This window comes from Mycobacterium sp. FW102-FHT13B02 (assembly GCF_058790275.1).
On sequence record NZ_JBYTCM010000020.1, the window covers coordinates 53,870 to 111,540 of the forward strand.

General features: G+C 63.2%; 55 protein-coding genes (1 of these 55 cut by a window edge). 43 read left to right on the forward strand and 12 right to left on the reverse strand.

Annotated features, from left to right (window positions below; translation table 11 throughout):
* The first annotated feature begins 150 nt into the window (after positions 1-150).
* The 3 genes from AC3WTE_RS25715 to AC3WTE_RS25725 all read left to right on the forward strand — a co-directional run bounded on the left by AC3WTE_RS25715 (position 151) and on the right by AC3WTE_RS25725 (position 2,836).
* Positions 151-1,074 (forward strand): hypothetical protein, encoded by a 924-nt coding sequence (locus tag AC3WTE_RS25715; RefSeq protein WP_492442094.1) that lies wholly within the window; start codon positions 151-153, stop codon positions 1,072-1,074.
* Between the two features lie 558 nt (positions 1,075-1,632).
* On the forward strand, positions 1,633-2,268 hold the full coding sequence (locus AC3WTE_RS25720) for a DUF6745 domain-containing protein (RefSeq protein WP_492442096.1): 636 nt from the start codon (positions 1,633-1,635) through the stop codon (positions 2,266-2,268).
* Positions 2,269-2,554: 286 nt separating this feature from the next.
* The gene (locus AC3WTE_RS25725) at positions 2,555-2,836 is read left to right on the forward strand and encodes a hypothetical protein (RefSeq protein ID WP_492442098.1); all 282 of its coding nucleotides are present in this window, start codon (positions 2,555-2,557) and stop codon (positions 2,834-2,836) included.
* Positions 2,837-2,915: 79 nt separating this feature from the next.
* Here AC3WTE_RS25725 and AC3WTE_RS25730 read toward each other — a convergent pair whose 3' ends face one another.
* From AC3WTE_RS25730 to AC3WTE_RS25745, 4 genes are read right to left on the reverse strand one after another with little or no spacing between them, the layout of a single operon-like run.
* Positions 2,916-3,296, reverse strand: coding sequence for a hypothetical protein (locus AC3WTE_RS25730; RefSeq protein WP_492442100.1), 381 nt, complete (start codon positions 3,294-3,296; stop codon positions 2,916-2,918).
* Between the two features lie 8 nt (positions 3,297-3,304).
* On the reverse strand, positions 3,305-3,691 hold the full coding sequence (locus AC3WTE_RS25735; protein WP_492442102.1) for a hypothetical protein: 387 nt from the start codon (positions 3,689-3,691) through the stop codon (positions 3,305-3,307).
* A 17-nt stretch (positions 3,692-3,708) separates the two neighbouring features.
* Positions 3,709-4,311 (reverse strand): RES family NAD+ phosphorylase, encoded by a 603-nt coding sequence (locus AC3WTE_RS25740; RefSeq protein ID WP_492442103.1) that lies wholly within the window; start codon positions 4,309-4,311, stop codon positions 3,709-3,711.
* The gene (locus tag AC3WTE_RS25745) at positions 4,308-4,955 is read right to left on the reverse strand and encodes a hypothetical protein (RefSeq protein ID WP_492442105.1); all 648 of its coding nucleotides are present in this window, start codon (positions 4,953-4,955) and stop codon (positions 4,308-4,310) included. Before AC3WTE_RS25745 ends, AC3WTE_RS25740 begins: the two co-directional genes overlap by 4 nt.
* Before the next feature lie 180 nt (positions 4,956-5,135).
* On the opposite strand from AC3WTE_RS25745, the gene AC3WTE_RS25750 reads away from it, so the two are divergent.
* The 7 genes from AC3WTE_RS25750 to AC3WTE_RS25780 all read left to right on the forward strand — a co-directional run bounded on the left by AC3WTE_RS25750 (position 5,136) and on the right by AC3WTE_RS25780 (position 10,203).
* Positions 5,136-5,867 carry a hypothetical protein gene (locus AC3WTE_RS25750; RefSeq protein WP_492442107.1) on the forward strand — a complete coding sequence of 244 codons (732 nt, stop codon included), beginning with the start codon at positions 5,136-5,138 and terminating at the stop codon, positions 5,865-5,867.
* Between the two features lie 65 nt (positions 5,868-5,932).
* On the forward strand, positions 5,933-6,322 hold the full coding sequence (locus tag AC3WTE_RS25755; RefSeq protein ID WP_492442109.1) for a hypothetical protein: 390 nt from the start codon (positions 5,933-5,935) through the stop codon (positions 6,320-6,322).
* Positions 6,319-6,783 carry an NUDIX hydrolase gene (locus AC3WTE_RS25760; RefSeq protein WP_492442111.1) on the forward strand — a complete coding sequence of 155 codons (465 nt, stop codon included), beginning with the start codon at positions 6,319-6,321 and terminating at the stop codon, positions 6,781-6,783. Before AC3WTE_RS25755 ends, AC3WTE_RS25760 begins: the two co-directional genes overlap by 4 nt.
* A 383-nt stretch (positions 6,784-7,166) precedes the next feature.
* Positions 7,167-7,730, forward strand: coding sequence for a hypothetical protein (locus AC3WTE_RS25765; protein ID WP_492442112.1), 564 nt, complete (start codon positions 7,167-7,169; stop codon positions 7,728-7,730).
* A gap of 171 nt (positions 7,731-7,901) precedes the next feature.
* Positions 7,902-8,201, forward strand: a complete 300-nt coding sequence (locus tag AC3WTE_RS25770; protein ID WP_492442114.1) for a hypothetical protein — start codon at positions 7,902-7,904, stop codon at positions 8,199-8,201.
* Between the two features lie 22 nt (positions 8,202-8,223).
* Positions 8,224-8,787, forward strand: coding sequence for a MerR family transcriptional regulator (locus tag AC3WTE_RS25775; protein ID WP_492442116.1), 564 nt, complete (start codon positions 8,224-8,226; stop codon positions 8,785-8,787).
* A gap of 144 nt (positions 8,788-8,931) precedes the next feature.
* The gene (locus AC3WTE_RS25780; protein ID WP_492442117.1) at positions 8,932-10,203 is read left to right on the forward strand and encodes a hypothetical protein; all 1,272 of its coding nucleotides are present in this window, start codon (positions 8,932-8,934) and stop codon (positions 10,201-10,203) included.
* Between the two features lie 256 nt (positions 10,204-10,459).
* On the opposite strand, the gene AC3WTE_RS25785 is transcribed toward AC3WTE_RS25780, so the two are convergent.
* Positions 10,460-10,927: a histone-like nucleoid-structuring protein Lsr2 gene (locus AC3WTE_RS25785; RefSeq protein WP_492442119.1), complete on the reverse strand. Its 468-nt coding sequence runs from the start codon at positions 10,925-10,927 to the stop codon at positions 10,460-10,462.
* A 232-nt stretch (positions 10,928-11,159) separates the two neighbouring features.
* On the opposite strand from AC3WTE_RS25785, the gene AC3WTE_RS25790 reads away from it, so the two are divergent.
* The 8 genes from AC3WTE_RS25790 to AC3WTE_RS25825 all read left to right on the forward strand — a co-directional run bounded on the left by AC3WTE_RS25790 (position 11,160) and on the right by AC3WTE_RS25825 (position 18,486).
* Positions 11,160-11,804 (forward strand): hypothetical protein, encoded by a 645-nt coding sequence (locus AC3WTE_RS25790; protein ID WP_492442121.1) that lies wholly within the window; start codon positions 11,160-11,162, stop codon positions 11,802-11,804.
* 477 nt (positions 11,805-12,281) lie between these two features.
* Positions 12,282-12,677: a hypothetical protein gene (locus AC3WTE_RS25795; RefSeq protein ID WP_492442123.1), complete on the forward strand. Its 396-nt coding sequence runs from the start codon at positions 12,282-12,284 to the stop codon at positions 12,675-12,677.
* A gap of 394 nt (positions 12,678-13,071) precedes the next feature.
* The gene (locus AC3WTE_RS25800) at positions 13,072-13,884 is read left to right on the forward strand and encodes an HAD family hydrolase (RefSeq protein WP_492442125.1); all 813 of its coding nucleotides are present in this window, start codon (positions 13,072-13,074) and stop codon (positions 13,882-13,884) included.
* Between the two features lie 361 nt (positions 13,885-14,245).
* On the forward strand, positions 14,246-14,872 hold the full coding sequence (locus AC3WTE_RS25805) for a hypothetical protein (protein ID WP_492442127.1): 627 nt from the start codon (positions 14,246-14,248) through the stop codon (positions 14,870-14,872).
* A 38-nt stretch (positions 14,873-14,910) separates the two neighbouring features.
* On the forward strand, positions 14,911-15,384 hold the full coding sequence (locus tag AC3WTE_RS25810; RefSeq protein ID WP_492442129.1) for a DNA N-6-adenine-methyltransferase: 474 nt from the start codon (positions 14,911-14,913) through the stop codon (positions 15,382-15,384).
* Positions 15,385-16,145: 761 nt separating this feature from the next.
* Complete coding sequence (locus AC3WTE_RS25815) at positions 16,146-16,313, forward strand: hypothetical protein (RefSeq protein WP_492442130.1); 168 nt, start codon at positions 16,146-16,148, stop codon at positions 16,311-16,313.
* Entirely contained in the window at positions 16,310-16,900 is a 591-nt protein-coding gene (locus tag AC3WTE_RS25820) for an IS607 family transposase (RefSeq protein ID WP_492442132.1), read from the forward strand. The genes AC3WTE_RS25815 and AC3WTE_RS25820 overlap by 4 nt, the downstream gene beginning before the upstream one ends.
* A 116-nt stretch (positions 16,901-17,016) precedes the next feature.
* On the forward strand, positions 17,017-18,486 hold the full coding sequence (locus tag AC3WTE_RS25825) for a nuclease/transposase family protein (RefSeq protein ID WP_492442133.1): 1,470 nt from the start codon (positions 17,017-17,019) through the stop codon (positions 18,484-18,486).
* A 288-nt stretch (positions 18,487-18,774) separates the two neighbouring features.
* Here the strand turns inward: AC3WTE_RS25825 and AC3WTE_RS25830 are convergent, their stop codons facing one another.
* A complete protein-coding gene (locus tag AC3WTE_RS25830) occupies positions 18,775-19,167 on the reverse strand; it encodes a hypothetical protein (protein WP_492442135.1) in 393 nt (130 codons plus the stop codon).
* A 132-nt stretch (positions 19,168-19,299) separates the two neighbouring features.
* On the opposite strand from AC3WTE_RS25830, the gene AC3WTE_RS25835 reads away from it, so the two are divergent.
* Genes AC3WTE_RS25835 through AC3WTE_RS25845 form a run of 3 tightly spaced genes read left to right on the forward strand, consistent with a single transcriptional unit; the run spans position 19,300 to position 21,063 of the window.
* Positions 19,300-19,641: a hypothetical protein gene (locus AC3WTE_RS25835; protein WP_492442136.1), complete on the forward strand. Its 342-nt coding sequence runs from the start codon at positions 19,300-19,302 to the stop codon at positions 19,639-19,641.
* 19 nt (positions 19,642-19,660) lie between these two features.
* Complete coding sequence (locus tag AC3WTE_RS25840; protein ID WP_492442137.1) at positions 19,661-19,993, forward strand: hypothetical protein; 333 nt, start codon at positions 19,661-19,663, stop codon at positions 19,991-19,993.
* Positions 19,990-21,063 (forward strand): HDOD domain-containing protein, encoded by a 1,074-nt coding sequence (locus tag AC3WTE_RS25845; RefSeq protein ID WP_492442138.1) that lies wholly within the window; start codon positions 19,990-19,992, stop codon positions 21,061-21,063. The genes AC3WTE_RS25840 and AC3WTE_RS25845 overlap by 4 nt, the downstream gene beginning before the upstream one ends.
* 335 nt (positions 21,064-21,398) lie before the next feature.
* On the opposite strand, the gene AC3WTE_RS25850 is transcribed toward AC3WTE_RS25845, so the two are convergent.
* Together AC3WTE_RS25850 and AC3WTE_RS25855 are read right to left on the reverse strand one after the other, a co-directional pair.
* Positions 21,399-22,337 carry a hypothetical protein gene (locus AC3WTE_RS25850; protein ID WP_492442140.1) on the reverse strand — a complete coding sequence of 313 codons (939 nt, stop codon included), beginning with the start codon at positions 22,335-22,337 and terminating at the stop codon, positions 21,399-21,401.
* Positions 22,338-22,591: 254 nt separating this feature from the next.
* Positions 22,592-23,983, reverse strand: a complete 1,392-nt coding sequence (locus AC3WTE_RS25855; protein WP_492442141.1) for a cytochrome P450 — start codon at positions 23,981-23,983, stop codon at positions 22,592-22,594.
* Positions 23,984-24,130: 147 nt separating this feature from the next.
* Between AC3WTE_RS25855 and AC3WTE_RS25860 the strand changes: the two genes are divergently transcribed.
* The gene (locus AC3WTE_RS25860; protein WP_492442143.1) at positions 24,131-24,547 is read left to right on the forward strand and encodes a hypothetical protein; all 417 of its coding nucleotides are present in this window, start codon (positions 24,131-24,133) and stop codon (positions 24,545-24,547) included.
* Between the two features lie 414 nt (positions 24,548-24,961).
* On the opposite strand, the gene AC3WTE_RS25865 is transcribed toward AC3WTE_RS25860, so the two are convergent.
* Positions 24,962-26,596 (reverse strand): diguanylate cyclase domain-containing protein, encoded by a 1,635-nt coding sequence (locus AC3WTE_RS25865; RefSeq protein WP_492442144.1) that lies wholly within the window; start codon positions 26,594-26,596, stop codon positions 24,962-24,964.
* Between the two features lie 175 nt (positions 26,597-26,771).
* Here AC3WTE_RS25865 and AC3WTE_RS25870 point away from each other — a divergent pair, with 175 nt between their 5' ends.
* Complete coding sequence (locus tag AC3WTE_RS25870; protein WP_492442146.1) at positions 26,772-27,929, forward strand: beta-ketoacyl synthase N-terminal-like domain-containing protein; 1,158 nt, start codon at positions 26,772-26,774, stop codon at positions 27,927-27,929.
* 77 nt (positions 27,930-28,006) lie between these two features.
* Here AC3WTE_RS25870 and AC3WTE_RS25875 read toward each other — a convergent pair whose 3' ends face one another.
* On the reverse strand, positions 28,007-28,642 hold the full coding sequence (locus tag AC3WTE_RS25875; RefSeq protein ID WP_492442148.1) for a TetR/AcrR family transcriptional regulator: 636 nt from the start codon (positions 28,640-28,642) through the stop codon (positions 28,007-28,009).
* 114 nt (positions 28,643-28,756) lie between these two features.
* Between AC3WTE_RS25875 and AC3WTE_RS25880 the strand changes: the two genes are divergently transcribed.
* Positions 28,757-29,545, forward strand: a complete 789-nt coding sequence (locus AC3WTE_RS25880; protein ID WP_492442150.1) for a dienelactone hydrolase family protein — start codon at positions 28,757-28,759, stop codon at positions 29,543-29,545.
* A gap of 224 nt (positions 29,546-29,769) precedes the next feature.
* Here the strand turns inward: AC3WTE_RS25880 and AC3WTE_RS25885 are convergent, their stop codons facing one another.
* On the reverse strand, positions 29,770-31,581 hold the full coding sequence (locus tag AC3WTE_RS25885) for a bifunctional diguanylate cyclase/phosphodiesterase (RefSeq protein ID WP_492442152.1): 1,812 nt from the start codon (positions 31,579-31,581) through the stop codon (positions 29,770-29,772).
* Between the two features lie 187 nt (positions 31,582-31,768).
* Positions 31,769-32,410 carry a TetR/AcrR family transcriptional regulator gene (locus AC3WTE_RS25890; protein ID WP_492442153.1) on the reverse strand — a complete coding sequence of 214 codons (642 nt, stop codon included), beginning with the start codon at positions 32,408-32,410 and terminating at the stop codon, positions 31,769-31,771.
* Between the two features lie 1,692 nt (positions 32,411-34,102).
* Here AC3WTE_RS25890 and AC3WTE_RS25895 point away from each other — a divergent pair.
* The 19 genes from AC3WTE_RS25895 to AC3WTE_RS25985 all read left to right on the forward strand — a co-directional run.
* On the forward strand, positions 34,103-34,435 hold the full coding sequence (locus tag AC3WTE_RS25895; RefSeq protein ID WP_492442154.1) for a type VII secretion target: 333 nt from the start codon (positions 34,103-34,105) through the stop codon (positions 34,433-34,435).
* Complete coding sequence (locus tag AC3WTE_RS25900; protein ID WP_492442155.1) at positions 34,436-36,022, forward strand: PPE domain-containing protein; 1,587 nt, start codon at positions 34,436-34,438, stop codon at positions 36,020-36,022.
* An 8-nt stretch (positions 36,023-36,030) separates the two neighbouring features.
* Entirely contained in the window at positions 36,031-36,429 is a 399-nt protein-coding gene (locus AC3WTE_RS25905) for a hypothetical protein (RefSeq protein ID WP_492442157.1), read from the forward strand.
* Positions 36,426-37,733, forward strand: coding sequence for a hypothetical protein (locus tag AC3WTE_RS25910; RefSeq protein WP_492442159.1), 1,308 nt, complete (start codon positions 36,426-36,428; stop codon positions 37,731-37,733). The genes AC3WTE_RS25905 and AC3WTE_RS25910 overlap by 4 nt, the downstream gene beginning before the upstream one ends.
* On the forward strand, positions 37,730-38,089 hold the full coding sequence (locus AC3WTE_RS25915) for a YbaB/EbfC family DNA-binding protein (RefSeq protein ID WP_492442160.1): 360 nt from the start codon (positions 37,730-37,732) through the stop codon (positions 38,087-38,089). Before AC3WTE_RS25910 ends, AC3WTE_RS25915 begins: the two co-directional genes overlap by 4 nt.
* Positions 38,089-40,032, forward strand: a complete 1,944-nt coding sequence (eccA, locus tag AC3WTE_RS25920) for a type VII secretion AAA-ATPase EccA (RefSeq protein ID WP_492442162.1) — start codon at positions 38,089-38,091, stop codon at positions 40,030-40,032. Before AC3WTE_RS25915 ends, eccA begins: the two co-directional genes overlap by 1 nt.
* Positions 40,032-41,513: a type VII secretion protein EccB gene (gene eccB / locus AC3WTE_RS25925; protein WP_492442164.1), complete on the forward strand. Its 1,482-nt coding sequence runs from the start codon at positions 40,032-40,034 to the stop codon at positions 41,511-41,513. Before eccA ends, eccB begins: the two co-directional genes overlap by 1 nt.
* A complete protein-coding gene (gene eccCa, locus AC3WTE_RS25930) occupies positions 41,510-45,631 on the forward strand; it encodes a type VII secretion protein EccCa (RefSeq protein WP_492442166.1) in 4,122 nt (1,373 codons plus the stop codon). The genes eccB and eccCa overlap by 4 nt, the downstream gene beginning before the upstream one ends.
* 141 nt (positions 45,632-45,772) lie before the next feature.
* Positions 45,773-46,054, forward strand: coding sequence for a PE family protein (locus AC3WTE_RS25935; protein ID WP_492442168.1), 282 nt, complete (start codon positions 45,773-45,775; stop codon positions 46,052-46,054).
* 36 nt (positions 46,055-46,090) lie between these two features.
* Positions 46,091-47,407, forward strand: coding sequence for a PPE family protein (locus tag AC3WTE_RS25940; RefSeq protein WP_492442169.1), 1,317 nt, complete (start codon positions 46,091-46,093; stop codon positions 47,405-47,407).
* A 232-nt stretch (positions 47,408-47,639) separates the two neighbouring features.
* Complete coding sequence (locus tag AC3WTE_RS25945; protein WP_492442171.1) at positions 47,640-47,948, forward strand: hypothetical protein; 309 nt, start codon at positions 47,640-47,642, stop codon at positions 47,946-47,948.
* A gap of 39 nt (positions 47,949-47,987) precedes the next feature.
* Positions 47,988-48,275, forward strand: a complete 288-nt coding sequence (locus tag AC3WTE_RS25950) for a WXG100 family type VII secretion target (protein WP_492442173.1) — start codon at positions 47,988-47,990, stop codon at positions 48,273-48,275.
* 67 nt (positions 48,276-48,342) lie between these two features.
* On the forward strand, positions 48,343-49,827 hold the full coding sequence (locus AC3WTE_RS25955; protein WP_492442175.1) for a MinD/ParA family ATP-binding protein: 1,485 nt from the start codon (positions 48,343-48,345) through the stop codon (positions 49,825-49,827).
* A 29-nt stretch (positions 49,828-49,856) separates the two neighbouring features.
* A complete protein-coding gene (gene eccD / locus AC3WTE_RS25960; protein WP_492442177.1) occupies positions 49,857-51,278 on the forward strand; it encodes a type VII secretion integral membrane protein EccD in 1,422 nt (473 codons plus the stop codon).
* A 5-nt stretch (positions 51,279-51,283) separates the two neighbouring features.
* On the forward strand, positions 51,284-52,654 hold the full coding sequence (gene mycP, locus AC3WTE_RS25965) for a type VII secretion-associated serine protease mycosin (protein WP_492442207.1): 1,371 nt from the start codon (positions 51,284-51,286) through the stop codon (positions 52,652-52,654).
* Positions 52,651-55,050: a type VII secretion protein EccE gene (gene eccE / locus AC3WTE_RS25970; protein WP_492442179.1), complete on the forward strand. Its 2,400-nt coding sequence runs from the start codon at positions 52,651-52,653 to the stop codon at positions 55,048-55,050. The genes mycP and eccE overlap by 4 nt, the downstream gene beginning before the upstream one ends.
* Complete coding sequence (locus AC3WTE_RS25975; protein ID WP_492442181.1) at positions 55,050-55,382, forward strand: histone-like nucleoid-structuring protein Lsr2; 333 nt, start codon at positions 55,050-55,052, stop codon at positions 55,380-55,382. The genes eccE and AC3WTE_RS25975 overlap by 1 nt, the downstream gene beginning before the upstream one ends.
* Before the next feature lie 662 nt (positions 55,383-56,044).
* Positions 56,045-57,013 carry a DUF2637 domain-containing protein gene (locus AC3WTE_RS25980; RefSeq protein ID WP_492442183.1) on the forward strand — a complete coding sequence of 323 codons (969 nt, stop codon included), beginning with the start codon at positions 56,045-56,047 and terminating at the stop codon, positions 57,011-57,013.
* 510 nt (positions 57,014-57,523) lie between these two features.
* Positions 57,524-57,671, forward strand: the 5' end (the start) of a protein-coding gene (locus AC3WTE_RS25985; RefSeq protein WP_492442185.1) for a hypothetical protein. 473 nt of this gene lie beyond the right edge of the window; only the first 148 of its 621 coding nucleotides appear in the window; its start codon is at positions 57,524-57,526; its stop codon lies beyond the right edge, outside the window.

Consider the following 57,671-nt stretch of genomic DNA (forward strand, 5'->3'; position numbering starts at 1 on the left):
AACCCGGAGCAACAGGTGCTCCACCTGATCGAGAATCTCGTCGACGAGCAGCTCGCCGCCGGTGAACCTGCCGTCCCGGCCGAACGCCGCTGCCGGTGCACACGGCTCTGGCATGGCCTACCTATTGATGCGTGCCCCGGAACGCCCGCGGTGGGCGAGTCCATCCACCGCTTCAAGCGGGTCCGCGGCCTGGGCGGTCATGGACTGGTGCACCGCGCCGAGCTTCCACGATTGACCCCGAAACGACTTGCGGCGCTAGAACACTTCCGTGAGGACTGGATAGCCGCAGAGCGTAGAGGCGCACCGTCGCAAAGCGACGTGGCCGAGGCCGGTGTGCGAACCGCCTATAAGAGCATGGGACTGCCAGCGCCGGAACGCTACCTGTGGTTCGATTCACCGCTGGCCGCTGTGATGGCAGCCGAAATCGTCGCTGGCGGCCTGTACATCAACGAAATGTCTTCCGTGCAAGGCGATCCGGTGGATCCCCGCCGCATCACGGCAACCCTGCGCGACGCGGGCGTGCGCGTCGGGCGTGATCGGTACTCAAAGCACGACAGAGCCAGGCGCGTCACCAAAGACTTGGTGAACAACGCGAGTCGCGTGAACCCGTTCGACTTCAAGCCCTGGGAGAAACAGCTCACCGGAGTGCCGGCGGTCGAGTGGCGCCAAACCCATGCACACATCGAGCGACACCTGGCGGCGCTCGCCGCCCGAAACCTACTGTGGAACAACGGCGGTGGCCTGTGGGCCTTCGACGCCCTGTTCGATCAGCCGATCGACCAGCAGATCATTTACCTCGCTGCGCTGGCGGCGCTGGGCATCGAGCCGTACGATGCGGCCGGGCTGATCCAGGTCGCGCGGCAGGTCAGTTGGTGGTGCGGTTTTGAGGATGTGGCGATCCTGGCCGATCGTCCCTCAACAGTGCAGGAAATCGCCGGTCCGCACCGCGGTGTACCGGGATGGATTCACCGCGACCACGCACCCAGATCCGGTGAGGTCCCACTACCGGCCGACACAGTATCGCGATCCGCTTTCTTGGCGCCCGGCGCAGGGGCTCAAGAGCCTCACCGCTGAACGATGCACGGCGCTAACCGAATTCATCGAAGGCTGGCACGCCGACACGATGAGCACCCGGCCAGTTGACCGGGCCGCTGCAGAAGCCGGAATGCGCCAGATGTATCGGGCCGAGGGCCTCCAACCTCCGAAAACAGTTCTCTGGTTCGACTCGCCACTGGCCGGGGCCCTGGCGCAAAGCCTCATGTGGATGCACGGCCACACCGTGCGGACCTCATGGACAAACTCCTGGGAGGCCAGCGATCAATCAATCCGCGAGCGATGCTACAAACACTTCCTCACCCAAGTCGAAAGTTGGCTAGGCAGAACACGACCCGAGCGGTGGGCCTGGGAAGCGCAGGACAACATGAACAAGGCTGTAGCCGACGTTCTGCGCGCCAACATCCACCGGGATCGCTGGCATCCCATCGCCGAGACCTCGCCCGAAATATTCGGACCACCACCGCCAGGGTTCATGCGCACCTCGGCTACGTCGGGCCTGAAATCACCGCTTCGATTGCCCTCCACACCGCATCCTGGAGCTACGGCAGCCAATCAGCACCAACCCTGACGAATTACATGTGGGACGGCTGGAGAGGGTTCTCACACAGCCCAGAGAGCTCGTCGTGGTTGGCGGCGCTACTGAGCTCCCTCGACGTGCCAGTGCCCGCCATGCAGGGACGCATCCAGGTCGTGCGGAACACAGGCTGGTGGTGGCCGATGAATGACACCGTCATCGCCACCGAGCGACCCGAACACATCCACACCGACCCACAAGGTCGACCACACAACCCGGACGGCCCCGCGATCATCTACCGCGACGGATTCAGCGTCTACTGCTGGCACGGAGAGGCCGTTCCCGCGGACCTGATCGAAACAAGCTGGGATGTAACACGAATCCTCAAGGAGTGGGGCGCCGCGCAATGGTGTGGTGCCGAGAAGCTCGGATGGGACAGCGTCTTGTTAGAACTCGGCGAGCGACCCGTTGCTTCAGCACCCGACCCCCAGCATCCCGGGCAGACACTGCACCTGTATAACATCCCCTCCAAGTTGCGGAGCGCAACAGGCAGGTGGCGAATCGTGGTAAGCACCCAGGGCTTTCACCTGCCAGACGGCCAGCGGCGCCATTGGCTGAAAGTATCCCCAACCCACATCGACCCGATAGCCGCCAGCGCCGAACCACTTCGCCGGCTCCGCGCCGCGAGTTCGGATTAGGTAGGAGGTCGCGGCGATGACTGTTTTCTCGCCCGGTGCCACCTCGGCCGGCGGGGGCCCGGCAGTTTGACCGACCGATTCGGATCGGTCCATCAACAGATGAGGTCTTGCTGAAGTTAAGCGACACATAAAGATTGGGTACAAGGAGTTGGCGGCGGAGTCTTCTATCAGGGGTAACCGGGGCGAGTCGGGCACAATTCGTGTCCGCAACCGCACCGGACCTCACTCGGCGGTCGTCACTGAATCCCCATGGCCGGGCAGCGGACAGCACGAACCCGATGACTTCGTGTCCACCATGCTGCGTGCTGTCAAGGCGTTCGGCGACGATGCAGATCTGGAGATCGTCGTCCGCCGGCGCGATTCGGGGCTGGACCGAGAGCCTTCCCTTGACCTGGAAGGCATCTTGGCGAAGATCGACCGGTTGCGGCGGCTGTGTGCCAACCCGTTCGATGTTCTCGAAATCGAAGACGACGACGGCACAATCACGGATACAGCCGTCCTGCGTGCTTCAGACCTGATCGCGATCCTTGACGGCCGCGCTGATTGCGACAGCCCTCCGAGAGCGTGAGCGTCCTCACGCGGCTATCGGAAACTCTGAATGGACGCAGTTCGTCTAAACGAACGCCATGGAACACGCCAGCCAGATACTAGTTTCTAGTAGTCGGTGTGACGGGGCGTTCAGCGACGAAGAACACTGCCACCTCGATGAGCTCTGATTCGGGTGCACTCGAGACACGGTAGGACAGCATCACTGGCACTTGCACAGCACTCGACCCGTCGATCGAATCGGCGATATGGCCAGCCAGCGTGCCATGGCATCCACCCATCAGGTGATAGCGCGGTGTGCGCACCTCGATGAGTACTTCGCCATCCTCGACGGCGGGCTCGAAAAGTGCCGGCTGTAGCCCGATCTCGATGCCGCTGGTGTCAGTCAGGTCGACATCTTCGGCGTCGATCTCGCCGCGCAGTACCGCTGCCAGGTATGCGACGTCGTCGGCGGCGATAACGATCTCAAGACTGTCAGTCATCGCGAGTCTCAACTGTTGGTGGAGCAGAACAGGCACGGGTCGCCGTGTTCGCTTCCGTAGTCGGCGTAGCGGACCACCGAACTCACGACCCTGGTGGCGGTGTCGTCGTCGAGCAGGGGGATCGCAGGGTCAGGATTGGTCGGGTGCAGGGCGCCGATGCTGGCAAGCAGTGGCAGGGGATGGTCAGGGTCGGCGGTGATGTCGGCGGCGGCCTGGTCGTCGACGAACAAGGTGTACATGTCGTGCTCGGGGAAGCCGAAGTTGCAGCGGAGCACCCACCATTTCCCGGATTGGTTTGCGGCGTAAGGGAAGTGATTGTGTCCGGTGCGTCGCCAGTCTGGCCGCGTCGCGGTGTCGATCGCGGGGCAGGGGTGGGGTGCGTCGTGGCTGGTCATAAGGCCGATTCTAGGGTTCACCAGCGTGTTGGTAGGGGATCGGTGAACCGCTGGTAGCGGCCGGTGGCTTTGAATTGATCTGCGGCACTGTGTGGTTCGCCGCGCCAACGAACGTGCGCGGCGACCTCGGCGGCGGGTCTGGCGCCGTCGGTCAGGTGCCCGGTCGGCACCTCTTCGGCCATACGGACCGGCTCCAGGTAGGGGTGTGACACTCTGGCGCCGAACACGATCAGATTGTGGGTTCCCGGTAGCGCTGCCGAGGGCACGATCATCGCCGGCGCGCCAGACCGTCGGACGGTGTCGGCGAAGTGCTGGGTGGGGGCGTAGTCCTCGCCGACGAGCTCGTCGGGGGTGATGCCGTAGTCGGTGCAGTTGGCGAAGTCGATCTCCGTCACGTCGGGGACGTCGACGATCGCGGTCCACAGGTTGAGCAGCACGTGGTCGGGGTCGCCGCCCGGGCCGATCTGGTGGCGCAGCATCTCGGCGGCCGGGCCGAGCGGGTGCAGACACAGGTATTGCACGGTGTCGTGGCGGGCGCGGTGGAAGCGGCCCGCCCGCGAACTCGGAAACGCCCACCACGGGGTGTCATAGGCGGCGTGCCGAAAAACCTGCAGCTTCACGTCGTCATCGCGCGGGCGGCGGTGGCCGCGGCGAGGACCTCGGGGTAGTCGGCCGGGTCGGCGAGCATGTCGATGGGTGCGCGGCCCAGCATCGGGTGCACACGGGTGAACCAGGCCAAGACACCAGGGCCGGTGAACGTGTGGCGCAGTTGGTTGGCGATCTGCGCGACGATCCGAACGCGGGCGGCGTCCAAGCCGGATGGTTGTGTCCCGCTCGGGGCCAGCCAGCGCTGCAGCTGGCGCACCGATACTCCGAACAGCTCGGAGGCGGCGTTCTGTGGTGCATCGAGAATGGCCATGGTGGCGTTGAGTACTTCGCCGATGGGTACGTCGTCGCTGTAGGGGCGGCGGTCGACGATGTCGCGCAGGGCTTGGCGGACTTGTTCAAGGGCGAGGCGGACGTCGCGGCGTGCGTCGTCGGGATTGTCGTGGCGCAGGGCTTTTTCTGCGCGGAAGGCCGCTGACCAGAGTGTGTTGGTCAGGTAGGCGTCAGCGTCGATTGGGTGTGGAGTGCCCAGTCGGGTATCCAGGCTGTCGATGAGTTCTGCGACCTCGGGTGGCACTTCGGAGGAGGCAGCGAGGAGTTGGGTTGCGGTGTTGACCTGGGCCAGTAGCGGCGCGAGGCCCACTTCTGTCGTAGTCATGTCGCCATGATACCGCCTTATTCGCGCCAGCGCGGTGCCTGCGCGGGGAACGGGTGCGTCGGCTACCTGGCGACTCGGTGTGTCGGGGAGGGCTGCAGCGCTGTTTGGTGGCCCCTGGAATTCTCGCGCCGCGTACGAACCAGCACCCCCCCCCCCCCGCAGAGCCGTGTGATCACCGTTGTGGAACGCCTGACCGGTGGTCTTGAAGGGGTTATAGGCAAGTGTCAGGGTGGGCGTATGGCCGAAAATAGTCTCATCACCAAGCCCAGCTTCTACCTGGCGGTATGGATTGCAGATGGCGAAACAGCTTCTGCGGTAGGCGATCTAATCGAAGTAGATGGCGGTTTGCCGGCATGGGGATCTGCCCCCCGGGGTTTGAACCTTGAAGCGGCCGGGGGGCTTTCACTGCAGAAGTGGATAGCGCATCCGGTCAACGTCGGGCTTTACCGGGTCGAACCGCACAGTGACATTGGCGGCGATGGCTCGTGGTGTGATGCCGATAAGTGGAACATCGTCCAGACCCTGAATCCCGGTGAGGTGCTTGGTCCGCAGGCAGACGAAATCCTGCTAGTAGCAACAAAGTTGGCGTTCCTGTTCGACGATGATCATCCTGACCGGTACACCGGGCACTGGCCAGAGCTTCACCGCCTGTACGTGAACGCACTCCCTGAGGATCGATCCGGCGAGGCGACAGTCGCTGCCGGCGCCGCCCGACGTGCGTTGAAGGCAGCCGGAGACGACAATGACTGGGATCACCTAGGCAACCTCAGCAGCTGCATGCACGGCGATGAATATGCGGCGCTGGCCGCCCGGGACCTCATCGGCACTGTCGCCGGGTGGACAACGGATGCCTATGAACTGCTGATGCTGCGCTTCAACAGCTCCTTCGGACAACTCCTGGCCAGCCGGTAGGCCTCACTCATGATGCGACAGAGCCACTCGACGCGAACCTCCACTACCGCCCAGGCGACAGCCGCATGAACGCCTATCGAGACGGACGGCCGGCACGTGGAATCCCCGCACTCCACTCCAGGGACGACGTCAAAATTAACGAGACGCCCGCCGAAGATTGGTTGGTGGACCGGCCCAACGGGACTCTCGAAGATGCGATCGCAGCGCGCGACCCCGACCTATTAGCCCAATGGGCAAGGTATTTCAGATTCAGCCAAGGCATCAGCATGCGCTCACTCAACGGTGTGTGCCGAGTGATCGAGGAGATCGGTTACATCTTCACTGGCGAGCGCTACGACGAATTGGAATCCGTGTGGAACGTGTCCGCGCGGATCGCGCGTGAGCGTGGGCACGGTGATCGTGTCACCGAAATTGAGGCCGCTTATAAAGCAGATGCACCGGCGGGGTCGGCGTGAGCGTCCAGCACTCGGTCAGCGTGGCGGGGGTCGTTGTTCGCGACGACGGACGTGTTCTGGTCATCAAGCGTCGAGACAACGGCCAGTGGCAGGCTCCTGGCGGGGTGCTCGAACTCGCCGAGTCCTTCGAGGAGGGTGTCTATCGCGAGGTCCTGGAGGAAACCGGCGTCAAGGTAGTCGTGCAGAGACTGACCGGGGTGTACAAGAACGTGGCACTGGGGGTGGTGGCCCTGGTGTACCGCTGCCGACCGGTCTCGGGGGTACTAACCGCAACCGCCGAAGCCGCAGAGGTGCAGTGGATGACACCCAGACAAGTGCGCGAGTCAATGACGCCGGCGTTCGGGATCCGCGTGTTCGACGCGTTCGGTGACACTGCGCAGTCGCGCGTCCATAACGGACAATCCATCATCAGCACGGCCAAGGGAGACAGCGGCGATGACCTTCACCTGCCAGACCGCTAGCGGCGCCTTTGGCTGAGAATATCCCCAACTCACATCGACCCGATCGCCGCCAGCGCCGCAGCACTTCGCGGCGTTTGATCCCGCGTCCGGTGGTCGTGCATTTGCGCGCACCGCCTCATAGGGTCGGATTTAGCGGCTGTATGCGGCGCTGGGTGACCCGAGAGGAAGTGAACCAAAATGGCGGTGGCTGCATCGCTCGACGACAGTGTCGCCTCCGACCCGGAGGTCGACAACGCTTCCGCACCTGTCGATCGGGGGACTTGGACATCGGGGAGCTCGAGCTGTGCACGATCTGGTACGCAGACCACGCCCCGACCCGCGTCGCCCACATTGCGTTGGGTGCCGCTGCGGGCAGCTCGGCTACCTCACGGCGATCGACACCAATGAAGCGTGCAGCAGTCAGCGTCGCGCCGATGAAGCAATTTGTACGGGTGATCGTTGTGATGCTCGTCGGTGCGTCAGCGGTCATGATTGTCGGTTGTGGAAGTGCCCGCCATTCGGTCACTGGATCGCCTGTACTGCCGGGGCTTTCGGACGTATCAGCTGATTTAGCTCGTCCCCGTGATCACGGTGAAATCATTGGGCGCTTCTGGCCGGCCGCAGATGGTCGCGAGCTAATCAGGCTCGCGGACATTCTTGATTCCAAGGACGCTGACGTTCCGCCTGCTGCCCCGATTCGGGGTCTGTTCGTCGTGATCAATGAAGATGAACAGCGCTGGCTTCACGCGGGGCGGGTCAGGTCAGGTTGCAAAGTTGGTGGCATCAACGCCGCCGCGGTACTGCGGGCCGCCGGCGAGACGGTGCGACGCGCGAAGCAGAGGATCGCTGACCTGTCCAGTCAAGGCAGGCCCGCCGATGTCCGGCAGGCGTTGATCAAATCTGCTTGGCTAGCGCAAGACGCTGTACTCGGTATGGCTGGCGAACGTCTCGGGTTGGCGGGCACATGAGCGGTCTTCCGTTCGGGACGACTCGAATCCCGAAGACATCGGGGCCGGTTCGTAGTGTTCGGGTACGCCGGGCCGCCGCGCGCGCGGCTGTCGTGGCGAGCGTTAAGACGGGGCGGGCAGTTGATCCGCGTGTGAAGAAGCTGGCTGAGGCGAGCCGGGAAATGATCGCGTATGAGTGACGCGGACTTCGTTGGTGATGAACGTGCCGTAACTGGCGCGGCGGAAACGACTTTCGCGACGTATCAGCTCAAAGCGACCTGGAAAGTGGGCTGGGCGATCGTATGGGTATGGGTGGCAGCGGATTTGGTGGCTGGATGGCGGGGGCAGGATGGGATGCCCTTGTTTCTTCGTATTCTGTTGGTTCTGATTCTGGCGATGGTTGTTCGAGGTCATCTGCGTGAGGCCGCGAAGACCTGGAATGCTGGCCGTGGCGACAGATTTGGGCCGATCATCGAGCAGATCGACGACTAGCGCGCAGGGAATGGAGTGGTCTATGAACAACGATCCGAGTCAGCTCACTTTTGACGACCTCGGAACTGGTGTGTTCACTGACATGCATGAGTTCACTGACTCCACTCGCGGATGGCGCGGGCCTGTCGCATGCGAGATCGTCGGCATTACCTACCGCCAGCTGGACTACTGGGCCCGAACGAACCTTGTCGTACCGTCGATCGCTAGCGCCTCAGGGTCCGGCACAGTCCGCTTGTACAGTTTCCATGACCTACTGGTTCTGAGAATCGTGAAGCGCCTCCTGGACGCGGGCATATCGTTGGCCAACATACGGTCTGCGGTTGAAGCGCTCCGCTGCCGGGGCGTCTCCGATTTCACCGGGCTGACCCTGGTTTCAGACGGCATCAGCATCTACGAGTTCACATCCGCCAGCGATGTGGTCGATCTGTTGGCCGGTGGTCAGGGTGTGTTTGGCATCGCGATCGGCGCCTCCTTACCTGACCTGCGCACGGATGTCGGTCGATTCCCCGCCGAGACGGTGACCGGGGTCGTTGCTGCGAATGCTGTTCCGGACGAACTGGCTGCGCGTCGCGCCCGAGCGAGCTAGTCACAATCGCCGGGTTCCTTTCGCGTGATCGGGAGGCGGCGGTGAAGAGCGCCGCGGTGCTGGTCTTGAAGAGGGCGGACGCTCATGTGAGCGTTGATGGTGGCATCAGTCCAGTAGCCGCATCAGAGAGGTCGGAATCCGAACATGAACCAGACGCGACGGACATTGTTGCCCAGCCGCCTTTCGCCGTTGAATCTGGCTGTGGCCGTCGGGTGTTTGGCGGCGGCCGCGATTGACGCGTTGGTCGTGGGGGCTGTGGTGATAGTCGTGTACGAGCTAGGTGGGACGGACGCGCTGACCGGACAGATTTCTTCTCAGTCCGCCAGGTGGTGGCTCTCGGATGCAGTGCACACCGCGATCGTGGAGACGATGAACGTTGGCTTGAGTATTGGCGCTTTCGGGGCTGTCATCTTCGGTCTCGCCGCCGGCTTGACCGCCTATCGGATTCGCCGGGACCAGTTGGGGGCCAGGGGTTTGCACGATGTCGTGGAGGCGGAGGTGTGGCGCGCTGTCGCTGAGGAGGCGGCTTCTAATGTCGATCGGCGGTACCTGATCAAGCTGGTCGAGGCGGCCCCGCGGCTCCTTGGCTCCAGTCGTACCGAGATCGCCCCGTTATTCGGCGGGAAGACCGATCAGTTGCCGGACGCGGCGCGCACCGTGCGAGTGTATGGGCCCATCGGCTCTGGGAAGACAGTGTGCGGCCGGCGACTGGTTGAGCAAGAGGTCGAAGCAGGTCGACATGTCACCGTCATCCACTCTGGGAACACATCATTCGGCGGAGCCGAATACGAATTCCACGACGTCGCGGCAGAGAAGCTGACGGTTGTTGATGCGGAGACCCTGATGGTCAGGGATGCGCAGCGGGCATTTGTCAGACAGTTTGATCGACGCAACGACCGGAAGAATGGCGTGTCGCGAGGCGGTGAGACGATCATCGTTGACGCTGACGGGACTCTGGACGGGTGGGGCTTGCGTCAGCTGATTATCGATCTGGCCAACATGATGATCAGTCGGCATCAGCGGCTGGTAGTACTCACTACGGCCGAACTGGATCCGCCCGTGCTGTCGGGTCTGTTCGACGCTGAGATTGTGTTGCCGGGCGCCCCAGACTGCCCCAATGCAGTTCCGATCCGCCATGCGCTGCACCGGCTCAGCAACGATGCGTTGACACTGGAGCGGCTGGAAGCGCGCGTTCGGGGTGGAGGTGTGGTGATGTCGCGGCCGGAGCAGGCGATTATGGAAAGGATCAGCGAACAGGGCCGTGAATATTTGGCGGAGCGAGTGACTCGCACCGTTGAAGAAGGCATGCCGATCACTGCCGGCCTTCAGCACGGGATCATCAAAAGCCCTGACGGCACACTCAAGGAGTTCACCCTGGCGAGAGTGTCAACTCCGGCCCAAGAAGCTGCTCGATGACGCTTTAGTCATCGTCGTTGCTTCGTGGCAGTTGTTGGACCCGTGCGATGAGACCGAACAGCTCGATGGACCACCGAATGGACGTGCGACGTCTGTGCGTGGCGCCCAAACCGACGATCGATATCAACGTCATCGAACACCACATCCAGGTGAGCGCAGTCTGACCAGCAGCGGAGATGCGTGCCTGCCCATCGCCGAAAGTTCTTGCTAGATACCTGGTTCAGAGTCGGCGGCTCTCCGGACACGGCGTGGCCGATTAGTGGGCTGCGTTGAAAGCCTCGATCACGTCGGCGGCAATGCGGCCACGCTTGGACACGGGGTGGCCGTTGGCTACAGCCCATTGGCGAATCGCCCGATTCTGGTCGGTCGCAGAGGCGACGGTCGCGGACTTGGGGCCGCGCCGCTGTTTCGTCTGCGCGGCGCGGGCCGGTTTGGCGACCCGTGCACGCGCAGGCTGGGCCTTCTTGACTGCAGCGACGGACTTGCGGACCGTCGGCGCCGGCGCCTTCTTCGCGCGCGATTGCCGAGTTTCACGGGCCTGGGCCTTCTTGGCTGCGCTGATATAGCGAGCAATATCTGCGTCGAACTGGGCACCGTTTTCGGCGGTCAAGATCAAGGTGTAATCGTTGCCTCGGTACGAAAAGTTCACGGTGTCAACAACTTCAGCGTCGATGCTGCCGCCGTCGAGGTCGTCTTCGTACTCGATGGTCACCTTTTTGCCCACGAATGCCCGCTTTCTGTGTTAATCGATTGCTAGGTTGCCGGGCGCAATGCTACCGGGCCTCGTGGTCTTGAAGGTGCCGTGAGGCCATGTCAGTGTCGAGTCATGATGGCCTGTCGACGCCACAACGGGGTGCAGCCAGATCGTGAAGGTGTGTTGCCGAGCCGTGTGGCCAACCAGTTGAGTTATCGGCCAGCAGAGGGCTCGTGGCCATCCAGAGTAAGGAGATGGGCCTGTGTCGAGTGAACGCGAGATGCTCGATCTGCTGCAGAAGAGGTACACGGCTATTCGGCGTGGCACGATCGCGGACAGGTGGGTCAGAGCCGAGCATGTTGCGTCGACGCTGGGGCACTCGCGGAAGACAGTGACGCGCATTGTGGATTTCGTCGCTGTGGACAAGTACCCCGGGCAGCCGTACGGCAGCACGCTGGCGCTGCACGGCCATGAAGTGAAGGTATCGCGATCGGATTGGCTCGCGGAGCTGAAAGATCTGTCCAAGGCCGAGGCCTTCAAGCGATATGTCCATCACTGGTGGTTGGTGGTGTCGGATGCATCGATCGTCAAACCTGAGGAACTTCCGCAGGATTGGGGGTTACTGGTGCAGTGTGGGACGGTGCTTCGCACCAAAGTCGTTGCGCCGCGCTTGGTGCCGGAACATCTGCCGATCGACGTGTCGATCTCGTTGATGGCCGCGGCGGCACGCACGGCCTACCGTGAGCCGCTGCGGCGGGATGCGCCAATGGCTTTCACGCCGGATTCACATCGGCGGTGCGGATTCTGCGGGGGAGGGTGTCCGTGCCGACTGCATCAGCCCCGACTCTTCGAGCAGGTCGCGGGCAATATTCGTGGCGTCGGTGAAACCGTGGAGCGCGCGTCGTGACGATGCGGGTGGTGTCGACTCCACGGCCGTGTCGAGTTCGCGGTCTATCGCTGGAACGGCGCGTTCGACCGCACGGAGTTGCGGCGCAAAAGATTCGGACCGGGTCAAACAGTCTGCTGTGCAACGAGGTCGAGTCGTCACGCAGGTTCTCGGTGATGTCAAGGCGATCTGCCGTACCTGCGGCCGACCCGGGGATCTGTTGGTTCACGGCTGCTGATCGAGCGAAAGGACAATGCGATGGATTCCTTGAGGTCAAGAAGTCTCACCTTGGTCGGTGGTCCCGCAAGAGTGGGCAAGACGACACTGGCGCGGCGATGGGCTGCAACCCGTCAAGTCGAGTTAGTCCACCTTGACCATCTGTTGCACGCGGCTGTCGCCGTCGCGTCGGGAGATGCCCTCTGCGCTCTACGTAAAGCCCCGAGCATCGCTACGCACAGCCCGAGGGAGTGGCTGGACGAACTGAGGGACCGTGATGCTGTGCTCTGGACGGCGGCGCGGGCGTACGCGGGGGCGGCGGTCCATGAGGTCGTCATGGAGGGCGGCCTTTGGCCTGACTGGGTTGCGGAAATGGAGCTGCCGCATGCGGCGATCTTCGTTGTCGATACCGCGGACGACATGGCCGATCGGCTGGTGGAAATCGCGCGCGCGAACCCGCAGAGTTGGATGGCTCAACGAGGATGGTCAGAAGAGAAGATTCGGAAGTGGGCGGGGTACAACAGATTCCGGAGCGAAGTCATCGGTGATCTCGCGGTCCGGCACGACTACCCAGTGTTCGATATCGCGAGCGGTATCGCGACGGTCCAAGACCAAGCGCTAACCCATCTCGCGACGGTCACCTGCGCCACGCCAACAACCGTGGGGGCTGGGGGCTAACGAACATGAGAGTGGACGAACTATTCGCGGCACGAGAACGCGCGTACCGCGGCGAAGGCAGCCTTCGCCGGGTTGGTGTCTACAACAGCGTTGATGAACTGCTTGGCCTACGGGAGTCGGGCTATCTCGTCGGTCCTGACGACAGCGCGATCAGGGCGCAAAAGTTTGGTCCTTCTCGCGGCGACTCGCGTTACAGGGTCGCTCGACCTGGAGTGGCCACGGCCCATCATTGGACCGCAGACGAAATGGAAAGCGTCAAGCGGGCGTACGAGAGAGGTGAGCATGTCGACCGAATCCGTCGGGCTTTTCCCGTTGAGACGGCCGGGCTGGGCGACCTTAAGCGGCAGTTCAGCGACCCGGACCTCTTCGGAGCGTGGAACGAGGGCGGAATGCCGTGACCGCACTCATCGCAGTCGACCTAGATCGGACCTTGATCTATTCGAGCCGGTGGTTCTCTGAGACCGATCATGCCCTCGCCGTATGCGTCGAAATCAGGGACGGCAGGGAAGTTTCGTTCATGACGCCCACCGCTGTCCACCTATTGACGTTGTTGACCGCGCGCCACCTGGTTGTCCCGGCCACAGCACGCAGCGTTACTCAATACCAGCGCATCACCTTGCCTGGCCGGCCGTACAGGTTCGGCGTCGCCGCCAATGGCGGCGTCATCCTCGTTGACGGGCAGCCCGATCCGGTGTGGGGTGCGACAGTGGCGGCGTCCATTCGTGCCGAAAGTGCTGTGCTCGGGGAGGTATTGCAGGCCCTGTACCGCCGTGTCAGCGACGCGTGGTTGCGGAAAGTCGTTGTTGTTGATGGCCTTTTCGTGTACTGCGTCGTAGACGAATCGACGCTGCCGGCCGATTTTGTGGATGCGTGGAGCCATTGGTGCCGACGGCACGGCTGGCAAGTAATAAGGCAGGATCGGACGGTCTACACGGTGCCTCGATCGCTGTGCAAATCTCACGCTGTTCTGGAGGTTAAGCGGCGTCTGGAATCCGCCGGCGAACTTTCCGCTTCCGCGGCATTTATCGCGGCCGGCGATGGCGCACTGGACGCCGGGCTCGTCGGTGCAGCAAGTATCGCCATGGTGCCTTCCCATTCGGGCCTTGGCCGAGGGGGTTGTACCGTCACCACGGCGCACGGTGCAACGGCGGCGGAAGAAATTCTCGCGCGGTGCCTGCTACAGGCGTCGAACTGTCCGCGGAAATGAATGCGCCGCGGCCTTTCGGGACGCTGCTGCTCGCCCCGCGCGGTGGCGTTTCAATCCGCGGGTGTTGCGGCCCACCAGGGGTCGGTCAACGGCGAGATTCGTATGGAGCCGACCGGCAAAGGTCCGCATGAGCATCACCCACCGAAGCACCATCTGAATCCGTGGAGCACCACACCTAAGTCGTCGTAGACGGGGGCGCTCCAGCATGATTTGTGGCTGCCGTGCGTGAACCTGGCCCAATGCGCCAGTGCTGGCTGTCACGCGCTGGCCGGTCTCGACGCATGAACGACCCCGGGAACAGTCTGGGCGCGCCAATTATCTTCCTCTGGAAGATGTTCCATGCCCGCCATAGTCTCGAAATATGACCGATCCCAGGCCAGCGCCGAACGTCCCGGATGGCGCGCTAGAAGAATTCGCGCCCGCGATCGTCGAATTCGCGAACGGCAGCGTGGTCACTTTCACCAGCGCTCATGTCTACCCGGCGAACATGCTTCGTGTCACCCTCCGTCAGCAATGGTCGACGACCGGTGGCACCGACGTGGAGGCCACCGACGTCGCGTACTACTCGGCCGGAAGCTGGTGCAGTGTGCAGTGCGATCCGACCGGTGCCCTGGTCGTGTGCACCTACCGTGACGGTGACACGACTCGCGCCAAACGAGTGGACGTGGTGGCGGTCGGGGTTTGTCTAGATGCGGTGCGCGAGTTGATCATTGAGTGGCTTCGCCGGTACAGCAATGCATATCCCCTGGACGAAGCGTTCACGGGCATGACTTCGGGCGAGATGCTGAATCGGATGTGGGAGACATCGTCGCGCGTCGGGGTCGTTTTCATGTTCCATGTGCCCGACGGCGCGAATGGTACTGCGCTGGATGCGGGGGCCAGCGCTGTCCGGGGTGGGCGCCGCCCGCTGGCACCCAGTGAGGCCAGTGGAGCTGCTCTGGCCGTGCCCGCGGGCGTGAGCTCACCGGCCGGGCGGGTGGGGCAATGAGCCGAGGCCGAGGAATCGGAGGGCACCAAGGGGCGCGGATGGTGTCGGATGTTTGGTTGACGCCACGTCACATTCTCGATGCCCTAGGTGAATTCGACATGGATCCGTGTGCGGCCCCTGACCCGACGATCTGGCCGACTGCGCGCCGCCACTACGGCTTGCCCACCGACGGATTGTGCATTCCGTGGGAGGGCCGGGTGTGGTTGAACCCGCCATATAACCAGCATGTTTATCAGTGGGTTGGTCGTCTGGCAGTGCATGGGCAAGGCACCGCTCTGATGTTCGCGCGGACCGAGACAGCCGGGTTCGTTGATCATGTGTGGGGTGCTGCTGATGCGATCTTGTTCCTGCATGGCCGGTTGCACTTTCACCACGCCGACGGCAGCCGTGCCAGCGCGAACAGTGGAGCGCCGAGTTGCTTGGTGGCATACGGGGCGCGAGATGCGCAACTTCTCGCCGAGAGTGGTTTGCCAGGAACGTATTTCAAGGATTGGCGGCGTCGCTGTGCTTGATGGGCAGCTGTGCTCAGCCGCGTCGGGTTAGCGGAAAGGTCAGCACAAGAGTCGTCATCTCACCGGGAGAAAAGGGCAGTTGCGATGAGTGCACCAACAGGGGCGTCGGCCGTCGTGCAAGACCAACTGGGCCCAGTATCGGTCCATCCCTATGCGGAATTGGGTGACACGCTGTGGTGTAGTCGCCAACGTCTTGATCGATGGCACCGTGTACGTGCACTGGGCTGACGGGATGAGCGAGTGCCGCAATCCTGCCGATTTGGTTCAGGGCGAGCTTGCAGCATGACGGCGGATGACCCTCCAGTGGCAGCCGTGGAGCAAAAGCTGACGGAAGCTGAAGCTTTCGCGCTCGACTGCCTGCGGCGCGGTGGCTACCCGGGAAAGTGGATGCGGCCAATGGATCTGGGGCGTCCGAGTTCGTTTGCCTGGCGCGGACTTAACGGCCTTGTGAAGCGCGGGGTACGCAGTTATTCGCTCTATAGTTCGTTCTAGTACGATTTGATATGGTTTAGTACGATATTGGCGTGACTCGGAGTCTGACTCGCATTCAGTCCTGCGCGGTGTGTTCTGGGGCGGTTCGCGTTCCCGCCGGCTCTGATGAGGAGTACTCGCTGGTGCTGCCGACGAAGCCACCGACAGTCCAGCGGCGAGGGAACGTGGTCAGGGTTGTCGGCCCACCGCAGTGCTACCTGGTCTGCGATGGGTGCGCATCGACGCTTATGGGGCCGCGCACTGACGGAAAGGTATCGAACCCATCGGGCGTGGGGGACGCGTTACGTGAACGCTATGGCGACGGCTACGCCATCTGGACCTCGCCGGCCGCGTTGTCGACGATGCTGGACGACGCGGCCGAGTACCTGAGTAGCCGCGAGGCCCGCAACGGCGTGGACTTCAGTACCTGGCAAAAGATGCGGGACCTTCAGCGATGAATCTGAAGGAGTGGGCGCAGGCGCAGGGGATTCACCCCCAGACCGCCTACAAGATGTTCCGCGACGGCACGTTGCCAGTTCCTGCGCAACGGATCGGGACGCGACTGATCCTGGTGAATCCTGAAGGTGCAACCGCAATATCAACCGAGGGTGTCGGCCTCTACGCCCGGGTGTCCTCACACGACCAGAAGGACGACCTGGCGCGGCAGGTAGCCAGGCTCACTGCATGGGCCGCGCAGGCCGGCCATCGTGTTGTCCGCAGCGAAGCTGAAATCGGTTCAGGGATGAACGGGGCACGGGCGAAAGCGCGCCGACTGTTGTCGGACCCCGAAGTTACGGTTGTGGTCGTGGAGCACAGAGACCGGCTCGGGCGGATGAACACCGAACTCGTCGAGGCGGCTCTGTCTGCGTCCGGTCGTCGTTTGGTGGTGCTCGATGACGGCGAAGTCGAGGACGACTTAGTGCGTGACATCACCGAGGTGCTGACGTCGTTCTGCGCCCGCCTGTATGGCCGCCGCTCAGCCAAGGACCGAGCGAAACGAGCCTTGGAGTGCGCCGCCGCGCCAGCAGATGGCGGGTTGTCGTGAATATGTTGGCGCGCAACAAGTCCGGGCTTCGGCCGATCGTAGACCCGTTCGTTGTCGCGCCTCCGAGAGGTGTGCGGACCCGTACCCGCGTCCATCTCACGCGCGAGGAAGAGGCGGTGCTCGAACAGATCGGCGTGTTCTTGGGCCGGCAGTACCGGGCGACACTGGTTGACCGGATTGCGCTGGGCGCGGCCACGAAGAAGGAACAGGCCGCCTGGCGACAGGTCCGTAAGCAGGCCCTCACCGCTGCGACGTCGTCGCGGTGGGCCGGGGCGATCACCCGCACCGCCATCGACTCCTACGACCTGGGCATGCGCGGCCTGAACACTCACGTCGACTCGTTGATGGCGGCGATCTCGACACTGGATGCTCGGCTGGCCGCACCCATCGGCGGCAACTCTCGCGACCTGAATCGGCCGCACGCAAAGCCGGTTCGTGGGTATGCCTCCGAAGCGGAGCGGTTCCACAAGTCGCGCCGCAAGGCCCACCTCGAAACTCTCCTGGTGCAAGCACGGGCCCGACAGGAGGCCGGGCAGCCACGCATGGTCGTGGGTGGCAGCCGGTTATGGCGCAACCGCCAGAATCTCGCCGACACACCGATGACCGTGGCCCAGTGGGAGAAACGCTGGACCGACGAGCGCATGTTCCTCACCGCTGATGGCGAGTCCGGCAAGCGCTTCGGAAACGAGACCATCCGCGTCACCGACGAAGGCGTGCTCATGATCAAGGTGCCCGGCGCCCTGGTGCCCGAGCATGGGAGCAGGTTGACGATCACCGCACCCGTTTCCTTGAGTACCCATCGTGGTGATGAATGGGCTGGTCGGATCACCGCCGACCGGGCGGTACGGTACGACGTACACCGCGACCCGCGGGGACGCTGGTATCTCGACGCGTCCTGGGTCTACGAACAGGCGTCCGCCGTACCGCTGGGGGCGCTGCGCAGCCAACGCACACTCGGAGTAGATCTCAACGCCGGCCACGTCGACGCCGCTGTCGTTGATCCACACGGCAACGTCATCGGCGTTCCCGAACGGCTCGATTTCGCCCTCACCGGTTCCACCTCCCGCCGCGACGCTCAGGTCCGCCATGTCATCACCCGACTGATCCACCTCGCCTCCGTCCATGGCTGCGCATCGATCAGCATCGAGAACCTGGGCTTCGGCGATGCCCGCAGCACCGGCCGCGAAACCATGGGCCGGGGCCGCCGAGGCAAACGGTTCCGCCGCACCGTCGCAGGCATCCCGACCGCCACATTCCGCAACCGGCTAGCTGGAATGGCTGCTACCGCAGGGCTGTCGGTGATCGCTGTCGATCCTGCCTACACGTCCCGATGGGGACGCCAGCACTGGCTCCCCGCACTCCAGACTTCCGCCCCGACCATCGACGGCCACCGCGCCGCCGCGGTCGTGATCGGCAGGAGAAGTCTGGGCCACCGTGCCCGGCGCAGGCCTGTCGGACCCGTTACGCGACAGAGGACGCGTGACGGCCAGCCGGCCAGGCCAGCCGCACGGCGACCCCAGCCTTCTCGCTCGCGTGTCACCGCAACGCCGAAGGCGCACGACGCCGCAGGCCCACCGGACCGATAGAACACACGCCAGCGCCGCCAACATCGTTCGGGCGGCAGAGCACCCCGGAGACGAGCCACAAACTCACTCCCGCTCACTCAACAGGAACGGTTGTGGAACGGCGATCGCGGCGCGCTACATCGCCGGCCACCAGATCAAGTACCAGGCAACGTCTAAGCGGACAGTCACCAGAGTTGCGGGCCTGGGACGACTGGCGACAGCGGTGTAGTCCCGTGTCACCGAAGTCCTGAGACATCACGTCTAGCTGCGCTGTCTGGTGCGGTAGCACATCTGGCAGGTCAGTGCGTCCTAACTTGGAGTGGATGGTTCTAGGGTTACATCGCCGCTGAAGCCGCCCGTATAGATCACTTTGGACGGGTCCATCGTTTGGGCTTGGACCAATGTGGGGTCGATGACGGCAGCGACGCCGACGCCAACGTTGGTTTGGTCGTTGGTCAGCGGTGGTGAGTCGGAGGGGAATGCCACGATGAGGTCGTGGGCCACCAGCCACAGCTGTTGGCCATGTCGAGTCACCCATGCGGGGGGTAGGCGCGCGGGGTTGACATCGGTGGGAAGCGGAATATGCCACGGTACGGACAGGCGTCCGTACCAGTAGCGGTAGTCCTCGGTCTGTTCCAGGACCAGGGCGAGGGTGGCCACCGCCGGCAGTTGCGCGACCAGTTCTGGCGCTCCGGCGTGCATGGTATGCAGGGTAATCAGTGGCACGTCTATGAACGTAGCAAGATTGAGGGCCGATCTACACGGGTGACGAGGGTCAGGCGCTTGGGTCTGGGTCCTCTGGATAACCGCCGATCGGCCTCTTACGGTCGGAACATGGTGACTTTCAACGCTTCCGGCCATTCCCACCACGGATTGGGTGACACCTTCATGCATTGGGGCGTAGGTCGACTTGCGTCGATGGCCGTGTCGTGGCTTGTTCACGCGCTGCCTTGGATCGCGGCGGCCGCTGCCGTGGTTTTTGTTGTCCTACTGGCCAAACGTGGGTGGGATGCGTGGCGGCGGTACCGGGCTCAACGAGCAGCAACTTCCATCTCGCAGCCACCGGCCCCTGACGGCGGTGTTAGGTCGACAGATACAGCGGCGCTGATGTTTGGTCAGGGCGAAGCCGGAAAGCGCGACGGCACCAGCGGGTTCGGCGCTGCGTCAACCCGCTGATAGGGCTGGGGATATCACAATGAGCCGACACTCAGACCCGCGCAACATCGCCTTGCGCGATCAGATCCTCGCTGCGCTTCGTGAAGAGGCCGCCGCGGTGTCAACGGAGCGGACGTGCAAGATGATCGCGGCTAACTGCTGCATCCACGCCAATACTCCATGCGCCGCCGATCGATGCGGATGGCGGCGCTGGCGGTTGCCGGTGTACTCCCAGTTGATCGCCATGTCGCGGCTCGGGCTGGTGGAGAAGACGAACGTTGACGGCCGCATGGATGTCTACTGGCGGTATTTACCCTCCGACGATGCGGGGGAGTCGAACCGAGTACTCGCTCAGAGGGAAGTTTTCGAGTGAATCACGTTGGGATCAAGCGACTGTCCAATGAGGCACTGGGCGTGGTGGCGCTCGCCCGGCAGGTAGCTCACGACCTGCTCGCCGACGAGCTGCCCCGCCGATGGGCCCACACTCAGTCCGTTGCCCGGCGCGCAGAGGAACTGGCCGCTGTGCTAGCCCCGGACTCTGCTGAAGATATTGTCACGGCGGCGTGGCTCCACGATATTGGATATGCGATTTCGTTGCGGCGCACTGGATTTCACCCGGTCGACGGTGCTGCCTTTCTCGCCACAGGCAACTGGCCGTTCAATGACCAGGTGGTGGGTTTGGTCGCTTACCACACGGGGGCGCTGACCGAGGCGCGCGAACGCAACCTGACTGGCGCGTTGGCTCAATTCCTCGTGCCACGCGAAGTGGACTTGGCGATATTGTCATGTGCGGACCTCCATTGCGGTCCCGACGGATCAGCGGTTGATCCGCGGTCGCGGCTGGAAGAAGTGCTGCGGCGTTATCCGCCGAGCGATCCGGTTCATCGGGCGGTATCGGTATCAGGGCCGCTGCTGATTGCGCGCGCCGAGGTGATTCGGGACGCAGCGGCCGAGGCTGCGGCTCACGGACCATTCAATGTTGCTGTGCCGCAACGTGTTGAGCTTAACGATGCTTGGCCGCCGCATTGGGAAGCGGTGTGGGAGAACGAGGCGTATGCGGTTGCCGCGGTGACTGTCTTCGAGCATCCCGAGTACGTCGTCTCGGTGAAACTAGCCAAGCCTGGGGCGTCGTTGGTGCCCCGTCAGGCAGCGCAAATGGCGAAGGACCTGGCGGCGGCATCGTCGGCGGCGGCGGGCGCCGACTTGGGGTGGACCTGGTACCAGGTCTTCGTCAGACGAGATGGTGACGGCGAGGAGAAGTCTTGCCGGCCTATCGTCTCTGACGTACTGCACACTTTCGATTTGGCGGACGTCTTGGCGATGCTTTCGGAGCTCGCTGGTGGCGAGGGGCGGCTGGTCATCAGGCAGCAGACGTTCTGGACGCTGACCGATGTCACCGATTGGAAGACGGTTGCGACCGTGGCGCTTTCGTCAGTGAAGTGATCGCTGCGTTATCGCGCCCGCTACCCCGGCGGCACATTTTCGCGCAAAATCCGGTGGCACCAGCCACGACGCGAGAGCATGACCATATGCGTTGGAGGTGGAAAGCGCCGATGGTAGCGGTCGCCGTTGCCGTCGTGGGGGGTACGCCGATCACGGGGGCTGCACACGCCGACTCACAGTGCCCGGCAGATATGACTGCAAAGCAATGCAACTTCTACACGCACTGCGTGCACGTTGTCGGACAGCTCGACGTCCCCGCGGGCGGCAGTTGGGACGACCCCGGGGGTTGTCGCGCGGGCGCGTACGAGTACACGCGATAGCGTGTCGACGCTTAGTTAGTGCTCGTCGAATGCGGTTGGGTCTGGGGCGAACCATCCGGGTGCGTACTCGCTGTAGCCCCATGGGGCCTTGCTTCCTGGGGGCACCTGAACGATATCGCGAATGTCGATGGGCCGATGTGGTGTCCACGGAGGGTCAGGCTGGAACGGGTTCGGGCGGGGGTAAGCCCAGCCAGGAGCCTGTGTGGTGTGGTTGTAGTCGGGTAACTGCCCCGGTGCGGTGCGTTGGATGTCGTTGAAGTCCAGTGGGTATTTGGCGGCCGGCGGCGGCGGCGTCGCGAATCCGGGTGTGTCGGGCGACGGGTAGTACATGTTGGGTCCGATTTGGGTAGTGCCGCTGGGGGCGTACTGGCCGTCGGGCACGTGAATGATCTTGGTGACGTCAATCCAGTAGCGCGGGTCTTTTCCGTGCGCCGGCTCGGGGTTGGTGCTGGTTCTGTTGTCGACCATTGTGGCGTGAGCACCGTCGTGATCGCCGCTTGCCGGGAGGTCCCCGGCGGCGGGGAGCTGCCGGGCGAGTTGTTGGAAGTTGGTGGCGGTGTCTTTGACAATTTGAGTGGTTTCGGTGACACGTTGTTGGGCGGCTTGGATGAGGGCTGCTTTGCCGTCGCCGGTGCCCAAGTGGGGTGCGAGAGCGGTTTTGTCTTGTTGCCAGGCGGTTTGGACGGCGTCGAGCTGGGTGCGTGCTTGGGTGCTGAGTGTGCTGGCGGCGGCAATGGTGCGGGCGGCGCCGGCATGGCTGGTACGCAGTTGGTCGCGCTGAGCGTCCAGGGTGGTGCTGGTGGCCTTGGCGGTGGTGGAGGTGTCGCCTTCCCAGCTGGCCGGGTGGGCGTCGGCGAGGTTGGAGGTTCCGTAGGTTCCGGGTGTGGGCTCAGCCGGTGTTGTGGTGCCGAGCAGCTGGCGCGCGTTCTGCAGGAGGGCGTCCACAGGGTCCATAATCAAAGTATTGCGTATGTTGTCAACTTTGACATAGCTTTGTGACACCTGTGAGTAACAAGGATGCCTGCGCTCATCGAGTGAATCCCGCTGTTAAGCGTGGCCAGGCGACGCGACGAGGCGAGCGAATACTGTGCAACGCGCGATAAATAGCCCTGATCTCGCATGACGCCGGACGATTGGAGGTAGGCGCCGCAGGGTGTAGCCGTCAGAATTGGACAGAGTCATCAATTACGCAATCGATCGTTTGGTCCCTATCGCCGACGTGGCCTTACCCGGGCGAGCACGGGACCGTCCGGCGCCACCGTGAATGCCACCGTCGTAGGAAAGTCGTGTCCGGCGGAATCAATTTCGAATCGTCGGATGATGTCTGCGACGCCCAACGTCGCTTGCTGCATCGCGAAGTGTTGGCCCATGCATGAGCGGGGGCCCGCGCCAAAGGGCAAATACTGCCAACGGTTCCGTGTCGCGGATTGCTGCGGTGAGAAACGGTCAGGATCGAACGTCTGCGGGGACTCCCATAGGGTGGGGTCACGCTGCACTGACCGCCGGCCGATCGCGAGTGTTGTTCCGGCGGCGACCCGGTACCCGGCGATGGCTACGTCCTGTTTGGCGATTCGTGTTCCGGTGGCAGCAGGTGGGCATATTCTCAACGTCTCTTGCAGGACCTGGGTGGTGTAGGTCAGTTCGCTGAGATCGCCGGGAGTGAGCGGTCGATCGCCGATCGCAGCGGCTTCGGCCGCCACCCGTTCTTGGATGTCATGGTGGTGGCCTAGTGCCCACAACGCGTACGCCAATGTCGTTGCAGTGGTGTTGTATCCGGCGAACAGCATGCTGACGAGCTCGGCGATGATGGCATCGTCGGACAATCCCAGTCCTGTCTCAGGATCGGTGGCATTGATGAGCATTTGGACCAGGGGAGCTTCTTTGCTTGGGTCCGCCCGGCAGGATTGCAGGATGTCGTTCGCGAGTCGGCTGAGGCCGGCCGCCGCCATCCTTGCGCGTCGCTGGCGGCGCGTCGGCAGCCAGCTCGGGGCACGCAAGGGGGACAAGCTCCGACTGAGAACGTACTGGGACGTGATTTCCAGTGGCTCTGCGATGGAGTCTGCTTGAGCCCCTAAATCGGTGCCGAATACCGTCCAACCAAGGGTGCGCAGCGACAGCAAAGCGCTTTGGTCAGCCAAATCGACAGGCGTGTCGGCACTCCACGTGGCACATACGGCCTCAACGGCCTCGGCCATGTGTCCACCGATTTGCGTGACCTTCCTGTGTGTAAACAGAGGCTGCAGCGCTCTGCGCCGCGGAAGCCACTCGACATGAGGGGAAACGAACACGTTGGCGCCGATAAGCCGTCGGAGTTCAGTGTTGACGGCGCTGCCTTTGTCGATCGATCCGTCGCGTGCGCTGCAGATATCGCGGATACCTTCAGGCGAAGTAGCCAACACAATGGGCGGGATCAGCCAACGAGGCCCGAGAACGACCGACGTAACCGGGCCTCCCGCATCGCGCAGGATGTCAGTTCCCGTGTGGTGAGATCGCACTGCTCGAAGCCGCTGCAGGTAGGGCAGCGGATTCTTGGGCACCGGGGGCAAGTTCGCGATGACCTCGTCGCTATGTTCAACGCCGCAATGCTCAACTATGTCCACGGTAGTAGCGTAGTGGCCCCAGGGAAGGGCAATTAGCGACCGATCGCAAGGCGCCCGGCAGTTGAGCGTTGCGGCGCCGCAGGGGGTGCCCGCACACCTGCTCGACGGATCTTCGTCTGGTAGCGGCCGAATGGAATGGAGCATGGGATGTCACGCACCCAAGCCGACGACCTCGACTATGCGCTCCGCGAGCTCGATGAGTTGACGAACCCGCCCGCGGAGTGGGTCGAGCAAGGCATTCGGCCGGTGCGCGGCAGAGTTTCTGCTGTCGCCTCAAACCTCCTGCCCGAACTCATCTTTCGCGCGGGGCTACCCCTGCCCCAGCTCGCGCAGACGGCCGACGGAGGGGTCCGAATTTGGTGGCTCGGTTCCGGTGCGCAACTCACGATCGAGATCGGCGGCGACGGTCTTTCCGCCACCGCGACCAGAGACGTTGACGGGAGCAAAACAAACCTTTTCCACCATGACATACAAGGAGGCGCCATCGCCCTCCCGGCCGATGAGCTCGCACAGGTGCGTGCGTGCATCGAGGGGTTGGGCGGACCGTCTGCCCTGCTCTGGTAGCCGACCAGCGGCCCGGCTAGGAGACAACTCGTGCTGAATGAGCGAATCATGCCCGGCAGGGCTCGCCCGACCGTGACGGGTTCCCGTGTGGCATAGTGCGTTTGGAACGATGTGACGTCTCAGATGGTCACATCGCCGTCATCTTCGATCAGGCCCTCGACCGGCCTTTCGCGCCAGGACCGCGCAAGATATCGGCGATCTGCTCGGCAGTACCGGACGTCGAGCTGCAGCGGCATAGCTGCGCGGTGACGATCTTCGTCGTGATGATGCGCGATTGGTTGTTGTTCAACCCATCATTGACTCAATCTCACCCACACGTACCTCAGTGCAAACTTTCGACTTCAGATCGGGGGATCGGCGGTCGCGTCTTTGGATCTAGGTAGTGGACCGCGGGGCGCACGAGAATCGTGGCGGTCAGACCGCCAGATCGTTCTCCGCGGTCCAGAATCGGGTCTGGCCGCGGCCGCTGGTTTTCGCTTGGTACATCGCGCTATCAGCGTGCCGCAGAATCTCAGCGGCGTCCCGGGTCTCGCCTGGCGCCGTCGCCGCGATGCCGATGCTGGCGCTGGCGTGGACGAGGCGGTTATCGACCCGGATGGGGTCGGCCAGGGTGGTATGGAGGCGACGGGCGATCTGTTCGAGGTCATCGACGGTGGCCGGCGCACCGATCAGGATGAGGAACTCGTCGCCACCGATGCGTGCGACGGTGTCCCGTGCGCGCAGCACCTCGGTGAAGCGTTTGGCGCAGATGCGAATCACTGCGTCGCCTGCGTGGTGGCCGAGAGTGTCGTTGACCTCTTTGAGTTGGTCGAGGTCTATGAAGATCACAGCCGCCAGCGGTGGGGAGCCGATTCCGGCAAGCGATCCGGTGATTTGATCAGTGATCCAGGCCCGGTTCGGCAGGTCGGTGAGGGTGTCGTGGGTGGCGTCGTGGCGCAGCCGCTCGCTGGCCAGGTGCTGTGCTGTGACATCTTCGAAGGACAGCAGCACCCCTGAGCCTTCGCGGTCCGCGGGGTCGAGCAGGCAGGTACTGACCGACAGCCAGATCCGGCGCCCGTCGCTGTCGTCGATGAACAGCAGCTCATCGTTCACCGACCGACCGGTACGCCGGGTGATCGCGACCGGCTGCTCTGCTTCGAGGCGCAGCTGCCCATCCGGGCCGTGCCCGGGGAAAAAGTCAGCCAGATCGACGGAGCTGGACAGATCGCCGGGGCAGCCCAGGATGCGTAGCGCCGCGGGGTTGGCCGACTCGATGCGGCCGAGCGGGTCGATCACCATCACGCCGCGGTGCAGGGATTCGACGACCGTCTGGAAGTGCTGTTCGGCCCGACGCAGCGCGGTTCGGTCCGAGCAGACCAGCACATAGCCGGACTCCATGGCCGCGGCGGACACCCGAATCGCCAGGGCCCGTCCTTCCGCGGTGTGGTGCGTCGTGTTGTGTACGCCGCCGGCGGCGACGATCGCCGCGGGGTTCAGGGCGGCTCCGACCGCGGCGGCGATCGGCAGCCCCAGCGTCAGTTCCGCCGGCCGCTGATAGATGGTCTCGGCGGCCGGGTTCCAGGCGGTCACGGTCCCGTCGGCGGCGGTGCCGATGATCGCGTCGGACACATGCTCGACCAGCGCTGCCTGGTACCGCAGGGTAGCCTGGGCCGCTTTCTGCGCGGTGATGTCCCGGAACACCACCTGATGGGCGGGCCGGCCCTCCCAGGTGGTGAGGATCGAGATGATCTCGACGTCGAGGATTTTGCCGTCGAAGCGGAGCAGCGCGGCTTCAGCTGGTTCGGTCGCATCGCCCAGCTCGCGCAGCGTCGCCAACCGGGCCAGCATCCCCGGCACAGAATCCGCGTGAACGAATTCGGTGATCGGATGCCCAATCAGCTGCTCGGCGGATTCGGCGGCGATCCAACGCACGCCCGCCGGATTGAGATAGACCACCCGGCCGGCCTCATGCACACAAATTGCGTCAGGGCTGTGATCTACCAGGACCCGGAACCGCACACCGTCCGGATCAAGGGCGACCGGTTCCACGGTCGGGCTGCTGTCTGTCACGGTCCTCCCCGGCGTTCACTATTCAGATTCCCCCCGATAACGACACCCTCGCAACAGGCACTTTTCCTGTGGACGGACAGCAAGCTGCCCACGTCTACGGGAGGTAGTGCCTTCTGGCGAATTCGATAGCAACATATCTGCATCAGGGTCAACGCAATGTGAGAAGGAGACAAATATGACAAACGTAATGGACATCGCAGGCATCGGAGCGGCCACTGGCTACGGGTGGGGACGCAAACGCCTGTGGTCCGGCTTGATGAGCGGCAAACCCGCAGCCGCATTGTATCCAGGGTACGGACCAGGCGGCCAGGACGCAGGCTGGCTGGCACGGGTCCCCGACGGCGGCGATTCCGAGGATGGGCCGACCCGATCGGCCCGGGCGATGCGCGCGGTTGCCCGCGAAGCCATCACCGACGCCCAAGCCAGGGGCTGGACACCAGGCCGCCGGGTGGGGCTGCTGCATGCCCTGGTGCTGCCCGAAATCGAGACGTGGCGCGAGTTCTACCTGGTCGATGGCGGCCAACGCCGAGTTCGTGACTATCTCGCGCTGATGCCGTCGACGCCGGTGTCGATGGTGATGCAAGAGCACGGGTTCCACGGCCCAGCGATGAACGTATCCGCGATGTGCGCGTCGGGGAACGCCGGCATGATCACCGCGAAGATGTGGCTGGACGCCGGCATGGTCGACGATGTGCTGTTCTTGGCCACCGACCTGTCCCTGACCCCGGAGAATGTGGAGCACTTCGTCAAGCTCGGGGTGGCCGTGACCGATACCGAGCCGCTGGAGGCGTGCCGGCCCTTCCAAGAAGGTAGCCGCGGGTTCTCTGTGGGCGAGGCCGCGGTGGCGTTCGTGTTGACCGGCCGTCCGACCCGTGCGTACGCGTCGATGCGGGGCGGGGCGATGACACACGATGCCTATCACGTCACGTCGGTCGATCCGTCCCGCGTGCAGGTAGACGAATGCGTGCGCACCGCTTTGGACACCGCCGGCGTCGCGGCCGAGGAGGTGGCCTACTTGAACGCGCACGGCCCCGGCACCGCGCAGTGCGACGCCGCCGAAGCCGCCCTGGTCGACGAGATGTTTGGCGGGCGGCCCGGCCTGTACTCGGTCAAGCCGCTGGTCGGGCACTGCCAGGGCGCCGCCGCGGCGGTTGAAATCGCTGCCGCAGCGATGGGTTACGAGTACGGGATGATCCCTGCACCGCCGGTGGTTGCCGACGGCCATCATCGGCTGCTGGATGGGCCGACGCCCATCGACGGCGGTCTCACTCTGAAGACGTCCCTGGGCATGGGTGGGCAGAATTCCGCGGTGGTGCTGGCGCCGGCGGGGTGAGCGTGTGGCGGGACTGGTGCCCGCGTGCCGGTCGATCGGTGCGCGGGCACACGTCCTGTAGGGCAGGGACTGGAATGCTACTCGTGATGAATGAGCGCACCGTGCTGCAGCAGATTTGTGACGGACGAGTCCCATCGTTCGAGTTGCTCTCGATCATAGAAATGCCCGGGTAAGAATCGCTCGATATGCCGGCGCAGAATGATGGCGCCGACGCGAAGGACGAGCGGGTTCAGGAATGACCAGAGGAAATCGATATCGTCGCGCATCAGTCCCTGTTCCTGGAACTTCCGCCCTTGGTCTTCGCTGATCTTTGCGAGCCCGTCGAAGATCACTTGGCCGACCCCGCCGTCGGCGTCGCCTTCAACTAGGACCCGCTTGAGGTAATCCATGGCTGTTGGGTGATTGGCTATGAGTTCGACGATGCTCCGGCCGGCCGTGATTGTGGTGTACTCGGCCTGCTGCACGGCCGGTTCGAGGTTCTCGGCGATGATTCGGAGGACGTGCGTGTCGACCGCCTTCACCAGGGCGGCTTTGGTCGGAAAGTGATGCTGAAGGGCTCCCGGGGACACACCAGCAAAGTCGGCGACCGCCCGAAGTGATGTGACCGCGATACCCTGTTCTGCGAAGATCTGTAAAGCGGCCGCGATGAGCTTTTCTTCGGTGGAGGGCTCGCGCTCTGGCAGCGCGAGCCCGAAGACGCTTCGACCTTCCATGGCTACGACAATAGCGCTAACCTGTATCGAAATACAGGCGCATTGGAGCTCAATTTGCACACATCTTGTTGCTTTGGCTCCTCACAACGATTGTGACAGCGAGGGTGCCGATCAATGAGCTTCGTTACATATCCTCATGGCAGTGTCAGCGGGGCGCCGGCCTACCTCGCTGTTCCGCGAGACGGGGGGAGATGGCCCGCGGTTGTAGTCGTCCAAGACGTCTTGGGCATGACTGCAGACCTGCGCCGCACCGCGGACCGACTGGCCGAGAACGGCTATATGGCGTTGGCGCCCGCGCTCTACGCCGGAGGCCTAAGAATCCGGTGCCTGATCTCCACGTTGCGTGCCGCCAGCGCCGGAATCGGCACTGGTTACGCCCCGCTGGTTGCCGCGCGGGACTTCCTGCTCGCAGACGAGCGCTGTACCGGGAAAATAGGACTGCTCGGTTTTTGTATGGGTGGCCAGCTCGCCCTTCAGCTGTCGGTTGGAGGGCTCTTTGATGCCTGCGCGTCAAACTACGGGGTCCTGCCCAAGGATCTGGGCGCGTTGAGGAAAGCCTGCCCGGTCGTGGCCAGCTACGGCGCACGCGACCTCATTGCGCGCCGCGGTAGCGCAGCGCGCCTCGATGCTGCTCTCGCTAAGGGCAATGTGCCACGAGACGTCCACGAGTATCCGGACGTTGGCCATGGCTTCATCAATGACTGGCAGTTCACGGGCCCGATTCGCTTTATCGAGCGCGCTGTGGGAGCTAGTTACTCGCCGGGCGAGGCCGAGGACGCCTGGCGGCGCATGCTCGAGTTCTTCGGCAGCCATCTTTCCGTTGATGGCTCGCCGGCGTCTCGTCCGGCGATAGACGGTGGCTGGAAAGCCACCACACCGCCTGACCCTTTGGGGTTGCCCTAATTCCGGGCACCTGTCCGGACCTGATCGCCGTAGCTCAGCCGGGGGCGGTGCCCCTGGCTCGCCGGAACGCCTGCAACGCTGCCTAGTACCGCACCCGCTGCGTGCCAAGGCAAACGCTGAGCGTGATCGACAGGCGCACAGCGGTCGCAACCTAAACGCCGACGCCGTGCGCATCAGAGGACCTTGAGTGGCGTGGTCTAACGAACCTACGTGGTCGAACGAACCTAACTGCCCAGCGTGACGCGGGGAACCGGCGACTTCTCGAGCAGGGTTGTCGCAGCGTTGATGTCGAGGGGTGCAGAGACAAACGGACCTTGGGCTTGTTTGCATCCAAGCCCTGCTAGTACTTCCGCGTCGGCGCGGTGTCGCAGACCACTGGCGACCAGGTCCAGTTCGAAGGCCTCGCCCAGGGCAAAGATCGATGCGACGATTGCGGCGTTACCTTCATCGTCCGGGAGGTTTTGAACAAATGATTCGTCGATTTTGAGTGTGTCGAACGGTAAAGATTTCAGCCCGACCAGGGAGCTATAGCCGGTTCCGAAGTCGGCTAACGTCAGGCCTATACCCGTCGCCTTGAGATTGCGGAGCGTTGCGCTCACTGAGGAATCGTAGAACAGGTCGCTTTCGGGAAACTCCAGTGACAGTGCGTGGGCAGGTAGCTGGAAGTGATCAAGCGTCTTAATGAGGTAGGTGACGAAATTCTCTGTAAGCACCTGTGCGGGTGAAAGTTTGATTCGCATGAGTAGGTTATGGGCGAGCGTCCTTTGGCGCCACTGGTGTAGTTGCCGGCAGCAGAGCCAAAGAATGTGGCGCCCCAATGTCGCCGCTTGGTTCGTGGCTTCGGCGACGGGCATGAACTGTTCGGGAGAAAGCGGTCCGCGGGTCGGGTGGTTCCACTGCACCTGTGATTCGAGGGCGACGATCGCTCCGCTGTGTAAATCGGCTTCAGGCTGGAAGTAGAGGACCAGTTCGTCGTCTTCGACGGCCCGGTGCAGGTTGAATTCGATGTCGGCAATTAAGTCGAACGTCTCGGCTAGATTGTCACTGAACATCGCAATGTGATTGCCGCCGGCAGCTCTGATCGACGACAAAGCATGATCTGCATGGCTCAGGAGATCTGATGCTGAATGTTCCCTGGGGAGCCCGACAGCTACCGCGATGCTGATGCTGGAGCGGATATGTTCCGATCCGATGAGGATTCGCCCGCGCAGCTGTTCGCGTAACTGATGAGCGAACGCCTCAGCGCTCTGTGGGCTGGTGGTGCCTGCTAGAACCACGGCGATCTCAGCGTCTCCAGGCCGGGAGATGAACCCGCTGTCGCCTATCTGTGCGCGCAGTTGCGCGCTGAGCTGTGTCATGAGCTGGTCTCCTGCCGCATGGCCGAGGACAGCGTTGACGGTGCGCAGTCGGTCTGGGCTGATGTAGAGGATGGCGACTGACTCTGAAGCATTGCCTGACAGGCGGAATTCAAGATGTTGGATTAGCTTCCTACGATTCCATAAGCCGGTTAGGCTGTCCTGCTCGCTCAGGCGCGTCATTTCTTGTTCATGGTCGGTGCGCAATTTGACGTGTGCGAAGACGTTGGCGATTGTCCTTAGTGCATCGAGTTCCGTTGCTGGCCATTCGTAGTCGCCGTACCTGATTAGTTCCAAGGTGCCGACTGCGTCGCCGCCCGGCAGAATTAGCGGCGCTGCTGCAATAGAGATAATGGCGGGCGATGGCGTGTCAGGGGTGATCCGTGCGTGAAACTCCTCGGATTGTGCGGTCAGTCTGAGCGTGGTCGGTTCGTCGAGGTCTTCGGTGAACGCTGGGTCGGGGGTTGCCGCGTATCTCCGGGCCGGCCATTGGGCAATTAGCCTTGTCGCCCCGACGTTGTGTTTGTTGTGCCAGAGAAATGCTGCGTCAAGCCCGAGAAATCTGCCGATGTCAGTCAGTACTTGTTTGCTGAGATCGTCAACTCCCTCCGTATTAACGGAGTGCAACTTTTGAGCCGCATCTGCAATGAGCTCGCCAAGGGTGCTGTGGGGACCGAACACATCACTACGTTAGCGAAGAAAATTGCACTGAATGCCGTTCACTCTCGTGGCTGGCGGTCCCGTCCCTGCGCGGATGAAGTTGCGTTAGCGAGACCGGTCGGATTTCGAGACCGGTCGGACTTGCGGGCGTGCGTTGCGGGAGCGCCGGTCGATGACCCCACGACATCAACCGGCGCTGCCGCCGACGTCATTCGGTATGTGCGCCGGGCGCTTGGTCGTTGAGTTGGCCGTTGCGGATGAGGCTGCTGACTGCGGCTTCCCACCGGTGAATCTGTTCGGGAGTCTTGAACGGTGCGGGCAGCATCTCATCGATGTGGTCGGCCAGGATGAACGCCCCGACTCGCAAAATGACTGGGTTCAGGGCTGCCCACACTCGGTCGATCCCGTCGGGAAGCATGCCTCGTTCTGCAAACCAGTCGCCTTGTGCGTCGGACAGTTCGTAGAACCACCTGAACATGACACGGCCAACCTGACCGCGTTCGATGAGAGAGCGGCTGATGAAGTTCATCAGGTGTGGTTGCTCGACGAAAATGTTGACCAGCTTGTTGCCGGCTTCCGTGAGCATGTCCAGGTCGTGAGTGTCAGGCACTTCGAGGATGGCGCTGATCTGCTTCAAGACGTGCTGGTTGGTGGCATCCAGCAGGTGCTTCTTCGTTGGGAAGTAGTGCTGCACCAGCCCGGTTGACACCCCCGCGGCATCTTTGACGCGGCGATAGGTCATGCCTTCGCTGCCGTGGTCGGCGAACACGACCGTCGATGCGGCGAGGATCTTGTCGAGGCTTGACACCTCGACGGGTACCGATGGCTCCTCGTAGATCACGGTCCTCATGCGGCTAGACAATACAACTAACCCGTGCCAAAATACAATGACATCGTAGACAATGCAGAATACTTGCATCCTTGTACTTCTGTATCGGAATTGTCTGCTGTGGGGGATTGAATAGTGCTGCCGGCTGGCACTCATTGCGGGGTGGGCAAGCAGTGCGCGGTAAGGGGAGGAAGCGGCGATGCGATTGAAGGCTGACGTTCGGGGGCGCTTGGTCCGCAGGTCACAATGCGGATCATCACCCGCTGAAACCCAATCCGGCTCGCCCGGGTTGCAGGCGCTTGTCCCAGAAGGCAAACCTATCGCCCGAGGAGGGGCGAACGCGCGCGGCGCATCGCTGGTGGCGCTGGAGAATATCAAGGGCATGTAGCTGCGAGTGGAAGTTGCATAAATTGCCCTCCATTGCCGACCCGGTCGGCGCAACTACCGGTCCCGCATACCTGGCCACGCTTGGGGGTCCCGGGCCGTGGTCTGGTGTTGGGGTGGTTCACGGCATCCGGGAGATGTCTTTCGCTGTGGGAGTTTTGGCTGATCGGGTCGCCACCGCCAGATTCGGCTTCGGCGGTGGCGCGGGCCTCGTCGCCGCGCTCTCTGGGCGGTTGATGCTGCCGCTTCCAGCTACGGTCTCGCCCCTAAAGAGTCCGACATGCTTTGGCCGCGCGTTCATGAATTCAGCGTGGCTCCCGTCGGTCGGGATCGCCGGACTTGAAGGGGCCTGTATGGCTAGACAATACGAGTCAATTGTGTTTCGATGACGCTGCTTGATTATCCGATGTGGTCAAACGGTACGGGCTGGGGCACGGCCATCTTGTTTGCGGAAGCCTGGTCTAGGTGGGGTTTAAGGGGGGTGGTGGACCATCCGCCGTCTGCGCGCACCTGGGGTGCGGGTGGTCAAGCAGTGGACCTGCGATTAGTCAACGAAGCTTCCCAGTGTTAGCGAGGCGCTCCATGCTCATCACGCGCGAAGGCAGTGGGACTGTCTCGGTGGAAGCGATTTACCTCGTGCAAATCACTCTGTCTGCGCCCGAGGCCCCGTTCCGCGCCGTCGTGTGCGGGGAGAGCACTTCGTGGTTGGACAGGGACCCCACCCCTGACCACGTAATCGTGTGCGAACGCGATGTGCTCGTCGCTCTCCCGGCCGTCTTTGGCGCCGGCGTCGGTCGTGCGTTCACGAATTCGGCACCCGTGCCGGATCGGATCGGCAAGCCGTTGCGTACGTCGTTCTCGGGGCCGGAAGCCGAAGATTCTTGGCGTCGGCCGTTCACCCACCGTAGGCGGTCGATCGCCCGAATGAGAAGCCAACAAATCAGATTCTGCGAGGGGCAGCGCTCTACTCTCGGTAACCCACTGGGTGCAGGCGATCGTCCGCGCGGCCGTGGGACGATGCCCGGGCCATTGCAGGCGGTGACGATCGCACCGACCACCGATTCGGAGCGCGACGAGGCACCATGCGCCGTTGCAATAGCGCAGGTGCGGCCCAACGAACCTGCCGACGGTCCAGCGCGTCTGTCGTGGGGCGGGCACCCTTGGTCGGCGGGGCGGGCTGCATGCAAACACGTGTCGGCTGGTGGCGGCGGCGCGCGGCACGATAGTTCTGTGAGGACCGAGCCCGTATTCGACGCTGCCTACGAAACAGCGGTTTCGCCGGCGGAGCACCTGTTGAAAACCCCCTCGCGGCTGAATGATCATTACCGCATGAGCTCAGAGCGTCTTTTCGTCGATACCGATTCAGTGCGAACCGCCGCAGACGGTAGTGCCGTTAATGCTGCGGAATGGGCTGAATACCAGCGGGCCTGTGGGCAGTGGATGGAGGAGGCCGAGGAAGAGATTCTTCGGTGCCAGGGTCCCGTCGCCGCCCCGGTGGGCGCAGCCTTGCGCGATCACTTCGATGGTTTGAACGACCGGGCCGGCAGCGCAAGTGATCACCACGGGGCGTTCGGCACCAAGCTGTTGGCCGCTGCCAAACGCCACGACGATGCCGACTCCAGTGGGGCAGAGAGCGTTCGGGCCTCGGGCGGTGCAGCGTAGGTGAGTGAGCTTCGTGTTGATCCCGCTGACGCCGGCCCGCGTATCGTGGCGGCGTTGATGGAAGCGGCGGCCGCACTGAGCGCTCCGGCAGCGATCATGCCTCCTGAGCCGGCTGGCATCGATCCTGTGTCGATCACGGCGGCCAACCGCGTCGCTACGAACGCGGCGAAGCTCAGTTCGCAACTGGCAGGTGGTATTTCACGTCTGATTACAGGTGGAAACGCCGCCGTGACTGCCCTGCAACGCTACATCGAGATGGACGCTGACGGTGCTGCCCTCGTCGGTGGCAGCGGATCGCCGGCGGCTGCCGCGGTCAGCGCTCTTAGCGGAATCCCTGACCCGCCCGCTGTGGACATCCCTGACGTGCCGATTGACGTCCTTGCTGCTCTGGCTACCGTTCCCGGTGCGCCGGATGTGGTCGATGACGCGCTGAATGCTGGTGCCGGGGAATCCGGTCTGCATGCCCACGCCGCGAGTTGGGACGTTGCAGCGCAGGGTTTGTCTCAATCAGCACACGGTATCCAGCAGCTGGCCGGAAGCCTGCCTGCGTCCTGGGAAGGTCAGACGTCCACAAACCTTAGTGCTCGGTTGCAGAACTTCGGCCAGTGGATGGAAACCTCGGCTGCGGCCGCCGGTGCGCATGCCGATACAGCGCGCGAGGTGGCAAGCCACTGGAGTACCGCGGTCGCCGATCACCCACGCGCTCAGACGTATCGGGAGACCCAGCAGAAGTTTGTGCAAGCGGCGTCACGGGCCAGTGCTGGTGACGTTGGTGCGGCTGCAGATGCGACCCGGCTCGAAGGCGAACTGGTCAAGATGAAGACCAAGTCGGCCAAGACGATGACCACTTACGGTCAGGGTGCGGGCGGCGCCAAAGAGGCTGACCATCCGGGCGATTCGCCAAAGATCAGTGGCGATGGTGACCACCTTCCCGATAAGGCAGCCAAAGACTTTGGGGCAGCTGATGATCCCCTCTCTGGTGATGGATCGAGCGATCCCGCAAGCCAGTCCGGGCAAGCGACTGGTCAATCGATGCAGTCCATCTTGCAGACGATGATGAGCATTCCTTCTCAGCTAGCCGGCGCGCTGGGGCAATCGTTCGGGCAGGTCGGACAGCAGGTGCAACAGGTGGGCCAGCAGGCGTCCCAGATGGCCAGTCAGCTCGGCGGCGGGCTTGGTGGTGGTATGCCGTCTGGGGGCTCAGGTGGATCGCCTCGAAACCCGTTGAGCAAGTTGGGCTCCGGTGACGGGCTGGACGGTCTCGGTGGTGGCGGTGGTGCTGGCGGTGGTGGCGACAGTGGCCGCACGTTGCCGGCCAGCCTGCCCGAGCAGCTAGCTCCTCCGGCGCCCGCCCCGCCGGCATCGACTGGTGCTGTGCCCACAGGCTCTGTGCCGCGTGCCGCCACCGGTGGCGGCGGGTCCATGATGCCGATGGGGATGATGCCCCACGGCAATAAGGGCGCCGAAGGCAAAGAGATTGACCGTAACCAGGAGTGGTTTCCCGACGAGCAGTTGGTCAAAGACACCGTCGAAGTCAGTGAACCGATTGCCGGGCAACGCAAACGCGTGCGGCCCACGGAAAAGTAGGGGGGCGAGTGGCTTTTCATCCCGAAGTGGAAAAGTTCCTGGCACGCAGTCAACAACTGAGCCAAGCCCTGGAAGCTGTCGAGCGGGCCGCATTCGACGATCTGCGGGTGCGCCGCGCCGCGCCGAACGAACCCGATGTGATGCCCGAAGTTGATGGCTGGGGTGAGTTGAAAAGCCTGTACCTCGGAGAGGGTGTCGTTGACCGCTACAACGCCCACGAGGTGGAGCAACTGGTCATGTCCGGACTCAGCGAATGCTATGCGGTCCTTGATGATCGGCGCCGCGAAGCGGCGAGCAAGGCGGCACCCGAGCTGAATCTATGGGAGGCCGTCGAGAAGGAACAGCAGGAACACGCTAGCGACGAGGACGACGAGTGGGTCGATGACGACGAGGAGATTCGGGCGTGAACGCCATCGTTACTCCTGCAGAACTCATCACCGACTGCCTGACCGGCAGCGTCCGCAGGCTCCTCGGCGGCGTGCACTCTCTCACCTCAGCTCGAGCGGTCATCGTCTGTGTCGATCCTTCGTGGATTCACGTGAAATTCTCAACGCCGCCGGGCGCCCTACCGGCCCCGTGGGAGGCAGACGATGCGGTTGGGTGGATGCGAGCTCCGTTGGGGCAGGAGCCCAAACTGCGTGATTCCTCCGCTGATCCCGTACTGGTCGTAGTCGGAGTCGGGGAACGGGAAATTGTCGCGATTAACGCGCTAGCCATTGATGAGATCGGCGTGACATGTCACGATCGCGCAGCGCTGATCGGAAACTGGTTGTTGCAGGCACAAATTCAGGACCAGGATGCCGACGAAGCCTCCCTGGCAGGGGTGCGCCTGACCGAGAGCCCCGATGCCACGATCGTGGTCGCCGACCCAATCGTGGACGGCCAGGTGCCGGGCTGGGTGGATGTGCTGGCCGAGGGGACCAGCTGGCCGGTGCGTCCCCTGCGACTCGGCGGCGTTGACGACGGTGATCTCGACCAGTACGACCCTGAGGCTGAACAGCCCGTTGGTGTCGAACACTCAGATACCGAGGCCGCTTGCGAGTCAAGCGTTTCCGTGATCGATGGTTCACCTGGCCCTCAAACAGCTGTGGCACAACAAAAGGAAGGCCAGGATGCCCCGGTCGAGGCAACCGGAACGATGACGGTGTTCGGTCGATTCTCGGTCGTTGATGCCGAGGGCGCAGCTCTGCAGCCAATGCAGCAGCAGATTGTGGGCGCGATCGCCTTCAATCAGCCCATCCCCACCGCCGAACTGTGTGAAATGCTCTACGGCGCAGGGGTCGACCGTCAGAAGAGCTTCCATGTCGCGATGAGCAAAATTCGTCGGCGCGGCCTACAGCCAGTCGCCACCGACGAGGGGTACTGCATCGACATCAACTCGGACTGGAGCCGCTTTACCCGATCGGTCACCATCGACCCCAGCACGGCCGAGACTGAAAAGCTCAAAGCCGCAGCCGATCTGATCACAGGCCCACTGTTTGGAACGCAGGTTCCCCCCTGGGCCAGCGATCACGTCGCCCCGATGGCGGACCTGGTAGCCCAGACCTGCCGGGAACTGGCTGCCCGGAACGTCGATCAGCCCGACCTGGCCTTGCACTATGCCCGTCGCGGATTGACCGTCAGCCCCGGCCAAGACGAGCTCGTCGCAATCTGCTCCATGCTCACCACGGGTGAATGGAACAAGGACCAAGATGGGGAAGTGACAGCGTGACTGACAACGCGGTGCCGGACATTGAAGAGTTCTACCGCCAACAGTTTCCGGTGTATAGCCCGGAGGGACTAGTTGGGGCCGCCTGCGACGGTCGCGGCCGGGTAAGCGCGATCATGCTGGAAGAGGATGCGCTGCGCGCCGGCGATGAAGCCTTGGCCGATGAGATCGTGGCACTGGCCCAGCTGGCCCGTGCCAAATACCGGATGAATCTGCGCCTGTTCTCGCTGGATTCTCTTGCCGCGCAAGGCAGAGACACCACGCCCATGGATCGCTTCTATCGCCGTGTCCAAAAACTCCCCACCCCCGAGGAATACACCGAACTACAGGCGAAAGAATTCGCCCGGAGGTACCAGTAATGAGCCCCGCTGCAGATAACTTTCGGGCAGGGATCGCCGCGCTGGGCCTCATTGACGGCGGCCACGCCGACACCGAGCAAGCGCTGAACTACTTCACGGTCGCCACGGACCAGGACCCGTCCATGTGCGATGCGTGGCTGGGCCGAATCCTGTGCGGAGACAAGTCATCCGGCACGCTCTACAAGGCGTGGCGCAGCAGGGGCCAGATGCACCAGACCGCCACCAGGGCGGGAATCAACCCCGCCAGCTTGTGGGCCAAATTCGATATCGGTATGGGGATCGTTGGCCTCGAACAGCCGATCTACGACCAGTCAGCGCTCGCGGCGGCACTGGCTCAGACGCTTGCGACTGCCACCCCGCCGGACTACGCCGAAGCGCTCGACACCCTCCGTGAAGCCGAACCCACTGGTGTCACCGAGTGGGTCAAAGCCGCGATCTTCTACCGCGCCGAGCGGTGGCCCGACGTCATCGACTGCGTCAACGCCAACCAGCGACTGTATTCGCGTGATGCTGCCTTGAAGACCGCTGCCGAGCTGGCAGTGGGCATTTCGCATGCCAGGCTCGGCAAATTCGACGACGCAGAGACCCATTTACGCGCGGTCACCGAGCAAGAGCAACTGCCTGATGCGGTGCACGCAGCACGCTGGTTCTTGGCGATGATCGACCGTGAGCATGGCAAAGAAGACCGTGCCGTTGCTCAGATGCGACAGGTCCTCGACCACGCGCCGTCTGCAGAGGTATCGGCGGCTCTGGCCGATCCCAGTGTGCGACTGCAGGTCACGACCGTAGAGGCGATCGGTCAGCGCACGGATCCGTGGGATCCGGCCACCGGCCCGAGCGCGGAAGATGTTGCCAACCAACGCCGCGACGTGAAGCGAGCCGATGTGCTTGCCGAAGCAACGGCCGAATTGGACGCGCAGATCGGCATGAAGGACCTCAAAGAACAAGTTGAGACCTACCGGTCCCGGACCCGGATGGCCGCTAAACGGCGCGAAATGGGTCTAAAAACGCCGAGCAGTTCCAACCACATGGTGTTCACCGGGCCGCCCGGGACCGGTAAGACGACGATTGCGCGCGTGGTCGCCAAAATCCTTTGCGGACTGGGCATCGTCGAAACGGACCACGTCGAAGAAGTCAACGCCAAGAGCCTGCTCGGACAACACCTAGGCGAATCCGAGGCCAATACCAACGCGGCGATCAACAGGGCGCTGAACGGGGTGCTGTTCCTTGACGAGGCCTATACGCTGATCAGCCCGGAGAACAAGGGCTCCAATGCCGATGCGTTCGGCAAGGCTGCAATCGACACGCTGTTGGCCCGCATCGAAAACGAGCGGCACAGACTGGTCGTCATCATCGCCGGCTATGAGACGGATATCGACCAACTGCTGGCGGTCAACGAAGGGCTGAGGAGCCGCTTCGCGTATCGCATGCGGTTTAGCACCTACACACCCGACGAGCTCGTCCAGATCGCCCACGCACTGGCCGCCGGCCGTGACGACATCATCGACGACGCCAGCTCGAGGGTCCTGCGATCGGTGTGCGCGCACTTGTCGTCTCGGACGGTCGATGACAACACCGACGCTGCGGTAGCTGATCTGGTGGCGTTGACGGCGTCCCTGGCGACCTATGGCTTGGAGAACGTCGACGGCAGTGCGATGGCTGCCCTACGGTCGGCGTGTTCGAGGGTGCTGATGGCCACATCCGTCCGCAAGAACATGATCGACAGCGTTGGCAACGGCCGATTCATCCGGACTGTTGTTGAGCGGGCTGCCGATTGCCGCGACCGGCGCCTCGACGGGGAGTTCTCCGCGGCTGAGTTCGACGAAACCGCCGTGATGACAATACGTCCGCCGGATATGGCGGCGGCACTGCGCGAGGTGCTCGCCGCTGAGCCGGTAGTCGGTGGACTTGACCTGAGTACAGTTCTGGGGCAGGTGAACTGATGCCTTTCATTCCGACGTCCAAGCTTCAGGTCAGTGGCTACAAATTCCTTGTCGCCCGCCTGAACCACGCGCTCACGCGGTACGACACCACGATGCGTCACGACCCTGCGCGAAGCACGGCGCTAGGCCAAATGCTGGGTGTGGCCGCCATCGCGCTGGTATGCCTGGCCTGCGTGGTTTTGGCGTACTTCAAACCTCAAGGCTTGCGCGACACCTCGCGCATCGTGCAAGCCCGTGACTCCTCCCAGCTGTTCGTCAAGATCGACGACAAACTGTACCCAGTGCTGAATCTTGTTTCAGCACAGCTGATTACCGGTAGTCCCGACAAGCCAGAAGCGGTCAAGCCCCAAGAAGTGCAAAACATGCCACGAGGGTCTCTGGTCGGCATCGCCGGGGCTCCATCGCAGGTCTTTCAGCCGACAGAAACCAATTCGCGCTGGAGCGTCTGCGATGTCATCGACCACCCTGGAACAGCTGAGCCCTCGACACACACCGCGGTGATCGCCGGGGGTCAGCAGCAGAAGCTCACCGGCGACCCGAGCGCGGCGAGGATAGTCCAAGGCCCCGATCAGGTCACCTGGCTACTGAACAACGATGCTCGCCACCGGATCAATATCGAGGATACGGCGCTGGTTCTTGGTCTTGGGCTGCAACGATTTCCCACCATCGACGTCATCAGCGAGGCCCTATTCAATGCCATTCCGGCGGGCCGACCCATCACCTCGCCAGTGATTCCCGGCGCGGGTGCCCCTCCGGCATACCCGGTGGCACCCGGGGTGGTGATTGGCTCGGTTCTTCGTGTCCCCCAGGCATCCTCGGTGAGCTGGTATGTGGTGCTTCCTGACGGTGTTCAGCAGATCACCGAGGTGATGGCCTCAGTGATCCGCAATACCAATACCTTCGGCGCGAACGTCGCTCCGACCTTGTCGCAAGATGTGGTCGCGAAGCTGCCCGCGGCCAACCCCGGCATCGACACCTCAGCGTTTCCGGATAGACCGCTTCACTCAGCGGCATCCTTGACGGCTCCAGTCACCTGCTGGCAGTGGGTCAAAAACTCCGGTGATCAGCAAGCGACATCGGCTCTGGAGTTCCTTCCCGGCCTGCCGCTCAACGACGAGCAGCGCATCATGTGGCGCCACGATCTGGTGTCGCGGCCCGGTCTGTCGATGTATGCCCCGCCAGGGTCGGGATTCTTCGCCCAAACAACAGGATCGGACCCCCGTTCGCCGGCCGCGGAAACCAAATGGTGGGTCTCCGATGCTGGCGTGAGGTACGGGCTGATTGACAACGACGGCACCAAGGGCGCCGCCCCGGCCGCCAATGCACTAGGACTGCAATCGCCCATTCCGGCACCGTGGTCGGTCCTGTCGATCCTTGCCACCGGTCCGGGACTGTCCAAAGAGGCAGCCCTCGTCAAACAAGACACGATCGCAGAGTCGCCCTTGGCGGTGGCCCTCAACGCAGGGAGCGGGACGAAGTGAGCATTCAGCCGTGGATTCCGCCGAACCGCGCGCCGGAAGCGCCGTCGGCCAAAGACGTCAATGTCGAGACCGAAGTTCCAGCGCCGCCCGAGGTCAAAGAGGTTGTGCCGCCGAACAAGTTCCAAAGGATCGCACCGATTCTGATGGCGGTGGCCGTCGTGGGCATGATCGGGATCTTCTTGACCTCCGGCATCCGCAAGGTGACATCGCCCATGATGCTGATGTTCCCCCTGATGTTCCTCGCGTCGGCGGGCGGCATGCTCGGCGGCAATGGGTCTAGCGGCGGCCCCCGGACCGCCGAGATCAACGCCCTGCGCCGCAAGTACCTGGAGATGCTGTCCAATCTGCGTGCCAAGGTCCACAACCGGGCGACCGCCCAATACGACTACTTGGCGTACTTCGCCCCGCCCCCAGAGACGCTGGCCGCGATGGTGGGTGGCCCACGGACTTGGGAACGGTCCCGACCCGGTGAAGACCCGACATACTTCCTAGCGCCGCGTGTGGGCCTAGCCCGGCAGAGGCTCGGAGGCGGAATGCGGATGGCTGATGCCGCCCCCGAAGGCTCGCTCGAACCGATCGGACGAGTCTTCGGCGAACGGTTCTATCGTGCCCACCGCTCGGTCGAGGACCTCCCGGTGGTCATCGACCTCAAAACGCACCGCAGCGTGCAATTTTTCGGCGACGGGGATATCGAAGGACTTGTTCGTTCCATGCTGCTGGGGTTGGCGGTATTGCATCCGCCCAACCTCGTGTTGATGGCGGTGGTCACAGAACGCCCAGAGGTGTGGGACTGGATCAAATGGCTTCCGCACAACCAGCATTCGACCCGACGGGACGCCCTGGGCACCGAACGGATGGTGTACACCCCGGAGCAGGCCGGCGCCGCGCTCGCTTCGCTACTGGCGGAGCGCGGCGATTTCACGCCCGATGACAAATACACCGGCAACAAACCCTGGCTGATCGTGGTTGCCGATGGAGCCGGACGCACCATCCCCGGTGAAGGCAAAGAAGCCGTCACAGTGCTCCGTATCGGCGGCCCCGACGAAGACGGTCTGGAAGTCATCGGTGCCCGCGTGGAGGTCAACACCGACGGCACTGCGCGCAAACGACGCAATTCTGCAGAGGACAACCTGCGGTACTGGGTGAGTCGGCTCGACACGGTCGGGCCGTTGCAGGCGCGTCACATCGCGCGGCGGCTGGCTCGGTGGCGAGCCAGTACGGACAAACAGATCGCCACCGCACGCGGCACGGAGCATGTGCAGCGTTCATGGGCCTCGATGCACGGCATCGCGGACGTGGGCACGATGGGGACCAGCAAGTGGCGACCGGACATGCGTGAAGGCGACCCCGATGCGATGCGCGTGCCTATCGGCTGGGACAAGGACGGTGGGCTGATGTCGCTGTTGATCCGCGACGTCGCCGAACAAGGCAACGGATCGCACGGAATGGTCCTGGGCACTACAGGTTCCGGGAAATCGTCGCTGCTGAACAACCTGCTAATGGGGTTGAACTCTCGCCACACGCCCGAGCAACTCAATGTGATCTATGTCGACTACAAGGGCGAAGCCACCTTCGACGGGTTCGACGACCTCAACGCCACCGTGGAGATCATCTCCAACCTTGGTTCCCAAGACATGATTGACCGGCTCGATGCGGTGCTGCGCGGCGAAGTCGAACACCGTCAGCGACTGCGCAGCACCATGGGCACGGCTACCACGGGCAAGAAGTTCAAGGATGCTCGGACCTACCTGAAAGCCCGCCAAAAAGGCGCCGACATACCGCCGTTCCCGACGTTGCTGGTCGTCGTCGATGAGTTCACCGCCCTGCTGAAAGACCATCCAGAGTTCCGTGAAACCTTTGAGCACCTCGGTCGCATGGGCCGTTCGGACCGCGTGCAACTGCTGCTGGCGACACAGTCACTGACCGGTGTGAGTCTCGGGCAGTTGTTGTCCAACTGCGGTTGGAAGATCGCGATGAAGACCGCCAGCGGCCAAGAATCCGCCGCGGTCATCGAGACCAAAGATGCCTACTACTTGGAAAAACCGGGCGAGGGATATCTGAAAGTTGGCGGCGGCGACCCGAAATTCTTCAAGGCGCCCGACCCAGAAGAGCCCTATTTTCCGCCGGACGAAGTGACCTTGGCCAGAGAGACGGTCCGTGACGGCGCAGCTTCGAGCGTAGCCCCGTTCGGCGTGCACGCAGTGCCGATTCCTGGTGTGGACACCTCCGCTGACGACGACAAGCCTGACGAGCCTGTGACGGTCGAACGCACCCAGCAGGAGATCGACGAAGCCCCCGATACGCGCTCGGTGGTGCTCGACCAGCTCAAGGGCAAGGGCGCACCGTGCCGGAAGCTGTGGCTACCGCCGCTGCTGGCGCCGAAACCGCTCGGGCACTTGCTGGAGCGCAGTGCACTGACCTCAGGCGACAAAGCCGTGCTGACCTTCCCGATTGGCTTGCTGGACGATCCTTTCCATTCCGCACAGCACGTGTTCACGGTGGACTTGGCCGGCGGCAACCTAGTCCTAGTGGGACGGCCCGGTTCGGGTAAGTCCGTTGCGCTGCAGTCGATCGCGTTGGCAGCGTCGCGACTCAACAGCCCGAAACAGTTGCAGATTTTCGGCCTCGACTTCGGCGCTGGTGGCAAGCTGATGGCTCTGGAGGGGCTGCCCCACGTCGGTGGTGTGGCGGCCCGCATGGATACCGATGCGGTGTCACGCGTGATTGCAGAAGTCAACGAGGTCGTCACGAAACGTTCAGAGCTGTTCCGCGAGTACAAAATTCAGTCCATGGACAGTTATCGTGACAGGATTTTGGATGGGACAGCGCCCGATGACGGCATGGGTGACGTGCTGCTCCTGGTCGACGGGTTCGACCAGTTCAAAGAGGGCCACGAGGCGCTGGTGCCGGCGATCGCGGATTTGGTCAAGAACGGCAAGGCCGTCGGTGTGCATGTGATTGTTGCCCTGCAGGTGTTCTCGACCCTAGGCAGCAAGATGAATCAGGCTTTCAACGCCCGGATCGAGTTCAAATTGAACGAGCCTTCGTTGACCGCGTCGGGAGCCAAGAAACTTGCCGAGGCCGTCCCGGCCGTGCCAGGCCGCGCCCTGGACATCGCCACAAACATGCACATCATGATCGGGGCACCCCGATTCGATGAAGTCGAGGCGGTCGATGAAGCAGGTCTGGCCGCAGCGATCTCGGCCGTCAACAACCAATGGGGCGATGTGGCCGCACGCCAGCTGCGTGTGCTGCCGCCACGAGTGACGGCGTCCGAACTCGCCTTGCCTGAGCCGTGGCGGGGATCGAAGTGGACGGTTCCGATCGGCCTCTACGAAAAGGACCTCATGACTGTGCCGTTCGACTTCATGACGGGCCGCCACCTAACGGTGTTCGGGAACAATGATTGCGGTAAGACCCACCTGATGGTGTCGATGATGCAATCTCTAGTCGACCGGTTCGGTCCCGACGAGGTGAAGTTCATCGTGGTTGATCTCAAGGGCACCACGATGATTGACGCGGTGGACGAGCGGTACGTGCTGAAGTGGGAGGGCGAGCAGTTCAAGCCCAACCCGGAATACGACATCAGCACTAATCCTGGTGTGCCTAAACAGGTCGCGACGAAGGTCTCGCGCAGTGGCTTGCTCAGGACGCCAGGTGAGTTGACGGCCGCCATGGTCGAGATCGCCAATTCGCTAGCCGGACGTGCTCCCACGGGAAGCGAAACCAAAGAGCAGCGACGAAACCGGTCGTGGTGGTCAGGCCCGGAAATCTTCCTATTCGTCGATGACTATGTCATGGTCGCGAACGCGGCCCCCGCGGCGTTCGCGCCGTTAGCGCCCTACTGGGGCAACGCCCCCCTGCTGGGTATTCACTCGGTGCTCGGCTGCAAGGCGGGTATGGCCAACAGGCTTCTTGGTCAGGGCGGTTCTCTTCCCAAGCTGAATTATGACGCAGGCGGGTCCACACTAGTTATGGACGCTCTTCGAAACGAAGGTCCGATCATGGGCGTGCGGCTAGACCCGCGCCCACCGGGGCGGGGCTTGCTTATTACAGGTAGCGAAAGCGAGGTGATCCAAACGCCTGTGGTGCCCGCGCTCGAGGAGCTGTCGAAGTAGACAGCCCGCCCGCCGAGCCGGTGCAGCAGACCTGGATAAGTGCATATAGACGGTCCTGTAAAGGAGCGTCGGTGAGCCTACAGCGCTACGCGAAAAGACCACACGTCGAAGGGGAAAAGGACAATGGAACCACTACAAGTCATGTCAGATGCACTGCACGCTGGCGGCGCTGCCGTCACTGGGGTGACCGGACAGCAGACCGCCACCACCGCCGCGGCGATGCCCATCGTCGGCGCGCTGCCGCCGTCAGGGGTCGACACTGTATCGGCGTTGGCGTCGACAGCATTCAACGCCGAGGGAGCCGAATTCGAGGCGATTTCCAGCGAGGGCACAGCGATGCTCGCGTTGGCCGCCGAAGGGTTGAACTCGGTTGCGCTCGCCTACGACGCGGTCGACGCGGCCGGCGCCGCGACGATTCTCTAATCGGCCGAATCCTAGGTCGAGAGGCAGTAGCTACCAATGGAATGGCATGGGTTGCCGCCGGAAGCCAACACCGGGCGGTTGATCGCAGGAGCCGGCGATGAACCGTATCTGTCTGCGACCGCCGGATGGCAGGCGGTCGCAGACGAATTCACTGCGGCGATGACGGCTCTGCGCGCAGAGATCAGCATCGTCGCGGCGACCTGGCAGGGCATGACAGCGACCCGGGCCCAGGCGGCGTTCGAGCCGTACCTGGCCTGGATGGCCTCGGTTATCGCCATGGCCGAAGCGCGTTCTGGTTTAGCTGCAGCCCAAGGCACCACCTACGGATTGGCCGTCGCTGAAACGCCCTCACTCGGCGAGATCGCGGCCAACCACACCACCCACGCCACACTTCAGGCGACGAACTTCCTTGGCGTGAACACTGTTCCGATCGGCGTCAATGAGTTCGAATACCTGGTGGTGTTGTGGAACCGGGCTGCGGGGGCGATGGACGCGTATCTGGCGTCCACTGGCGTGAACACGGCATTCCCGCCGTTCTCGCCGGCGCCCAGCGTCATGGCGGCACCGGGGGCGCCCGAAGGTGGTCTGGCGGCGATCCTGGCAGCGACAGCTGCGCAGTTGCCGCAGTCGATGGCTCGGGACGCTATCTTGGCGGAACTTCAGGTCGCCGGCACCGAGGGCGCCGTGCGGGGCCAAACCCAAGAGGTAGCGCAATTGGCTGCCACTGCAAGTAATCTGGCCGGTTCGCAGGCGAGCGAGCAGGCGGGACAGCAGGCAACGCAGGACGCCTCCCAGATGGCTCAAGCGCCCCAGATGGCCATGCAAATGGTTCAGCAGGTTCCGCAACAGGTTGGTCAGATGGGGCAGCAGGTTGGCCAGGTGCCGCAACAGTTGATGCAGTCCGCTACCCAGCCGTTGCAGCAGATTACGCAGTTGTTCCAGGGAATGGGTCAAGGCGATCTGGCCAACCAGAACATCACTCCTGCTTCACTTGTCAGCCACTTCGGAAACGTCGATCAACTGGGTGCCTACGGTACGAGCGCCGTTGGCTCCTCAGGTGGCGGCTATGGCGGGGCCGGATTGTTGTCCTCGGCGAATTCTGGTGGCGCTAGCGCTTTACGGGCCCCAGCGGGCTGGTCCCAGCCGGCGCCGGCAGCCGGGGCTGAGCAGGTCACACGCACAACTGCGGTGCCCGCCGCTGGGTCGAGCGCCGTCGGCAGCGGGACGGGAGTGATGGGCCCGATGTCTGGAATGCATGCTCGAGCAGAAGGGTCGACGATCACGGTGTCAGAACCTGTGGCACACGAGAAACCGGTCGTGGCCAGCTTGGGTTTCGAGGTGTTCGACGAATGACGAGCATCCGCGCGGGTGAATGGGAAGGGGGTGTGCCAGCGGTCCTCTTGCGAATGCCGCGGAGATCGTTTTGGCTGGTACTGAGACGTGATCCTATCTAAGCCACCGCGTCGCGACCGTCTCCGGCGCGGACCTCGTAAGAGGTTTGACCCAGAGGCGGATGGACGCGGATCAAGCTGACCCGCAACAGAACAACCAGTTGTACGGCACACAAATAAGGAGTGAGTCCCAAATGCAGAGAATGGCAACCGACACCGCGGTCCAGAAGGCCGTTGCCGATGAGATCGGCACCGAGGCCACCAACGAGCACCACACCATCACCGCGTTCCTCGACGAGGTGAACGCCATGCAAGGGTCGTTCGAGGGCGACACCTACAACGCGACAGCCGCCAAGGCCGCGGAGCTGAACGAGAAGGGTGTTCTCCTGGCCAACCAGCTGCAGAGCATCTCCGAGCGGGTTGGCACCTCTGCCGGCGGCTACATCAGCGTCGACAGCGACGGTGCCAGCAGCGTGGCCTCCAGCGGCGCGACGGCTTTCTGACCACCACCCCTGACACCCACGAGCAAAAGGAAAAACGCAATGAGCCAACAGACTTGGGATTACGCCGTCATCCACGCCACCATCCAGACTCTGCGCGGCCAGGCAGCGCAGATCGAGGGCCAGAACGAGGCGCTGGACGCCTCGCTGGGTAAAGGGGCCGCCACCTGGCAGGGTGATGCTTCGGACATGTGGGCCACCGAGCAGCGCACGCTGAACCAGCACGGCCAGGAGTTCCAGCAGGCAATCGTCTCCTACATCAACGCCGTTGAGGAAGCGACCAATCACTCGCAGCACCAAGAGCAGATCAACGCTTCGTCGTTCGGCTGATCCGAACTTTCGATAAATATAGCGGCACGGGTATAACCGCCCGTGCCGCTATATTTTTTGAACGATTTTGTGCCCGTGTAAATACGACCAAAAGAGTGTTACGGTAAAAATTATGAGCAACGATCCAGACCCGTATCGCGGCGCATTTTCTCAAAGCCCCGAATCCACGGGCGCCCATCCGATGCCGTCGGCGCCCCTCCCCTCAAGTCCACCGCCACGCCCGATCCTGGACGAAGAACTAACCGCGATTCGCCCGCGCGAACAATGGGACGACATGCTTGCGCAAGCGCAGGCGATGAGCCGAAATCCGGCGCAGACGATGAGCCAGAGTCCAGCGCAGGCGTTGGGCCACAATCCGGCTCCCGTCGCTGCGGCACCGGCACCGGTTCCTCAGCAGAACTCCTCTGGTGCACAGCATCCTGGCCGGCAGGCTCTCGCGCCGGCGTACTACGCGAACGGTCAGCAGTATGGTGCTGCAACCGGCGGTCGGCAGGACGATCAGAGACCACCCCAGGTCGTCCTCGACAAGACCGATGCACGCCGGATGCACGAACCCGCCGAGCGTGGCTGGCGAAAATGGCTTTATACCTGCACCCGAATCAACCTCGGCCCAGGCAAAGACGAGCGATATGAAATCGAATTGAAGAGCAATGTTGTTCGAACGGTTCGATCAACATTTTCTGTCGCGGTCCTCGGTCTGAAAGGCGGGGTGGGCAAAACTGTGTCGACCAAGTCGATCGGATCGGTGATTGCCCACGAACGCGGCGACCGCGTCATTGCCGTTGATCTGGACAATGACTCGGGAAACCTCGCCGAACGTCATGGCCGCGAGACGCCCATGAGCATCATCGACTTGATCAACGACCCGGGGGTGGAAAGATACCTCGACGTCCGGGCGCACACCTCGTATGACACCTATTCGCGACTGGAAGTACTTGGACAGCCCGAGTACGCCAGCACAAATGCCGTCGTCGAACAGGACGACTTCGAGACTGCGATCGGCATTCTGCGGGATCACTACTCGGTAGTGCTGATGGACTGCGGAACCGACCTCAAGTCGGAACTGGTGGGCAGTGTCATGAGGCAGTCGCACGCTCTTGTCGTAGTGACCAATGCCTCGATCGACGCCTTGGAGGAGACGGACGAGACGTTGAAGTGGTTGCGTAGCAATGGTTTCCACACGTTGCTGGAGAACACTGTCTTGATCATCAACCACACCGGGCCCGGCAAGCCCAATGTCGTGGTGGACAGGGTAGTGGAACAGTTCTCGTTGAAGGTCCCGCCGCATCGCATCTTCGTTACCCGGTTCGACCGGCACATCCACGAAGGGCGCGCGATCAACCTCAAGCTGGTGTCGAAGAAGGCACGCCGGACCTACCTGCAGATCGCGTCAGCGTTGTCGGACATGTACCCCAGACCTACGGACAGCCACGCTGAGGTCACGCATCAGTCGGCAATCGAGGGCGCCGCGCTGCCGGGCAGCCGGGGGCATGAGTACCTTCAGCCGCACCACGCACACCGCCAACCGATGCCACGCGGCGGCACCAGGTAAAGCACCCCACGGCAGGCAGGAGGTAACAGATGGTGTCGACCAACTCGGCAATGCTCTCGCGGGTCGCTGTGAGCTACGGCAATAAGCAGAAAGACCTTGTGCTGCCCACAGAATTGCCGATACGGGAATACATCGGCGATGTAGTTGACCAGTTGTCTCACGATCAGAACATCGTCGCCCCGACCGGCGGCGAATGGACACTGTCGCACACCGGTCTGCCGATGAAGCCGGAGCAACCACTCCACGACGCGGGGGTCCGCGACGGCGCAATCCTCGAACTGACAGCGGTGCTGTCCACGGAGCGGTACCGACCCGTCATCGAGGACGTCATCGATGCCGCAGCGCGCGCTGCCGCCGAAGCGGGCCGGCCGTTCGACGCAGCCGCCGCGCGCAAAGCCGGATTGGCAGCACTCGCGGTGGGCGGTGTCGGGCTGTGCGTTGCGCAGTGGTGGATGTGGACGGCCAGCCACTACTCATGGTGGTGGGTCCTCGCTGGGGCACTGGGTGCGGTGGCTGCTCTTGTGGGCACCTGGTCGGCGGCGACGCGCTACCACGCCGATGATGCCGCCAGCGCATGGGCAATCATCTGGGTTGCGTCGGCGACCGTTGTGGGGCAATTGATTCCGGTCTCCCTACGTACGGGCTCGCCGGGCATTGCACACATCATGGTGGCTGCAGTGGGTGTGGCTGTGGCCGCGATGTGTGCGTTGCTGATCACAGGCCGGCACATGGCTTTGATCGGTGCCGTCGCGTCCCTAGCCGCGTCCGTCTCTGCTGTGTGTGCGGTCGCCGAGTACACCGGTCTTCAGCCATCGGCGATCGCGGCGGGAGTGCTGCTTGTGGGTCTGGTCTGGTCGTACAACGCGTCGAATCTTGCTTCCGCGATCGCGCAGATCACGCTTCCTAAAGTGCCCGCAGATGGCGAAGAGATCGAAGTCGAAGGTGAGCTCACCGGCGAGGAACTCGCGACTGTGCGGGCGCGATCCGAGCGGGCTGTGCAACTCACGACCGCGTTCGTAGTCGCGTCGTCGCTGACTATTGCGCTGGCGACGGTCTTCACGATGGCTCCAAGCTCCTACCACCATCGGATCGAAGTGGGGATCGTGGTCTGCGTGGCCATCGTGTTGACTCACTGGGGACGCACAATGTCCAATGCGCTGCAAGCGAATTGGATGTTCTCGGCTGTGGCCATAGTTATCGTTGGATCCGCGGCCCGAATGCTGTTGGTTTGGCACAGCGGATGGGCACCGATTGTCGTAGTCGGTGTCCTGGCGGCCGCGGTAGGGCTTCTGGTCGTGGCGGCGGTTGTTGTGACCCCCAGGGGAGTGAACCCGCGAGTCGCCAGAGCCGTCGAGATCGTCTACATGCTTTCAACGATCACTGTGTTCGTACTTTCCGCGTGGGTCACCGGCGTTTTCGGAGTGCTGCGCGATCTGCGGATTGGAGGGTGAGCGCGGTGATCCTGCGGTGGAGTCGCCGGTTTGTTGTCGTCATCGCCGTGACGTTCCTAGCTGCTGTCGGTTCTGGTGAGTTAGTCGCCGGAGCTGTGGTTCCGCCGGTGATCGACACCGCAGCGGTTCCGGCGGACACCGTGGGGCCCGAACAACCGATGCGTCAAACGGTCGACTGCCAGACACCGGGAGTGCTGCCTGGCTCGAATTTTGCCGACCCGCAACCAGCGTGGAAGCTATTGAACCTCGATGCTTCAAGGGCTTTCGCTACCGGTGCAGGCATCACCGTGGCCGTAATCGACACGGGGGTCACTGCGAATCCTCGCCTGCGTGGATTGCGGCCCGGCGGGGACTACGTGACTGACGGTGACGGACTGGCTGACTGTGATGCTCACGGCACCCTGGTCGCCGGTCTGATCGGGGCGGCCCCGGTCCCGGGTGATGGTTTCGTGGGTGTGGCGCCGGATGCGACGTTGATCAGCATTCGTCAGTCTTCTGCGCACTACATGCTTGACAAGCCGACACAGAGTGATGATCCCAACGACACCGAGACCGGTATCGACTTGCGGGCCATGGCCCGTGCGATTGTGCACGCGGTCAATCTGGGTGCGCAGGTCATCAATATCTCGATGGTCTCGTGCATGAAAGCCGTTCGGCACGCAGATGACCGAGGCGTGGGGGCGGCGCTGCACTGGGCCGTAGCCGAACGCAACGTGGTGGTGGTGGCGGCGGCCGGCAACACTGGCGGTGACTGCCGGCAGAACCCGCCACCCCCGGGCAATGACCGGTCGTCGTGGGCGAATGTGGTCACCGTCTCGTCACCATCTTGGTGGGCCGACGACGTTCTTTCGGTCGGATCGGTAACCAATGACGGAGCGCCGTCGACCACGACTTTGCAAGGTCCGTGGGTGGACGTGGCCGCACCTGGCGAGACCATTGCCAGCGTCGGTAATTACCCCGATGGCCATCTGGTCAATGGAATGCCCGGCCAAGACCAAGTGCTCGTGCCGATCTACGGGGACTCCTACTCGGCCGCTTATGTTTCCGGCGTCGCGGCGCTCGTACGGCAGAAGTATCCGGAACTGAACGCCTATCAGGTGATGAATCGGATCAAAGCCACCGCCCACGCCGGCCCCACCACCCCGGACCCCGTGGTGGGATGGGGCGTAGTGGATCCGCTGGCTGCACTGACGTGGAATGTTGCCGACCCAGCGCCGGCGCGGCCAGTGAATTCCATTGTCCATCCCGCCCCGCCGCCACCGGCACCAGACTATGGGCCCCGCCGGATCGGGACCGAGGTGGCGTTGGGGATGGGCGCCGTGGTGCTGCTGGCCGTCGGCTTGCGGGCCGCTTTGCGTCGAAAGACCCGCTCATGAGTAGCCGGTCTATCACTGCCGGAAGTCAAGTCGGCAAGCGCGGCTTCACGAAGCCGCCCATGTTTGGGCTGCGCACCACCGTGGCGCGATGGGTGCTGGCGATCCTCGCTGCGATGGCGTGGACGTCCGTCACCTACGGGCGGATAAACATCGCGTTGGTCATCGGTCCGCCAATTGTGTTGGCGCTGGTCTTGTTCAGCACCGTCTACCACATTGCGATGACGCACTGGGCGGTGACGTGGTGGTCATGGCGTCGCCATCGCCGCGGCAACGTGATGGTGCCAGTGCCGCCGGCGGTGGATGTTGTCATCGGGGAAACAGTCGTTGGCGTGGTCTCCGAGAACGACCATCTGGTGACGATGATCGAGCTGCATAGCGATCCGCTGGCACCCACCGTGGTCACCGATGCCGACGAACGCACGGTGAATGTCCTCAGCGTCGCCGACTTGTCGGCGTTCGCCACCGAAGTGCTTGACGTCGCGGTCGAGTCAATAGACCTGCTCAGCGTCGGGTTTCGGGCGACCGGTGGCTTCGCTGATCTGTATCAACAGATCACCGGACCCACCGTCGCCCCCGCAGAACGTCGCAGCTGGATCGTGGTCAGGATCGGCCTGCATGACAACCTCGCTGCGATCGACCGCCGCGGCGGAGACGGACGCGCAGCCGAAAAGATTGCCGGCGCAACATGCCTGCGGATTGCTGACGCTTTGGCCAGCGCGGGAACTGATGCGCGCCCGGCCGACGCGGACAGCATTGATTCGGTCAACGAACTGTTGCATGCTGATGCGCCTCGGGCCGACCACTGGTCTTATTTGGAGAGCCTCAGTACTTACACGGGGGTTTACTACGCCGACCCAGCGCACATCGCCGAGGATGCACCGCAATGGTGGACATGGCCGCAATCGAAAACAGTAACGAGCCTAGTGCGCCTAACGCCCGACGCCGCGGGATCGATCAACATCGCCGCCCTCGTTCGCTACCGCACCGAGGCGCAGACATCGTCACCGCCGGTGTCGCGGCTCGGGCCGCTGTACGGGCAGCAAGCGCCCATGTGGCGGCAGTTTCGGGTCGGCTACTTGCCGGCCGAAACGAAGCTCCCTTCCGCGACCTTGGGCTCGGCGGACCCCATCCTTCCCTTCGGTCCGGCTGGGCCGCTGGTGGGATCGATCGGAGACCCACGCGATCACACCTCGGTACACCTGCCCTTGGCAGGCGCGGTCACCGTCCTGTGCGAATCTGCGATATTGCTGCGACAAATTGCCCTTCGCGCCAGCACCACAGGACGTCCGATGATGATCATCAGCGACGAACCTGAGAAGTGGAAACCCATTGTGTCACTCGCCGTCTCAGCAGCGTTGCTCACTGACTTCCCATCGGCATGGTCCGCCAACGACAACGACGAGGTCGAGGACGAGGACGAGGACGAGGCTTCAGTTAATACCGGTACCGCGACCCATTGGCACGAGGAATTCGGGCCGGCCGGCCTGGACCCCGAGACCGTACTGGTGATCGACACCGACAAAGATTGGCCGGACGGTCTACCCAAGGTCACCATCCTCACCAATGACGTTTCGTGCGACGCCGACATTGAACTCGTCGACACCGATGAGCAATTGGGATTCACGCTCCGGACCAGCACAGGGCTCAGCGCCACTGTGCGGTGCCCGGCCGCTCATGAAGAGCGGCGCATCCTCGGCGCCACACCCCCGACTACAACGTCGCGGAGCGCGCAGGCCGCCACGAAGACCGCTGCCGTCTATCAACTCGCCCCGGGTCGCCCACCCCAGGTACCGCAGAGGCCCGTCCTACAAGCGCCACGAGCCCAGCGGCCCAACGCCACCGCAGCACCTGCGCACTTCGACGGACGAGGCCTAACCAAACCGGTCCCGGCCCCGCCCATTCGGCCGCCCCAATCAAGCCCAAACGCGTCGCCGGCGGCCCGCCCTGCCGGAGCGCCTCCACCACGGCCTGCACTGGTTCCCCCGCCCGGCGCTGGCACGCCGCCGATTTGGCCGCAACAGCCCGGTCCCGTGGCACCCCGGCCACCGCAACCGAGTCGGCCACCGTTCCCAGGCGCTCCACGGCCACGCCCACCGGTACCTGACCCACGCCAAGCCCAACCGTCGATATCGCCGCAGCAATCGGCGAAACTGGAAGGCGGCCTGAGGGATTGGTCAGCGGCATTCACCCGAGACTCGCGGCAAGGACCAGGCGCTACTGCTCCCGCCCCCCACGGAGCGCCGGCCAACGGCCGTCACCGGGCAGCAGACGAGCAGTCCGCCCCCACCGAAACTAACGGCACCGGGCGGCACGACCACAACCGCGACGGCAACGGCGCCCCAGCTCGCCGCATTGAGGCCCCCGCCCCGCCAACCGACCGACTCGAGGAAACCTGATGGCAAAAGAGATCACCGTCGAACTTGTCGACGACATCACGGGTGAATCGGGCGCAACCACAACATCATTCGGCCTCGACGGCGTCGAATACGAAATCGATCTCGTCGATGACCACGACCTGCGCGCTAGCGTCGGGCAATGGATCGCCAAGGCCCGTCGTATCTCCGGCAAAGACTGCAGTAAACCGACAAAAGAACCGGCACGGCAGCGCCACGACATGCATCACATACGAGTGTGGGCACGAAACAACGGATTAACCGTGCCAGCACGAGGTCGTATGCCACGCTCCATCGTTGACGCCTACGACGCGTCCGGGACCAGTACCCAATAGCCGGGTGGCACTGCCACCGTGCCAGAACCAGGACCCGACCTGAAGGCTGGCTGTGTTGTCTCATGAGATTGGTTACGCCGTGACGTCGAAGCAATGGAAGTGCATGCGTTGCCCGTCGTATCCGTGCGCGTCGCCGAAATGTGACGACGCTACGACCGAGGTCGTCATCCTTGATCCACCAAATGGCCGGGAGGTCGTCGGGCGCTACCGGTGCCGGTACGGAGAGTTTGGGGACTTGCCGCAGCCTCTGCCGGCCGGCCCTCCGCCGCCAGTGGCCGGGTTGTCGTGGTGGCACTACGAAGCTCGGCACATCACACTCCGCCGAGTCGACGGAAACGTGTACGTCGACATCGAACATGAAGGGCGGAAATGGACTTACCGTTGTCTGCCGGCGCACACCCGGCAGACATTCGCAGACGGGAAGCTAGGACGAACCCCAGCAGGTTTCGACGTGGCAATACTTCCCGACTAGGCGTCGTTACGTGTCACCAATGTCCCGAGACCGCGGCTAGCTGAAATACCCGAACGGCCTCAGCATCCGCGACAACCCTGGGGCAGGGCGGCCAGGCTCGACTGCCGTTGCTAAATGCGGTGGTCGGAGCCATTTCGACGCCCAAGGGGTCCTCTTGAAAACCCTCTGAGTGGCGACAAGCGTTGTTGCCATGGCGAAAACCCACCACAGCAACGACACTGCGCCCGCGATCGCCGAGCATGCATCAGCTGTTGACGAGTTGCCAGTTCTGCGGCGCCCCGCAACCTACTTCTGGGCCGTCCTGGTCTTCTCCACGTTCACCTCGATCGCCGCGAGCGTCACCCACGCACTCCTGAACGCCCGCGGTGGGTCGGTAGTCCTGTTGTGCGTGGCCGGCGTGATAGCTGTGACACCACCGGTGGGAATGCTGCTGGCAACCCACGGGGTCGGTCTACTCGCCCGGGCCGGCAGATCGGCCCTAGTCCAATTGCGAGCACTCATCGCGATCGCGATCGCCATCACCATCGACGCCCTGGCGTTCCGACTGAACTTCGACAGCCTGCGATCGCTGGCTATCACCGGAGGAATCCGGCCTGACATCGCCTGGATTTGGCCAATCGTCATCGACCTCGGTATAGCGCAGGCCACCATGGCCCTGCTCACACTGCATCATCCCAACCCAGCTCGAGCGCGGCGCGCGGTCCAGCTCGAGTCCGAACCCTCCATGCCGTTCGCAGAACCGCACCATGTCGCCGAACTCGCGCCGAAGCAACCGATTGACGAACGGATCGAGGACGCGGGAAATGCACTCGAAGGTGAACTCGCACACCACACCGACGAGGTAACGCCGCCCGGAAACATTCAGGACATCAACACCTTTCACCGCCACGGCGCACCCTCACCCGCTCATCTCGCAGCTCTCAAAGAAGACCCTGAACCCGTTGTCGCAGACGGGTGGGTGGACGTCGCCGAAACCCTCATCCGAGAAAAGGTGACTGTCAAATCTGTCGACGAAACGGCGGAGGTTCTACGGCTGTGGGACCGCGGTGTAGCGACAACCACCATCGCGTCACAGACCCGCGTTCACCGCGACACAGTCGCAAACATTATTCGTGCTGCCGAATCGCTGTTGTCCACCGCTAGCCGTCGACGGGCCTAGAAGGAACGGGAGCGTGACCACCGTGACATTCGGCATCCCACGGCCACAAGAGCATTCAGCGAGCGTCACCTCGAGCGCCGGAGACACGGTCGAGGAAATGCAGCTAGCAGTGATCGCCACGCTGCATCAGCCCGTGAGGTCGATGATGCCGGACCGGGACCTCGGCGCACCGACCTGCGGCGAGTGCACGGGAAGTCGATGGCCGTGCTCGACCGCGCTGCTGCTGGGGGAGTGGCCACAGGGCGGCGCACACACCAGCGCTCCGACAGTCGTCATTCCAAATAGAAACCGCGCAGCTGAAATCCGCCTCGCTGCGATCGCCGCGCTGCATCAGCCGGTAAGTAACCCCGGACCGCTGGGAGCGTTAACCGGACCGGTGTGCCCGCAGTGCGCTCGATCGCCCTGCGCCACCGAGCGAATTGCGCAGCACTGGCCAGACCGTGCGCCATCGTCAGCCACCGAATGTGGCCATCCGCGCCCCATTCCAGCCTCCTGAACGGATCACGTCGCATGACCACCCCGCCCAGCGCCCGTCACACCGACGCAGGTGTCACCGTGCATCTGCCGGTCCTGATCGTCGGATTGCGATGGTTGTTCGACACCGAACAACCCAGCACGGCGGTCTGGCATCCTGCGGATGCCACCGTGCTCTCCACTG

Bases quoted from the DNA above. Each gene is read 5' to 3' on its own strand.
- AC3WTE_RS25720 (WP_492442096.1), top strand. From the start codon at position 1,633: ATGTGGGACGGCTGGAGAGGGTTCTCACACAGCCCAGAGAGCTCGTCG.
- AC3WTE_RS25730 (WP_492442100.1), bottom strand. From the start codon at position 3,296: ATGACTGACAGTCTTGAGATCGTTATCGCCGCCGACGACGTCGCATAC.
- AC3WTE_RS25735 (WP_492442102.1), bottom strand. From the start codon at position 3,691: ATGACCAGCCACGACGCACCCCACCCCTGCCCCGCGATCGACACCGCG.
- AC3WTE_RS25745 (WP_492442105.1), bottom strand. From the start codon at position 4,955: ATGACTACGACAGAAGTGGGCCTCGCGCCGCTACTGGCCCAGGTCAAC.
- AC3WTE_RS25755 (WP_492442109.1), top strand. From the start codon at position 5,933: ATGAACGCCTATCGAGACGGACGGCCGGCACGTGGAATCCCCGCACTC.
- AC3WTE_RS25765 (WP_492442112.1), top strand. From the start codon at position 7,167: ATGAAGCGTGCAGCAGTCAGCGTCGCGCCGATGAAGCAATTTGTACGG.
- AC3WTE_RS25770 (WP_492442114.1), top strand. From the start codon at position 7,902: ATGAGTGACGCGGACTTCGTTGGTGATGAACGTGCCGTAACTGGCGCG.
- AC3WTE_RS25775 (WP_492442116.1), top strand. From the start codon at position 8,224: ATGAACAACGATCCGAGTCAGCTCACTTTTGACGACCTCGGAACTGGT.
- AC3WTE_RS25780 (WP_492442117.1), top strand. From the start codon at position 8,932: ATGAACCAGACGCGACGGACATTGTTGCCCAGCCGCCTTTCGCCGTTG.
- AC3WTE_RS25805 (WP_492442127.1), top strand. From the start codon at position 14,246: ATGACCGATCCCAGGCCAGCGCCGAACGTCCCGGATGGCGCGCTAGAA.
- AC3WTE_RS25810 (WP_492442129.1), top strand. From the start codon at position 14,911: ATGGTGTCGGATGTTTGGTTGACGCCACGTCACATTCTCGATGCCCTA.
- AC3WTE_RS25820 (WP_492442132.1), top strand. From the start codon at position 16,310: ATGAATCTGAAGGAGTGGGCGCAGGCGCAGGGGATTCACCCCCAGACC.
- AC3WTE_RS25830 (WP_492442135.1), bottom strand. From the start codon at position 19,167: ATGCACGCCGGAGCGCCAGAACTGGTCGCGCAACTGCCGGCGGTGGCC.
- AC3WTE_RS25835 (WP_492442136.1), top strand. From the start codon at position 19,300: ATGGTGACTTTCAACGCTTCCGGCCATTCCCACCACGGATTGGGTGAC.
- AC3WTE_RS25840 (WP_492442137.1), top strand. From the start codon at position 19,661: ATGAGCCGACACTCAGACCCGCGCAACATCGCCTTGCGCGATCAGATC.
- AC3WTE_RS25850 (WP_492442140.1), bottom strand. From the start codon at position 22,337: ATGGACCCTGTGGACGCCCTCCTGCAGAACGCGCGCCAGCTGCTCGGC.
- AC3WTE_RS25860 (WP_492442143.1), top strand. From the start codon at position 24,131: ATGTCACGCACCCAAGCCGACGACCTCGACTATGCGCTCCGCGAGCTC.
- AC3WTE_RS25870 (WP_492442146.1), top strand. From the start codon at position 26,772: ATGACAAACGTAATGGACATCGCAGGCATCGGAGCGGCCACTGGCTAC.
- AC3WTE_RS25875 (WP_492442148.1), bottom strand. From the start codon at position 28,642: ATGGAAGGTCGAAGCGTCTTCGGGCTCGCGCTGCCAGAGCGCGAGCCC.
- AC3WTE_RS25880 (WP_492442150.1), top strand. From the start codon at position 28,757: ATGAGCTTCGTTACATATCCTCATGGCAGTGTCAGCGGGGCGCCGGCC.
- AC3WTE_RS25890 (WP_492442153.1), bottom strand. From the start codon at position 32,410: ATGAGGACCGTGATCTACGAGGAGCCATCGGTACCCGTCGAGGTGTCA.
- AC3WTE_RS25895 (WP_492442154.1), top strand. From the start codon at position 34,103: ATGAGCTCAGAGCGTCTTTTCGTCGATACCGATTCAGTGCGAACCGCC.
- eccA (WP_492442162.1), top strand. From the start codon at position 38,089: ATGAGCCCCGCTGCAGATAACTTTCGGGCAGGGATCGCCGCGCTGGGC.
- eccB (WP_492442164.1), top strand. From the start codon at position 40,032: ATGCCTTTCATTCCGACGTCCAAGCTTCAGGTCAGTGGCTACAAATTC.
- AC3WTE_RS25935 (WP_492442168.1), top strand. From the start codon at position 45,773: ATGTCAGATGCACTGCACGCTGGCGGCGCTGCCGTCACTGGGGTGACC.
- AC3WTE_RS25940 (WP_492442169.1), top strand. From the start codon at position 46,091: ATGGAATGGCATGGGTTGCCGCCGGAAGCCAACACCGGGCGGTTGATC.
- AC3WTE_RS25945 (WP_492442171.1), top strand. From the start codon at position 47,640: ATGCAGAGAATGGCAACCGACACCGCGGTCCAGAAGGCCGTTGCCGAT.
- AC3WTE_RS25950 (WP_492442173.1), top strand. From the start codon at position 47,988: ATGAGCCAACAGACTTGGGATTACGCCGTCATCCACGCCACCATCCAG.
- eccD (WP_492442177.1), top strand. From the start codon at position 49,857: ATGGTGTCGACCAACTCGGCAATGCTCTCGCGGGTCGCTGTGAGCTAC.
- eccE (WP_492442179.1), top strand. From the start codon at position 52,651: ATGAGTAGCCGGTCTATCACTGCCGGAAGTCAAGTCGGCAAGCGCGGC.
- AC3WTE_RS25975 (WP_492442181.1), top strand. From the start codon at position 55,050: ATGGCAAAAGAGATCACCGTCGAACTTGTCGACGACATCACGGGTGAA.
- AC3WTE_RS25980 (WP_492442183.1), top strand. From the start codon at position 56,045: ATGGCGAAAACCCACCACAGCAACGACACTGCGCCCGCGATCGCCGAG.